Raw genomic sequence first — 55909 nt, 5'->3', positions numbered from 1 at the left:
CTGCGGGTGGCGCAAGGCGCCGAGCTGATCGGCTGGGACGTCACGGCGCTCGGACTGCCCAACGCCGGCAAGCCCTTCGAACGCGGCTCGCTGCAGCAGCACATCGAGGCGCCCGGGCGATGGCTGGAGCGCGGGCGCATCGACGCCGCCGACCAGCGGCTGCTGCAAAGCCCGCTCGGGCTGGCGGGCCAGCGCTGCCTGGCGTCGCTCTTCTTCGTTGCCGGCACGCCGCTGGCGCGCGCCCGGCGCGATGCGGCGCTCGACGCCGCCCGCGCGCTGATCGAGGCGCACGAGCTGAACGAGCGGGCCGGCGTCACCAGTCCGCATGGGGAGATCATCGTGCTGCGCGTCCTGGCGCCGGTGGTCGAGCCGGCGATGCAGCTGCTGCGCCAGGTCTGGAAGGCCTGGCGGGCCGAGCTCTGGCAGATGACCGGCGAGCCGCCGCGCATCTGGTCGATGTAGGGTTCCCGTCCGACGGGGGCCTGCGAAAGCCCTGCCTACACTGGCCGCGATGACCCGCACCGACATCCCGGCCCGCCTCGACCGCCTGCCCTGGTCGCGCTGGCACTGGCGCGTGGTGATCGCGCTGGGCGTGGCCTGGGTGCTCGACGGGCTCGAAGTCACGCTGGTCGGATCGATCGGCGGGGTGCTCGAGCGGCCCGACACGCTGGGCCTGAGCGCGGCCCAGATCGGCGGCTCGGGGTCGCTCTACATCGGCGGCGCCGTCATCGGCGCGCTGGTGTTCGGCCGCCTGGCCGACCGGCTGGGGCGCAAGAAGCTGTTCCTCATCACGCTGGCGGTGTATGCCGCGGCCACGCTGGCCACGGCCTTCTCGCCCAACTTCGCCTTCTTCGCGCTGTGCCGCTTCGCCACCGGCCTGGGCATCGGCGGCGAATATGCGGCGATCAACTCGGCCATCGACGAGCTGATCCCGGCACGGGTGCGCGGCCGCGTGAACCTGGCGATCAACGGCAGCTTCTGGGTCGGCGCCGCCCTCGGCGCCGGGCTGAGCCTGTGGCTGCTCGATCCGCAGGTGCTCGGCCCGGTGCGGGGCTGGCGCGTCGCCTTCGCGCTCGGCGCCTTGCTGGCGGTGGCGATCCTGCTGGTGCGGCGCGACGTGCCCGAGAGCCCGCGCTGGCTGATCGCGCACGGCCGCGCCGACGAGGCCGAACGCATCGTGCAGCGGATCGAAGCCGAGGCCCAGGCGCAGCACGGCCCCCTGCCCGCCGCCGTCGGCCATGCCAGCTTCGGCGGCCGCGCCATCCCGGGCTGGCGCGAAGTCGCCCAGGTGCTGCTGAAACGCTACCCGCGGCGCAGCGCGGTGGCGCTGGCATTGATGCTTTCGCAGGCCTTCTTCTACAACGCGATCTTCTTCACCTACGCCCTGGTCCTGACCCGCTTCCACGGCGTGCCCGCCGAGAGGGTCGCGCTCTACATCTTCCCGTTCGCGCTCGGCAACGTGCTCGGCCCGCTGCTGCTGGGCCCGCTGTTCGACCGCGTCGGCCGGCGCCGGATGATCGCGCTGACCTATGTGCTGTCGGGCGTCGGACTGGCGCTGACCGGCTGGGCCTTCATGCAGGGCTGGCTCGACGCCCGCAGCCAGGCGCTCTGCTGGTCGGCCGTGTTCTTCCTGGCCTCTGCGGCGGCCAGCTCGGCCTACCTCACGGTGAGCGAGGTGTTCCCCCTGGAGATCCGCGCGGTGGCGATCTCCATCTTCTATGCGGTGGGCACCGGCGCCGGCGGCTTCGTCGCGCCGCTGCTGTTCGGCGCCCTGATCGAGACCGGCAGCCGCGGCGCGGTGGCCGTCGGCTATGCGATCGGCGCCGTCCTGGTCATCGCCGCCGGACTGCTGGCCTTGCGCTGGGCCGTGGATGCCGAACGCAAGCCGCTCGAGGAAGTGGCGCCGCCGCTCGGCTCGGAGCTCACTCGATGATCGCGCGCTTGACGTCTTCCTGCAGGCTGCGCAGGTGTTCGCGCATGGCGGTGCGGGCACGCTCGGGGTCGCGCGCGCGCAGGGCCTCGATGATCTCGCCGTGCTCGTCGTGGTTCTCGCGCTGGCGGTGCAGCGGGCTGTGCAGGCGGAACAGGCGCGCGTTGACGCGCAGTTCTTCCACCAGGCGCGGAAACACCACGTTGCCGCTGGCCGTCGAGATCAGCTGGTGGAAGCGGTCGTCGAAGTGCCAGTGTTCGGTTTCGTCGTGGTCGCCGCTGTCGAGCGCCTTGAGGTCGGCTTCCAGCGCGTCGATCTCGGCATCGGTGATCTTGCCGACCGCCAGCACGATCGCCTCGCACTCGATCACCTCGCGCGCGCGCATGCAGTCGAAATACTCCTTGGTGCCCAGCGCCCGCACCGCATAGGAGCGGGCGTCGCGCCGCACCAGCAGGCCCTCGCCGGCCAGCCGCACCAGCGCCTCGCGCATCGGCGTGCGCGAGATGCGCAGGTCTTCCGCCAGGCGCCCCTCCTGCAGCGGACTGCCGGGCGAGATCTTGCGGTCGAGGATCAGCGTGCGCAGGCTGGCATAAGCCTGTTCGGCCAGGCTGGCGGAGCGCACCTCGAGCGGTGCGATGGTGATGGTGGCGGGTTGCGCGGGGCTGGGAAGGCTTGGCATGCGGGGATGGACGGTTTCCACGGAGGGACGGGGAAAAGCTTAGCAGGCCGATGCGGTGCGCCGCGAAAAGCTCACAGCCACTTGTCGAGCGGGTTGGTGGCGTTGGGCGCGCGCGGGCGCAGGCAGGGCTGGAACTGGCCCGAGCCGGCGGCCGCCGAGAACACGCCGTCCTGCCAGACCACCCGGCCGCGCGACACCGTGACGCCGGGCCAGGCCCGCAGCTTCATGCCCTCGTAGGGCGTGTAGTCGGCCGCATGGTGGAGCATGTCGTTGGCGATGACTTTCTCGTGCCCCTCGGCGAAGACGTCCCAGACCACGAAGTCGGCATCGCCGCCGACCGCGATCGTGCCCTTCTTCGGATACAGCCCGTAGAGCCGTGCCGGGTTGGTGGCCGTGAGCTCGACGAAACGGTGGATGTCGATGCGCCCGGCCATCACGCCTTCGCTCATCAGCAGCGGCAGCCGCGTCTCGACGCCGGGGATGCCGTTCGGGATGCGGTCGAACGAGGCGTCCTCGCCGGCCACCCGCTTGCCGTCGCTGCCCTGCATGTTGAACGGCGCGTGGTCGGACGAGAAGATCGTGAACAGCCCGCTCGACAGGCCGTTCCAGATGAACTGCTGGTTGCCCTTGTCGCGCGGCGGCGGGCTGCAGATGCAGCGTGCGCCGTGCATCGGATCGTCGGGGTCGATGCCCAGGTCTTCCGCGCTCAGGAACAGGTACTGCGGGCAGGTCTCGGCATGGATCGGCAGACCGCGCCCGCGCGCCCAGTGGATCTGCTCGACCGCCTCCCGGCCCGAGACGTGGACGATCAGGATCGGCGTGTCGATCAGCTCGGCCAGAGCGATCGCGCGGTGCGTGGCCTCGCGCTCGACCGCCATCGGCCGCGAGCTGGAGTGGTAGCGCGGCGCCGTCAGCCCGGCATCGAGCAGCTGCTCGGTCAGCCAGGCGATGCAGTCGCTGTTCTCGGCGTGGATCATGGTCATCGCGCCGTGCTTGCGCGCCACCGCCAGCACCTCGATGATCTGCCGGTCGGCCAGCTTCAGGTCGTCGTAGGTCATGTAGATCTTGAAGGAGGTGTAGCCCTTCTCGATCAGGGCCGGCAGCTCGCGCTGCGTCACGTCCTTGGTGGCGTCGGCGACGATCAGGTGGAAGGCGTAGTCGATCACCGCCTTGCCTTCGGCGCGGCGGTGGTAGTCGTCGACCGCCTCCTGGATGCTGTGGCCCTTCTGCTGGGCCGCGAAAGGCAGCACCGTGGTGGTGCCGCCGCAGGCCGCGGAGCGGGTGCCGGTGAAGAAATCGTCGGCGAAGCGCGAGCCGTCGCTGGTCGGCTGGTCGAAATGGCAATGGCCGTCGACGCCGCCGGGCGTCACCAGCCGGCCGGCGGCGTCGATCTCGCGTGCGGCACTGCCGTCGAGCTGCTGCGCGATGGCGCAGATGCGGCCATCGCGCACGCCGATGTCGGCGCGGTAGCGGTCGCCCACAGTGGCGATGTCGGCGTTGCGAAGGATCAGGTCGTAGCTGTTCATGGTGCCGTTCCGGCTAGCGTTGTTCGAGCACCGCGGCGTCGGGCACCACCGGCGCGCCGGTGCTGGCGTTGCCGTAGGCGCGTCCGTAGTGACGCTCGATGCGGCGCTGGATAAAATCCCACGCCGTGGTCATCAGCAGGTAGTAGATGGCGGCGACGACGAACAGCTCCAGCACCATGAACTTCTCCTGGATCAGCACCTGGGTGCGGCGCAGCAGTTCTTCCATCGAGATCACCGAGGTGATCGAGGTGGTCTTGAGCAGGCCGTTGATGCTGTTGCCCAAGGTCGGCACGATCAACCGCATCGCCTGCGGCATCACGATGTAGCGCATGGCCTGCGGGCCGCTGAAGCCGACCGCGCGTGCCGCGTTGGTCTGGCCCGCCGGCACCGACTGGATGCCGCCGCGCACCACTTCGGCGAGGTAGGCCGCCTCGTTGAGGATCAGGCCGAGCAGCGCCGATTCGACCACCGAGAGCTTGAGCCCGAGCTGGGGCAGGCCGGTGTAGATGATGATCAGCTGCACCAGCAGCGGCGTGCCGCGGAAGATCCAGATGTAGAAGTGCGCGGGCGCGGCCAGCCAGCGATGGCGCGACAGCCGGGCCAACGCCAGCGCGCACCCCACGACGAGGCCGCCTGCGATCGATGCCAGCGTCAGCCACAGCGTGGTGACGGCGCCCTGCAGGATGTACGGGTTGAACAGATAGTCGATGAACCCGGACCAGCTCCAGCCTTGTCCCATGTCGCTTCCTTCCTGATGTCGGTGGTGGCGCAGTGCCGGCTCAGCTCGCCGGGCCCTTGACGACCACGGCGCCGTCGATGGCCTTGACGCCGTACTGGTCGAACAGCTTCTGGAAGCTGCCGTCGGCCTTCATGTCGTTGAGGGCTTTGGCCATGGCGACCGACAGATCCTTGTTCTTCGCCGCCAGCGCCACCGGGGTCGGGAACAGGCCGTTGAGCACGCGGTCGAAATCGCCGCGCTTCTGATATTCGGCGCCGGTGGAATCGATCGACAGCGCGACCTCGACCTGCCCCGCACGCAGCGCCTGGAAGGCCATCGCGAAGTTCTCGAAGGTGCGGATGGTCATGCCCTTCATGCCCTTGTCGGTCAGCTGCTTGTCGAGTTCGCGCGCCTTGCGCTCCTCGAAGCCGCCGATCTCGACGCCGATGCTCTTGCCCGACAGGTCATCGGGCTTCGTGATCTTGAGCGGGTTGCCCTTGGCGGTGCTGATGCTGATCGCCTGGTCTTCGTAGGGCAGCATCTGCATCAGCTTGGCGCGCTCGTCGGTATAGAAGATGCCGGTGTTGATCACGTCCCAGCGGCCGGCCTGCAGGCCCGGGATCATGGCCGAGAACTCGATGCGCACGTATTCGGGCGTCAGGCACAGGCGCTTGGCGATCGCCTCGCCGAGTTCCACCCGCATGCCCTTGAGCGCACCGGTCTGGTCGACGAACTGCATCGGCGGCAGGGTCGGGTTGACCGACATGATCAGGGTGCCCTTCTTGACCAGCGCCGAATCGGGCACCGGCGACTTGCAGGCCTGGGCGTTCGCTAGCCCCGTGCCGAGGATGAAAAGAACCGTGGCCGATGTGAGAGCGGGAAGCAGTTTCATGGTGGTTTCCTGGTGGAGATGGAACGAAGCGGGAACTGGGGACTGGATCAGGCGGTGACTTACGCGGCGATGGACCCCAGCAGGCCCAGGCGGTCGAGTTCGCGCCGCAGGTCGAGGGCATCGGCCTCGGGCAGCGGCAGGCGCGGCGCCCGAGGCTTGCCGACCGGCAGGCCCATCATCGTGAGGCCGTCCTTCGACGCCGCCACGTAGCGGTGGCCGCCGACCCAGCGCACGATCGGCAGCATCTCCTTGTAGAGCGCGAGGGCCTCGGGCATGTTGCGCTCGTCGGCCACCAGTTCGAACAGGCGGGCCGACATCTTGGGGATCAGGTTCGAGCAGACCGCGACCCAGCCCTGGGCGCCGAGCCAGAACGACTCGTAGCCCAGGATGCCGGCGAACACCGTCATGCGGTCGCCGCAGAGCTCGATGATGTCGCGCACCCGGGTGACTTCGAGCGTCGACTCCTTGATGTACTGGCAGTTGTCGATGCGCGAGAGCCGCGCCACCAGTTCGGGCTTCAGGTCGACGTTGGCCGTGGCCGGATTGTTGTAGACCATGATCGGCACGCCGATCGATTCGCCCACCTTGCGGTAGTGCTCGAACAACTCGTCGTCGGTGGGCGTGCTGTAGAACGGCGGAATGATCATGACGCCGTCGGCGCCCATGGTCTCGGCCTCGCGGCTCAGCCGCACGCACTCGTCGGTCCACTCGGCGCCGGTGCCGATCAGCACGGGCACGCGTTTTGCAGCGGTCTGCACGCAGGTCTCGATCACCAGCTGCCGCTCGTCGGGCGTCAACGACAGGAATTCGCCGGTGCTGCCCAGGGGAATCAGCCCGTGGATGCCCTCTTCGATCTGCCAGTCGACCAGCTTCTTGAGGGCCGGCACGTCCACGTGCTTTCCGTCGGCGGTCATGGGGGTGATGAGCACCGTATAGGTGCCTCGGAACGCTGTCATTGCCAGTCCTCGGTGAAAAATTCGGGTGACGAAGTATTTGTATACGGTTAGTATACGTATACATTGAACCATGTCCAAGTGGTTTTTTGCTTCGCACCGGAATTCATGAGCGCCAGACTGACCCACCCCTCCATCGCCACCGGCGGACGCCCGATCCGCTTCTGGTACGACGGCCAGCCCGTCGACGGACTCGAAGGCGAGACCGTCGCCGCCGCGCTCGCGGCCAACGACATCCGGCCCATGCGCCACACCCGCGACGGCGGCCGCCGCGGCCTCTATTGCGGCATGGGCGCCTGCTTCGACTGCCTGGTGACGATCGACGGCCAGGCCAGTCAGCGCGCCTGCCTGACCAAGGCCGCGGAGGGGCAGCAGATCCGCTCGACGATGCCGGCCGGGACGCCCGAAGACCCGCTGATGCCGCTGGCACCCGATGCCGGGACCGAACCGGCGCAGCGCGAGGTCGACGTGCTGGTGGTCGGGGCCGGACCGGCCGGCCTCTCGGCGGCCCTCGCGGCCCGGCGCGCCGGTGCACGGGTGCTGGTGCTGGACGAACGGCTGCAATCGGGCGGCCAGTTCTACAAGCCGCTGGCCCCGTCGCACCAGGCGGCGACGCCCACCGACCGGCAGTTCGCCGACGGCCTTACGCTCGAACGCGAGGTGCTCGCCGCAGGCGTCACGGTCCAGCAGGGCGCTCAGGTCTGGGCCGCGTTTTCCCAGCGCGAGGTCAGTGCGCTGATCGACGGGCGCGCCGTGAACATCCGTTGCCGGCAACTGGTGATCGCGCCGGGGGCCTACGAGCGGCCGGTGCCGTTCCCGGGCTGGACCCTGCCGGGGGTGATGACCACCGGCGCCGCCCAGACGCTGGCACGGGCCTACCGCGTCGCACCCGGCCGCCGCGTGGTGATCGCCGGCAACGGGCCGCTGAACCTGCAGCTCGCGGCGGAACTGCTGGCCGGCGGCGCCGACGTCGTGGCCGTGCTCGAATCGGCCAGCCGCCCGAGCGCGCGCGACTGGCGCCAGCTGCTCACGGCCGCCCGCACCGCGCCCGACCTGCTGCGCCAGGGCTGGGGCTACATGCGCACGCTGCGCGCCCACAAAGTCCCGCTGCTGTGGGGCCATGCGGTGGTCGCCGCCGAAGGCGCGGGCGAACTGCAATTCGTGCAGGCCGCCAGGCTCGATCCGCAAGGCCATGCCTCACCCTCCCCCGCACTGCGCTTCGAGGCCGACACGCTGTGCCTGGGCTACGGCTTCATCCCTTCGACCGAACTGGCGCGCATGCTGGGCTGCGCGCACCGCGTGGCCGAGCGGCATCTCGGCCACCTCGCGACGGTCACCGGCCCCGACGGGGCGACCAGCCTGCCGGGTGTCTTCGTGGTCGGCGACGGTGCCGACATGGGCGGCTCGCGCGTGGCCCTGGCGCGCGGCACGCTGGCCGGCGTGGCGGCGGCCCGCAACCTCGGCCTGCTGGCCTCCGACCCGTTCAAGGCGCAGGGCCAGTTGCGCCAGGCCGAATGCTTCCAGCAGGCGCTGTGGTCGCTGTACCAGGCACCGCCCGTCGCGCTGGCTGCGGTCAGCGACGACACGCTGCTGTGCCGCTGCGAGGAGATCAGCTTCGGCTCGGTGCGCGAACAGATCCGCGCCGGCCGCGACACGCTGGCCGCGCTGAAGCGCAACACCCGGCTCGGCATGGGCCGCTGCCAGGGCCGCTATTGCGCGGTCACGGCGGCAAGGCTGGTCAGCGAGATGACCGGACGGCCGCCCGAGGTCGAACAGTACTTCGCACCCCGGCCGCCTGCGAAACCGGTGGCGGCCGGCGCGCTCGGCTTCGAGAAGCCCGAATGGGGCGGCCACAAGCCCGCGATCACGCCGAACCTCGCGCGCCCGGTGGAACATGCGCCTTTCGAGACGCTGCGCACCGACGTGCTGGTGATCGGCGCCGGCGTGCTCGGTTCCTGCCTCGGCCACTACCTGTCGAAGGCCGGCCAGGACGTCACGGTGGTCGACCGCGACGACGTCAACCTGCAGGCCTCGGGCGCCAACGCGGGCAGCCTGCACGTGCAGCTGCTGTCCTTCGACTTCGGTGCCAAGGCGCAGGAAGGCGGCGGGCCGGCCGCGGCCACGCTGCCGCTCGGGCCGATGTCGGTGCGGCTGTGGCAGGCGATCGAGGCCGACTGCGGCGAAGACCTCGAGATCAAGATCACCGGCGGCCTGATGGTGGCCGACAGCGAGGCCGGCATGCGCTTCATCGAGGCCAAGGCGGCGCTCGAACGCAGCCACGGGATCGACGCGCAGGTGATCGATGGCACCGAACTGCGCCGGCTTTCGCCCGCCCTGTCCGACAAGCTGCTGGGCGCCGAGCTGTGCCCCATGGAGGGCAAGATCAATCCGCTGCGCGCGACCTACGCGGTCGCGACGCGCGCCCAACAGCAAGGCGCGCGCTTCCTGCGCGGCTGCGACGTGCGCGAAATCGAACGCCTGCCCGGCGATGGCGCCGGCTTCGTGGTCCGCACCTCGCGCGGCACGATCCACGCGGGCCGCGTGGTCAACGCCAGCGGCGCCTGGTCGAGCACGGTCGGCGACATGCTCGGCGTCAAGATCCCGGTCAAGGGCGCGCCGCTGCAGATGATCGTGACCGAGCCGGCCCCGCCGCTGGTCAACCACCTGATCGCCCACGCCGACCGGCACCTGAGCCTCAAGCAGGCGGCCACCGGCGGCCTGATCATCGGCGGCGGCTGGACCGCCGCCTTCCACGAAGGCATGCGGCTGAACCGCGCCGAGCGCGCCAGCATCGAGGGCGGCCTGTGGGTGGCCCGGCAGGTGCTGCCGGCCGTCAGCGGCCTGCACATGGTGCGCTGCTGGGCCGGCATGAACGTCAACATCGACGGCGCGCCGATCATCGGCGACGTGCCCGGACTGCCCGGCTTCTACAACGCCGTGACATCGAACGGCTACACGCTGGCGCCGGTCACCGCCCGCCTGGTCGCCGACCTGATCGTGCACGGACGCACCGACATCGACATCACCCCTTTCCGCATCGACCGCTTCCTTAGATCCCCATGACCGACCGTTCATCCGCGCGCGACGGGCTGCGCCAATTCATCGACACCCATTTCGACCAGCAGGTCGAGACGCTGGCGCGGCTGGTGCAATGCCCCTCCGACAACCCGCCCGGCGACTGCGCGCCGCACGCCGAACTCACGGCGCGGCTGCTCGAGGCCATGGATTTGGAGGTCGAGCGCCACCCGGTGCCGGCCGGATTCGCGCAGCAGCACGGCATGCGCAGCGTGACCAACCTGATCGTGCGCCAGCGCTTCGGCGACGGACCGGTGGTGGCGCTCAACGCCCATGGCGACGTGGTGCCGCCCGGTGCGGGCTGGACCGGCTCGCCCTACGGCGGCGAGGTGCGCGACGGCTGGCTGTACGGCCGCGGCGCGGCGGTCTCGAAATCGGACTTCACGACCTACGCCTTTGCCCTGCGTGCGCTCAAGGCGCTGGGCGCATCGGGCACCGGGCTCGCCGGCACGGTCGAGCTGCACCTGACCTACGACGAGGAAACCGGCGGCATGACCGGCCCCGGATGGATCCTGTCGCAGGGCCTGAGCCGGCCCGACTACGTGATCTCGGCCGCCTTCTCCCACCACGTGGTGGTGGCCCACAACGGCTGCCTGCACCTGGAAGTCATCTTGCGCGGCAAGTCGGCGCACGCGGCAAGGCCCGACACCGGCGCTGACGCGATCGAGGCGGCGGCGACCCTGCTGCCCGCGCTGTACCGCCACCGCGACCGGCTGGCCGAGCGGCCCTCGCAGACCCCCGGCATCACGCATCCGACGCTGGTCGTCGGCCTGATCGAGGGCGGCATCAACACCAACGTCGTCGCCGACACGCTGACGCTGCGGATCGACCGCCGCATCGTGCCCGAGGAAGTGCCCGAGGCGGTCGAAGCCGAGCTGCGCCAGGTGATCGAGGACGCCTGCCGTGCGCTGCCGGGCATCGCGGTCGAGATCCGGCAGATCCTGCTCGCGCGTCCGTTCGCGCCCGCACCGGGGGCCCAGGCCTTCGCCGAGCTGATGTGCCGCGAGGCGAGCGCCGTGATGGGCAAGCCGGTGACGCCGATCGGCGTGCCGCTCTACACCGATGCCCGCCTCTACAGCGAAGCCGGCATCCCGACCGTCATGTACGGGGCCGGGCCCGAGTCGCTGCTCGAGGCCAACGGCCACCGCGCCGACGAACGCGTGCCGCTCGACGAACTGCGCCGCGCCACGGTCGTGGTCGCCCACACGCTCCTGCAACTCCTGACCCCTCCAGAGGAAACCCGATGATCGAAATCAACCAGGTGAGCAAGTGGTACGGCGCCTTCCAGGTGCTGACCGATTGCACGACGCGCATCCAGAAGGGCGAGGTGGTGGTGGTCTGCGGCCCCTCGGGCTCCGGCAAGTCGACACTGATCAAGTGCGTGAACGCGCTGGAGCCCTTCCAGCAGGGCACGATCACGGTCGACGGCGTGTCGGTCGGCGACCCCAAGATCAACCTCAACCGGCTGCGCTCGCGCGTCGGCATGGTGTTCCAGCACTTCGAGCTGTTCCCCCACCTGTCGATCGAGCAGAACCTGTCGATCGCGCAGGTCAAGGTGCTCAAGCGCTCGGCCAGTGAAGCCCGGACCCGCTCGATGGCGCTGCTCGAACGGGTCGGCATGAAGGCCCATTCGCACAAGTACCCGTCGCAGCTCTCCGGCGGGCAGCAGCAGCGGGTGGCGATCGCGCGCGCGCTGGCGATGGACCCGATCGCGATGCTGTTCGACGAGCCCACCTCGGCGCTCGACCCCGAGATGGTCAACGAAGTGCTCGACGTCATGGTGCAGCTCGCGCGCGAGGGCATGACCATGATGTGCGTCACGCACGAGATGGGCTTCGCGCGCAAGGTCGCCCACCGCGTGATCTTCATGGACCGCGGCAGCATCGTGGAAGACTGCGCCAAGGAAGAGTTCTTCGGCAACCCGGCCGCGCGCTCGGACCGCGCGCAGCAGTTCCTGTCGAAGATCCTTCAGCACTGAGCTATTGCACTGTCACCCGCGCCATCATGTACGGGTGGACCGAGCAGACGTAGTCGAACATGCCGGCCTGGCCGAAGACGCGGCTGAAGCTCTGGCCCGGCAGCAGTTCGGCCGACCCGGGCGCACCGTCGTTGAAGGCCAGCCCGTGCGGCGCGCCGTCGTCGTTGGTCCAGGTCACGCTGTCGCCGGCATGGATGGCGAGTTGCGCCGGCCCGAAGGCGAAGTTGTCGATCGAGACCTTGGCGCTGCCGCCCGCGGCGCGGTGCTGCACCGCCACCTTGCGCGGCGCGTTGCCCACCGGGATCGTCACCACCGGGCCGCCCGCGAGGTCGACCAGGCTGACGTCGTTCGATCCTTCGTTGGTGACCAGCATCTTCTGGCCGCCCGGCAGCATGTCGACCCAGTGCGGCTGCTTGCCGACCGCGATGCTGCCGGCCGGCGCCTGGGTCGCCGGGTCGAACAACATCAGCTCGCCCGGCCCCTGCACCACCACCACGCCGGCGCGCGCGCCGGCGAACAGGTGCGCCACGTGCGGCGAGACGCCGGTCGGGATCTGCGTCAGCGGCTTGTTCGTGGCGGTGTCGAACACCTGCACCGCACTCAGGCCGGCCATCGTCACGTAGAGCGTCTTGCCGTCGGGGTTGAGTTCGAGGTCGCGCGGCGTCTTCTCGAGCGGCACGCTCGCGGCGACCGTGCGTGCCGCCAGGTCGATCACCACCAGCGCGAAGCTGCCGGGCGCCTGCGAGGACACATAGGCCTTCCTGCCGTCCGGCGACACGGTGAGCGTGTGCGGCTTGGCGACCGGCACGGTCGCCGCGACCGCATGGGTGGCGGCGTCGACGAAGGCGACCCGGTCCTCGCCGTTGACAGCCACCAGCAGCCAGCGGCCGTCCGGTGTCAAGGCCAGGCCCTGCGGCCCCTTGCCCACTTCCACGGTGTCGACGATGCGGTCGCTGGCGGTGTCGATCACGCTGAGGCTGGAGGCGCTGGCGCCGCTCACGAACACCTGGCGGTCGTTGCGGCCGACCGCGATGCCGTCGGGCCCCGCGGCCACCGGCACGGTCGCGATCACGCGCTGCGCACCGGTGTCGATGACGCTGACCGTGTTGTCCTTGAAGTTGCCGACATAGGCCTTGGGACCGGCGGCGAAGGCGGGGTGGGCCAGCACCAGGGCGGCCAGCGCCGTGGCAAGAATCGGATGACGCTTCATGGGGGGCTCCTTGAAAACGGGGAAAGGTTCAGAATCGCAAGGGGCATGACGCGGCCGGCGTCCCGGCTATTCCCGGACTGCGCGGGAATAAGTCGCGGCCCCGGTCCGTCAGGCATGGGAAGGAACCCGTTGAACGACCGCACCCGTCGATTCGAAGCCGCGGCCCTGCCGCACCTGCCTGCCGCGTACAACCTCGCGCGCTGGCTGCTGCGCGACGACCGGCAGGCCGAGGATGCCGTGCAGGAGGCCTACCTGCGCGCCTTCCGCTTCTACGACGACCTGCGCGGCGATGCCGCCCGCCCCTGGCTGCTGGGCATCGTGCGCAACGCCTGCTACGACTGGATGCGCCAGCACCGCCACCTGGCCGACCAGGTCGAGTTCGACGAGCTGCGCGACAGCGGCGACGTCGCCACGGTGTTCGGCGACCCCGCGCTGGCCTGGGAACGGCAGGCCCGCGGCCAGCGCGTCGATGCCGCCATCGAGGCCCTGGCGCCGCCGTTTCGCGAGGTCATCGTGCTGCGCGAACTGGAGGAGCTGTCGTACGAGGACATCGCGCGCGTCGCCGGCATTCCGATCGGCACCGTGATGTCGCGGCTGTCGCGGGCCCGGGCCCTGCTGCGCACCGCGCTGCAGGCGGAAGTCCCGCACCCACCGAAGCAAGGAAGGCGTGATGCAAGCCGTTGACGACGACGAACTGGGCGCGCTGATCCGGCGCGAGGGCAGCCGCCACGCACCGTCCGCGGCGCTGGCCGATCGCATCCGGGCCGACCTGCGCGGCCAGGAGGCGCCCGCGCCGGTCGGCGCCCGGTCGTTCCCGGCCCGCTGGCTGCAGGCCCTGGCCCTGTTCGGCGCCGGCGCGGCCACGGCCTGGGGCCTGGCGCTGGCGCTGCTGGTGGCGCCGGGGGCGGACCCCACCGGCGACGCGCTCACCGACAGCCATGTGCGCTCGCTGATGGGCGCGCACCTGGCCGACGTGGCCTCCAGCGACCACCACACGGTCAAGCCCTGGTTCGCCGGCAAGCTGGACTTCTCGCCGCCGGTGGTCGACCTGGCGTCCGACGGCCTGCCGCTCACCGGCGGCCGGCTGGACTATGTCGACGGCCATCCGGTCGCCGCGCTGGTCTACCGCTCGGGTCCGCACGTGATCAACCTGTTCGTCTGGCCCGCGGCCGATGCCAGGGCCCGCCCGCCGCAGTCGCTGGTGAAGCGCGGCTACAACCTGGTGCACTGGACCGAGGCCGGGATGCAGGCCTGGGCGGTGTCGGACCTCAACGCGGCCGAGCTGCAGGCCTTCGCGGCGCTGGCCCGCGAGCGGATGGCGCAGGGGGCCGCGAGCGCGACGCGCTGACGATCAGATCGCCACCAGCTGGCGCACGCCCTGGGCTTCCATGTCCTTGCCGAGGCCGCGCGCGATCACCTCGCCGCGCTCCATCACGAGGTAGTCGTCCGCCAGCTCCTGCGCGAAGTCGTAGTACTGCTCGCACAGCACGATCGCCATGTCGCCGCGGTCGGCCAGCATGCGGATCACGCGGCCGATGTCCTTGATGATGCTCGGCTGGATGCCTTCGGTGGGCTCGTCGAGGATCAGCAGCTTCGGCTTGGGCGCCAGCGCGCGCGCGATCGCCAGCTGCTGCTGCTGCCCACCCGAGAGGTCGCCGCCGCGCCGGTTCAGCATCTGCTTGAGCACCGGGAACAGCTCGTAGAGCTCGGGCGGAATCGGCGTGCCGCCCGACTTGTAGGCCAGGCCCATGCGCAGGTTCTCCTCGACCGTCAGGCGGGCGAAGATCTCGCGGCCCTGCGGCACGAAGCCCATGCCGGCGCGGGCCCGCTCGTAGGGCGTCTTTTTCTGGATCGGCGAACCGTCGAATTCGATGCTGCCGCTCTTGATCGGCACCAGGCCCATCAGCGACTTGAGCAGCGTGGTCTTGCCGACGCCATTGCGGCCCAGCAGCACCGTGACCTTGCCGAGCCGGGCTTCGAAGCTGACGTCGCGCAGGATGTGCGAGCCGCCGTAGTACTGGTGGATGTTCTTGACGCTGAGCATGGTTGTCCTTCTTGCTGTTCAGCGGCCGAGGTAGACCTCGATCACTCGCTCGTCCGCCTGCACCTCGTCGAGCGTGCCCTGGGCCAGCACCGCGCCGTCGCACAGCACGGTGACGATCTCCGAGATGGTGCGGATGAAGCTCATGTCGTGCTCCACCACCATCAGCGAGTGCTTGCCCTTCAGGCTCAGGAACAGCTCGGCCGTGCGGGCCGTCTCCTCGTCGGTCATGCCCGCCACCGGCTCGTCGAGCAGCAGCAGCTTCGGGTCCTGCATCAGCAGCATGCCGATCTCCAGCCACTGCTTCTGGCCGTGGCTCAGGTTGCCGGCCAGCCGCAGCACGCTGTCCTCGAGATGGATGGTGTGCAGCACCTCGGCCAGCCGGTCGGCCTGCGCCGAATCGAGCTTGAACATCATCGAGGCCTTGACGCCCTTGTCGGTCTTGAGTGCCAGCTCGAGGTTCTCGAACACCGTCAGGTGCTCGAACACCGTCGGCTTCTGGAACTTGCGGCCGATGCCGAGCTGGGCGATCTCGGCCTCCTTGTGGCGCAGCAGGTCGATGGTGCTGCCGAAGAACACGGTGCCTTCGTCGGGCCGCGTCTTGCCGGTGATGATGTCCATCATTGTGGTCTTGCCGGCGCCGTTCGGGCCGATGATGCAGCGCAGCTCGCCCGGCGCGATGTCGAGCGACAGCTTGTTGATCGCCTTGAAGCCGTCGAAGCTCACGCTGACATCTTCCAGGTAGAGGATGCGGCCGTGCGTGACGTCGACCTCGCCGGTCGCATGCCGGCCGTAGCCCGCCGCGCGGCCGCCGGATTCGGTCTGCAGCGCCAGGTCGACGTGGGCATGTCGCGCCACGCGCTCGGCGCCGGCTTCCATCAGGTCGGGGGTCATGCGCGGGCTCCCTTCGGTTCGACGCCCAGCGGTTGCGGGGTCGGCGCCAGGGCCGCCGGCTCGACGCCCTGCTCCGCCGCCATCGATCGCCGGGCCTCGCGCCGGCCTTCGCTCGGCGCCTTGGCCCGGGCCATCCACTTCCTGACCAGGCCGACGATGCCGTCGGGCAGGAACAGGGTCACGGCGATGAACAGCGCACCGAGGAAATAGAGCCAGTATTCGGGATAGGCCACCGTGAGCCAGCTTTTCGCGCCGTTGACGATGAAGGCGCCGATGATCGGCCCGATCAGGGTCGCCCGGCCGCCGACCGCAGCCCAGATCGCGATCTCGATCGAGTTGGCCGCGCTCATCTCGCCCGGGTTGATGATGCCGACCTGCGGCACGTACAAGGCACCGGCCACGCCGCACATGATGGCCGAGATGACCCAGATCGTGAGCTTGTAGCCGAGCGGGTTGTAGCCCGAGAACATGACCCGCGTCTCGGCGTCGCGGATGGCCTGCAGCACGCGGCCGAACTTGCTGCCGATCAGCCACTTGGAGAACAGGAAGAAGCCCAGCAGGGTCAGCCCCGTGAGCGCGAACAGCGTCATGCGCATCTCCTGGGTCTGGATCGGGATGCCCAGGATGCGCTTGAAGTCGGTGAAGCCGTTGTTGCCGCCGAAGCCGGTCTCGTTGCGGAAGAACAGCAGCATCGCCGCGAAAGTCATGGCCTGCGTGATGATCGAGAAGTACACGCCCTTGATGCGCGAGCGGAAGGCGAAGAAGCCGAACACGAAGGCGATCAGGCCCGGCACCGCGACGATCAGCACCAGGGTGGCGATGAAGCTGTCGCTGAAGGTCCAGTGCCAGGGCAGGGTCTTCCAGTCGAGGAAGACCATGAAGTCCGGCAGGTCGCTCTTGTAGTTGCCGTCGCGGCCGATCTGGCGCATCAGGTACATGCCCATCATGTAGCCGCCGAGCGCGAAGAACATGCCGTGGCCGAGCGACAGGATGCCGGTGTAGCCCCAGATCAGGTCCATCGCCAGCGCGCAGATGGCGTAGCACATGATCTTGCCGACCAGCGCCACCGCGTAGTCGCTCATGTGCAGCGCGCTGCCCGTCGGCACCATGATGTTGAGCACCGGCGCCACGGCGCAGACCACGATCAACGCGACGAAGAAGACGGTCCAGCCCTTGCCGCTCAACAGCGGCCCCTTCGAAGGTAGTACTGCTGCTTTGCTCATGCCTCTGCGCTCCGGCCTTTCATTGCGAAGATGCCCTGCGGACGCTTCTGGATGAAGATGATGATGAAGACCAGCACCGCGATCTTCGCGAGCACCGCGCCGGCCCAGCCTTCGATGAACTTGTTCAGGATGCCCAGGCCCATCGCCGCGTAGACCGTGCCCGCGAGCTGGCCGACGCCGCCCATCACGACCACCATGAAGGAGTCGACGATGTAGCTCTGGCCGAGGTCGGGCCCGACATTGCCGATCTGCGACAGCGCGCAGCCCGCCAGCCCGGCGATGCCCGAGCCGAGCGCGAAGGCGTAGGTGTCGATGCGCGCCGTGTTGACGCCCATGCAGGAGGCGATCGGGCGGTTCTGCGTGACGCCGCGCACGAACAGGCCGAGCCGCGTGCGGCCGATCAGCCAGCCCATCGCCAGCAGCACCAGGCCCGCGAAGATGATGATGCAGATGCGGTTCCAGGGCAGCACGACGTTGCTCAGCATGGTGAGGCCGCCGCTCATCCAGGACGGGTTCTCGACGCCGACGTTCTGGGCGCCGAAGAGCGAGCGCACCAGCTGCTGCAGCATCAGGGAGATGCCCCAGGTGGCCAGCAGCGTTTCCAGCGGGCGGCCATACAGGAAGCGGATCACGCCGCGCTCGAGCACCGCGCCGACCAGCGCCGAGGCCAGGAAGGCCACCGGGATCGCCGCCACCAGGTACCAGCCGAAGGCCGATTCGGGAAAGTAGCGCTGGAAGATGCCCTGCATCACGTAGGTGGCGTAGGCGCCGATCATCATCAGCTCGCCGTGCGCCATGTTGATCACGCCCATCAGGCCGTAGGTGATCGCCAGGCCGAGCGCGGCCAGCAGCAGCACCGAGCCGAGGCTGATGCCGCTGAAGATCGCGTTGATGCGGTCGCCCCACACCAGCGAGCCGTCGATGCTGCGGATCGAGGCCACGATGGCGGCCTTGACGTCGGCCTCGGTCTCGTCGGCCAGACGCTGGTTCAGCAGCAGCTTGGTCTCGGGGCTGCGGCTGGCGCCGAGGTCGCTGGCGGCGGCCAGGCGCTTGTCCTTGTCGGTGCTGCTCAGCATGCTGGCGGCGCGCACCAGCTCGAGCTGGGCCTTGATCTTCGGGTTGGCCTCGGCGGCCAGCGCCTTCTCGACCAGCGGCAGGCGCGATTCGTCGGGCTCCTTGAAGAGCGCCTGGGCGGCCTCGGCGCGCACCGCGTCGTCCTTGCTCGTGAGCTTGAGGGCGGCCTGCGCGGCATCGAGTGCGCCGCGCATCATGTTGTTGTTGACCACGTCCTCGGCGTCGTCGGGCAGTTTCTGCTCGGCGCCGGTGACCGGGTCGAAGGCCTTGTCGTCCTTGATGACGAACACCTTGTCGGCCGTGAACTTGACCGCATCGTCCGACATCGACTGGATGAAGGCCGCGGTCTTGTCGTCGGCGGTGGCGACCGCCTTGTTGAGCGCCGCGATGCGGGCTTCGGATTCGCCCGAGGCGATGGCCTTGGCCTCGTCGGCGGTCAGCGCGTGGGCCGGCAGAGCAAGGAGCAGCGCGAACGCCGCCGCACATGAATTGATAAAGCGCATAGGAGTGGGGGGCGGCGTTCTCTTCTCTGTTCCAGGAACACCGCGGAACCGGCTTTGCCGGGCCGCTGGTGTTGCCCCCGGTAGGGGGTGGGCGCCCGGACACGAAGTGCCGGGCAACCTGGGGGCGAGCCCAATTACATCGACTTGCCGGACGGGTAGTCGGGCTTCTTGTCGTTGCCTTCGATGAACGGGCTCCACGGCTTGGCGCGCACCGGGCCCGGCGTCTTCCACACCACGTTGAACTGGCCGTCGGCCTTGATCTCGCCGATGAACACGCTCTTGTGCAGGTGGTGGTTCTTCTCGTCCATCTTCGAGACGATGCCCGAAGGTGCGTTGAAGGTCTGGCCGGCCATCGCCGCGATCACCTTGTCGGTGTCGGTGCTCTTGGCCTTCTCGACCGCCTGCTTCCACATGTGGATGCCGATCCAGGTGGCTTCCATCGGGTCGTTGGTCAGCGGCTTGTCCTTGTGGCCCGGGATGTTCTTGGCCTTGGCGTAGTCGCTCCACTGCTTGATGAAGGCCGTGTTGGTCGGGTTCTTCAGGCTCATGAAGTAGTTCCAGGCCGCCAGGTGGCCGACCAGCGGCTTGGTGTCGACGCCGCGCAGCTCTTCCTCACCCACCGAGAAGGCCACCACCGGCACGTCCTTGGCCTTCAGGCCGGCGTTGCCGAGTTCCTTGTAGAAGGGCACATTGGAGTCGCCGTTGATGGTCGACACCACCGCGGTCTTGCCGCCGGCCGAGAACTTCTTGATGTCGGCGACGATGGTCTGGTAGTCGCTGTGGCCGAAGGGCGTGTACTTCTCGTCGATGTCGCTTTCCTTCACGCCCTTGCTCTTCAGGTAGGCGCGCAGGATCTTGTTGGTGGTGCGCGGATAGACGTAGTCGGTGCCCAGCAGCACCCAGCGCTTGGCGCCGCCGCCTTCCTTGCTCATCAGGTAGTCGACCGCGGGGATGGCCTGCTGGTTGGGCGCGGCACCGGTGTAGAACACGTTCTTGCTGAGCTCTTCGCCCTCGTACTGCACGGGGTAGAACAGCAGGCCGTTCATTTCTTCCAGCACCGGCAGCACCGACTTGCGCGACACCGAGGTCCAGCAGCCGAAGATCACCGACACCTTGTCCTGGCCCAGCAGCTGCTTGGTCTTCTCGGCGAACAGCGGCCAGTTGGAGGCCGGGTCGACCACCACGGGCTCGAGCTTCTTGCCCAGCACGCCGCCCTTGGCGTTGATGTCGTCGATGGCCATCAGCACCGTGTCCTTCAGCACGGTCTCGGAGATCGCCATCGTGCCCGACAGCGAATGCAGGATGCCGACCTTGATGGTGTCCTGTGCGAAGGCAGGCACGGCGGACAGGCTCGCGAGAGCGACAGCGGCGGTCATCGCCTTGAGTGTGAATCGACGTTGCATGGTGAGACCTTCTCCTGGTTGGTTTGAACGATGGAGAGAGTCTGCGCACCGGTGGCCGGGGCGGAAATACGCCGGGTGGCGTACAGGGCGGGGACAACCCCAGACGGTTCCCACGCCAGTTTCCGAACCGTCAGGGGTCGCTCAAGCGCCGTACCGCGGTGAAATGGCCGGTTGCTTCGTGTGCCGATCGCTTCCTTATTCGGCTCCGAGCAAAAAGGCGAGCCCCGAAGGTGCGTCAACACCAACGAGGCTCTAACCACAACGTGCCCCCAGAAAGCTAAGCACATCATGGCTACCTCAAATCATAGACAACCCTCCAGCATCGCCATCAACGTCCACGGCGGATCGGTGCAGGTCCTCGTGAACATCGGCGATGCGCACGCCGCCGTGCTCGATCGCAACTTGCCACCGGCGGCAGAAGCACCACATGGCGCATTCATCGCCGCGCGCTCGCCCTTCGACGTGTTCGCCGAACTGGCGAAGGTCGTGCGTGCGGCCCGGTGCGAGGTCCTGATCGTCGATCCCTACGTGAACGCCACCGCGCTGACGGACGTCGCCATCGCCGCGCAGGAAGGCGTGCACATCCACATCCTGGGCGATCGCGCCGGGACCAAGACCAGCCTCGCGCCGGCGGCCAGCCGCTGGCAGGCGCAGTACAAAGCCGAGCGTCCGCTGGAAGTCCGCCTCGCACGCGACAGATCGCTGCACGACCGGCTGCTGTTGATCGACCGCACACAGGTCTGGAACCTGTCTCAATCGATTGCGGACTTTGCGAAGAAGTCGCCGGCGGCTATCGAACGAAGCGGCGCGGGGATCGAGAAGCAAAAGGCTGTGGCGTACCTGGGCCTGTGGACGGACGCTGCGCCGCTTGCCTGAGGGGCCGGTCTGGGCAGGGCTGGCAGTCGGGCGTGAGGTTCAGCCAGCCGGTGTTCGCTCTTCATGCACACCTCGGCGTCGACCGTGCGCAAGTGGGAGCGAGGCGACACCCAGCCCACAGGGCCGGCCCTCAAGCTGCTACATCATTGCCGACAAGGGCCTGCGCGCCATCAGCTGAAATCAAGACGCCCGGCTGCGCCAATTGATTGGAAGCGATCGAAACCCAAGCGCCCCATAAAGCCCGCGCGCGTAGTTGATCGGCGCGTGGTCCGCCAGCTCGCGCAGCCGGACCGATCCCTCGCCAAGGCGACGCTCCCAACCATCGACAGAAGTCAGCCGCACTATCGGTGGCGCTCGTCGGGGGATGAACTTCGCAGAGTCGACTATGTAGCCATGCGGCTACAATTGACCGATGTTCACGGTCATCGAGACTGAAGGTTTCGCCGAGTGGCTTGAGGCCCTGAAGGATCGCTCGACGCGGATTCGATTGGCGCGTCGGCTGAGCAAGGTACGCGCTGGAAACCTCGGGGACGTGAAACCGGTAGGCGAAGGCGTCTATGAGATGCGCGAGTTCTTCGGCCCGGGCTGGCGGATGTACTACGTGGAGCGCTCGGGCGCGATCATCGTCATGCTCGGTGGCGGTGATAAATCCAACCAAGCCGCCGACATCAGAAAGGCCATCAAGTTGGCGAAGGAATTGTGATGAGCAAGATCAAGACGAGGCCATTCGACATGGCGAACTACCTCACGACGGACGAAGACGTGAAGGAGTACCTGAGCCAGGTGCTGGAGGACGGCGATCCGGCCGAGTTGGCTGGCGCTCTGGGGCACATCGCGCGCGCACGCGGCATGGCCAAACTGGCCGCCGACACCGGCCTTTCCCGAGAAAGTCTCTACAAGAGCTTGTCCGGGGAGCGGGCGCCCAACTCGGACACCCTGTTCAAGGTCATGCGGGCGCTCGGGTTCACTTTGACGCTGGGTCAGCGGCGGTGATTTGCCTCCACGAGTTTGCGGCTGGGGAAATCCGCCACATGTGGCTCGGCACACTTCGGCGCGCAAACCACGATAGCGGAGACGAGCCTGCTTTCGCCTGTGGAGCGACCACCATGTCTAGAAAAACCCGCGCGCGTAGTTGATCGGCGCGTGGTCCGCCAGCTCGCGCAGCAGCACCGCCCCCGGCCGCCAGGCGTGTTCGGCCGCATAGCGGGCGCGGCCCTGGAGGCGGTCGGCCTCGATCTCGGACGGGCTCGGATCGTCGACGCAGATGCCGTCGAGGCAGCGGATGTAGCGCACGGCCCCGGCATGGGCATAGAAGGACAGCGCCGGCGGCAGCTGCGTGACCACGTCGCAGCCGTCGACGATGCGCATCAGGTGCAGCTCGGCCAGCGCCGAGACGAAGTCCGCATCGCCGACCCGGGGCGAGCCGAGCGTCACGGTCAGGGCCGGCTGCAGCACGGTGGCGGCCAGGGTGGCGAGCGCGGCGCCCAGGCTGTGGCCAGCCAGGATCAGCCGGCTGTGCTGCCGCACTTCCCCGCCCAGCCAGTCGCGCACCTGCGGCAGCACCGACCGCGCGGCCTTGGCGAATCCGGCATGCACGCGGCCACCGCTTTCGCTCCAGTCGGTCTGCTGGGCCTGCAGGTTGGTCGCCAGGTGACGGATTTCGTCGGGCTGCGTGCCGCGGAACGCGATCAGCGCGGTGCCGTCGCCTGCATTCGAGGTGCCGAAAGCGAAGGTGGCGTGGTCCCTGAAGAAGGTCGGCGCAGCGAAGCCGGCTCGGCCTAGCGCCTCGGCCAGACGCAGCCGCTCGGCCTCCGACTCCTCGGCGCGGTAATAGGCCAGCCGCGCCGCCTCGACCGCCCATTGGACCGGCGTGTGGGCGCGTCCGGCCTCGAACAGCGTCGGCTGCCGCTCGGGCGTATAGAGCGCGCTCCGGCTGGCGTCGTAGGCAATGGTGGGCATCGGCAGTTCCGGGCAGGTCGACGCTAGGGGGTCGCCATGGTGCGCCGGAACTGGCGCGCCGCAAAGGCCCACACCAGCTTGGAAGCATCCGGCCCGGCCGCGTCGGTGAAACGCATGCTGGTGGCGCCGCCGCTCCAGGCATGGCCCAGCCCGGCGATCTCGCACAGCGTCACCACGGTCTGGCCGGCGCGGACGTAGTCGGTGACGCGCATCGGGTGCCGCTTGCCCCGCTGCAGCGCCCGCACGGCGCCGGGGCGGGCGCCGGTGGCCACGGCCCAGACTTCGGCGCCGCTGCCGGCGTTGCTCGGCGCCACCACGCTGTCGGCGTCGCCATGCAGGATCAACAGCGGCGGCAGCGTGCCGAAGACCGCCGCGGCGCCCATCGCCTTGCCGACCGCGGTGGCCGGCATCGGCGGCACGTGGCGCCCGCGCATGGCGCCCAGCGCCGTGGCCGGCGACCTGGCGGCACCGGGCGCCACGCCCGAGTGCATGGCCACCGCCCGGAATCGCAGCGGATAGCGGGTGGCCAGCAGGGCCGCCATGCTGGCGCCGGCGGACAGGCCGGCGACCGCCACCCGGTCGCGATCGGCCGGGTAGAGCAGCAGCACCTGGTCGATCGCGGCCATCAGGGTGGCGGCCTCGGCATCGGCCTTGCCGGAGCGGCGGTCGTACCAGTTCCAGCATCCCTGCGCGTTGGCCAGGCGGTCCTGTTCCGGGTAGAGGACCAGGAAGCGCTCGCGGTCCGCCACCCGGTTCATGCGGGTGGCGATCGCGAATTCGCGTCCGGTCTGGGCGCAGCCGTGCAGCATCACCATCAACGGCAGCTTCTCGCCCGGTTGCAGCTGGAGGGCGGGCGGCCGATAGAGGTGGAAGGCCCGCGCGCCGGCCGGCCCCAGCGCGGCGCCCGCGATCCAGTCGCCAGGCCCCGGCGGCGGCTTCAGCTGCTGCGCCGCAGCATCGCTCACCCGCCGGGCGATGCGCTTGCCGCTGCCCAGCGCGGCCTGGGTCAATGCCTTCAGGTTGCGCTGGTAGGCGCGCGTCAGGGGGGAAAGGGAGCGGCGGGCCATCGTTGCGGACACGGTAGCAGCTTCGCCCCCGCCCAGCTACCCGCGACGGAAGGAAGGGGTCAGTACCTTTCCGGCACGTACATGCTGGCAGGCACCGGATGGCGCAGGTAGTCGTCATTGCGCACTCGCGCCGGCAGCTCGACCGGCGGATGCGGCACATCGTGGTAGGGCATCTGGCCCAGCAGGTGGCTGATGCAGTTCAGGCGCGCCTTCTTCTTGTCGACCGCCTGCACCACCCACCACGGCGCCTCGGGGATGTGGGTGCGGTCCAGCATCGTTTCCTTGGCCTTGGTGTACTCCTCCCAGCGGCGGCGCGACTCCAGGTCCATCGGGCTCAGCTTCCACTGCTTCAGCGGGTCATGGATGCGGCCGAGAAAGCGCATGTGCTGCTCTTCGTCGGTGATCGAGAACCAGTACTTGATCAGCTTGATGCCCGAGCGCACCAGCATCCGCTCGAAGTCGGGCACGGTGCGGAAGAACTCCTCGTACTCCTCGTCGGAGCAGAAGCCCATCACCCGCTCGACGCCGGCGCGGTTGTACCAGCTGCGGTCGAACAGCACCATCTCGCCGGCCGCCGGGAGGTGCGCCACGTAGCGCTGGAAGTACCACTGGGTGCGCTCGCGGTCGTTCGGCGCCGGCAGCGCCGCCACCCGGACCACGCGCGGGTTGAGCCGCTGCGTGATGCGCTTGATGACGCCGCCCTTGCCGGCCGCGTCGCGCCCCTCGAACAGGATCACGACCTTCTGCTTGCTGTGCTGCACCCAGTCCTGCAGCTTGACCAGTTCGCCCTGGAGCCGGAACAGCTCCTTGAAGTAGGCCTGCCGGCCCGCCTTGTCCGTGACGGTGCCTGATTCCAGCTCGTCGAGGTTGCGGTCCTCGAGCTCGAGCTCGATTTCCTCGTCGTAGCTGTCCACCAGGTCGCGCGCGATGCGTGCCATCAGTTCGTCATGGTCGCCGAGGGTGCTGGGAAGGGTCATGGTCTTCTCTGTAGGAGGCAGGGCAATACGCCATGCTGCAGCCGCCGGATGACGATTGCGTGACAGAAAGTACGCCAATCCGGCGCCGTCACATGGCTGACACACGCCGCCCGCACCATCGGCACGACGCCCACCATGCCCCTCGCTCCATGAATTCGATCGCTGGCGCCTACGGCAGCGACGAAGCCGGCCTGATCTGCGGCTACCTGTTCGATGCCGCCGCCCCCGCCCCGGTCCGCGCGGTCGATTCCGCGCAGGCCGCCGACTGGCTGGCCGCGGGCACGCCGCCCGGGGCCTACATGTGGCTGCACTTCAACCTGAGCCATGCCCAGGCCGAGCGCTGGCTGCAGCGCCACGCCGGCCTGTCCGACATCTTCTTCGAGACCCTGAAGGAAGGGCTGCACTCGACCCGCATCGAGCGCGCAGACGACTCGCTGATCGCGGTCATCAACGACGTCCACTTCGAGTTCAGCTTCGAACCCTCGGACATCTCGACCCTCTGGATCAGCGTCGGCCCGCGGCTGGTCGTGACCGCCCGCACCCAGCCGCTGCGCTCGGTCGACGCGCTGCGCACCGCGGTCAAGGCGGGCGACGCGCCGCGCTCCAGCACGGAGCTGCTCGAACACCTGCTGCGGGTGCAGGCCGACGTGCTGGTGCGCATCGTGCGCGGCGTGACCGCGCGCATCGACGACATCGAGGACGCGCTGCTGGCCGGCCGGCTCGACCACAAGCGGGCCCGGCTGGGGATGCTGCGGCGGGTGCTGGTGCGCCTGCAGCGCCTGCTGGCGCCCGAACCGGCGGCGCTGTTCCGGCTGCTGCAGAGCCCGCCGGCCTGGATGAGCGAGCCCGACGCCCAGGAGTTGCGCGGCTCGACCGAGGAGTTCTCGGTGGTCCTGCGCGACATGGGCGCGCTGCAGGAACGCATCAAGCTGCTGCAGGAGGAGATCGCCGACAACGTCAACGAGGACAACAACCGCAGCCTGTTCGTGCTGACCGTGGTGACCGTGCTGGCCCTGCCGATCAACATCCTGGCCGGCCTGTTCGGCATGAACGTGGGCGGCATCCCGCTGGCGGAGCACAAGCACGGCTTCTGGATCGTGGTCGCCATCGTGATGAGCTTCACCGCCATCGCCGCCTGGGTCGCGTTCCGGAAAAAGCGCTGAAGGGCAAGCCATTCCGAGAAAGAATAAACTCGCTCGGTGACCTCCCTCCTCAACGCCGACCTGCACTGCCACTCCGTGGTGTCGGACGGCACCCTGACGCCGGAGGCGCTGGCCGAGCGCGCCGCCGCCAACGGGGTCGAGCTCTGGTCGCTGACCGACCACGACGAGATCGGCGGCCAGCACCGGGCCGCCGCCGCCGCCCGCGCGCAGGGCATGAAGTACCTCACGGGCACCGAGATCTCGGTCACCTTCGCCGGCGAGACCGTCCACATCGTCGGGCTGGGCTTCGACCCCGACGACGCCGCGATCAGCCGGGGCCTCTACGACACCCGGGGCGGGCGCGGCAAGCGCGCGCAGGAGATGTCCGAAGGCCTGGCCAAGGCCGGCATCCTGGGCGCCTACGAGGGCGCGCTGCGCTTCGTCGGCAACCCCGAACTGATCTCGCGCACCCATTTCGCCCGTTTCCTGGTCGAGGCCGGCCATTGCCGCGACACCGCCGAGGTGTTCCGCAAGTTCCTGACCGAAGGCAAGCCGGGCTACGTGCCGCACCGCTGGGCCACGCTCAAGGATGCGGTGCAGTGGATCACCGAGGCCAAGGGCATGGCCGTGATCGCCCATCCCGGCCGCTACAAGTTCACGGCCAACGAGGAATACGCCCTGTTCGTCGAGTTCAAGGCCCATGGCGGCCAGGCGATCGAGGTCGTCACCGGCAGCCACACGCCGGCCGAGTACGTCGAGTACGCCGACAAGGCGCTCGAGTTCGACTTCGCCGCCTCGCGCGGCAGCGATTTCCACAGCCCCGACGAGAGCCATTGCGACCTCGGCAAGCTGCCGCCCCTGCCGGGCAAGCTGACGCCGGTCTGGGACCTGCTGGCGCACCGCATCCAGTGATGGCGGCGGCGAGCGAGGCCACCGCCGGCAGGAGCACGCGCGACCTGGAGTCCGAGCGGATCCTGGCCGGCATCGGGCTGGTGCTGCTGGCGGTCGCCTGTTTCGCCACCCTGGACACCGCCACCAAGCTGTCGACCGCGGCGGTGCCGATCCTGATGGGCGTCTGGGTGCGCTACATCTTCCAGGCGGTGGCGACCACGCTGGTGCTGCTGCCGCGCCACGGCACGGCGCTGCTTCGTACCGGCCACCCGCGCTACCAACTGCTGCGCGGCGCCCTGCTGCTGGCCTCCAGCACGCTGGCCTTCTTCAGCCTGCGCTACATGCCGCTGGCCGAATTCACCTCGATCGTGCTGATCGCGCCGCTGGTCATCACGCTGCTGGCGGCCACCACGCTCAAGGAGCACGTGTCGCCGCTGCGCTGGGCGTTGGTGGCGGGCGGCTTCGCCGGCACCCTGGTCATCCTGCGGCCGGGCGGCGACGCCTTCAGCTGGGCCATGTTCCTGCCGATCGGGCTGGTGCTGACCAACGCCTGGTTCCAGGTGCTGACCAGCAAGCTGGCGCAGACCGAGAACCCGCTCACGATGCACTTCTACACCGGCTGGGTCGGCGCCCTGCTGGCGTCGTTCGCGCTGCCCTTCGTTTGGACCGCCCTGCCCTCCTGGCACTGGTGGGCCCTGCTGTGCCTGATGGGCTTCATGGGCACGGTCGGCCATTTCATCCTGATCCTGGCCTACCAGCGCGCCCCGGCCTCCACCCTCACGCCCTACCTCTATGCCCAGATCGCCTTCGCGATGCTGGGCGGCTGGGTCATGTTTTCCTATGTGCCGGACCGCATTTCGCTGATCGGCATGGGGATGATCGCGGTCTGCGGGGCGGCCGGCGCCTGGCTCACCGTCCGGGAACGCCGGGTGCCCATCGAGCCCGCCGAATCATGATCCGCCGCCAGGCGGCAGAATCGACCCCATGGCCCAGTTTTTCGAAGTCCACCCCGACAACCCCCAGCAGCGGCTGCTGAAGCAGGCCGCCGCCCTGCTGGCGCGCGGCGAGATCGTCGCCGTTCCCACCGACTCCAGCTACGCGCTGGCCTGCCACCTGGACGACAAGGACGCGGTCGACCAGCTGCGCCGGATCCGGCAGGTCGACGACAAGCACCACCTGACCCTGATCTGCCGCGACCTGAGCGAGCTGTCGAACTACGCCCGGGTCGACAACAAGCAGTACCGGCTGCTGAAGGCGGCCACGCCCGGCCCCTACACCTTCCTGCTCGAGGCGACCAAGGAAGTGCCGCGCCGGGTCAGCCATCCGCAGCGCAAGACCATCGGCCTGCGGGTGCCCGACCACCGGGTGCTGCTCGAACTGCTGACCTTGCATGGCGAGCCGCTGCTCGCCACCACCCTGATCCCGCCCGGCGAGACCGAGGCCATGAACGACCCGACCCAGATCCGCGAGCGCTTCGAGAAACAGATCGGCGGGGTGATCGATGCCGGTGCCTGCCCGTCCGAGCCGACCACCGTGGTCGACCTCACGCCCATGGGCGCGGGCGGCGATCCGCTGCTGGTGCGGCAGGGCCGCGGCCCGCTGGCCACCATCGGCCTGTGAGTCCCGCAAGGGACATCCGGACCGTCTGAGACAATCCGGCGGTGGATATTTCAAATCTCATCCAAACCGTCCTGATCTACGCCTTGCCGGTGGTCTTCGCGATCACCATCCACGAGGCCGCCCATGGCTATGTGGCGCGGTATTTCGGCGACAACACGGCCTACGTGATGGGCCGGGTCACGCTCAACCCGATCAAGCACATCGACCCGATCGGCACCATCCTGATGCCGCTGCTGCTGTATTTCGCCACCTCGGGCGCCTTCCTGTTCGGCTACGCCAAGCCGGTCCCGGTCAACTTCAACCGCCTGCGCCATCCCAAGCGCGACATGGTCTGGGTCGCGCTGGCCGGGCCGGCCTCCAACTTCTTCCAGGCCATTCTCTGGGCGCTGTTCCTGGTCGGCCTGGTCGGCGCCGGCATCGACGAGACCTTTTTCATCAAGATGGCCCAGGGCGGCGTGCTGGTCAACCTCGTCATGTGGGCCTTCAACCTGTTCCCGCTGCCCCCGCTGGACGGCGGCCGGGTGCTGGCCGGCCTGCTGCCGCGCGGCGGCCCCCAGGAGTTCCTGGCCCGCATCGAGCCCTACGGCTTCTTCATCGTGATGGGCCTGGTCATCGCCGGCATCGTCAGCACCTGGTGGCTGAGTCCGCTGATGGCCTTCGGCTACCAGGCCATCACGCTGCTCCTGAGCCCGCTCACCGCCCTCATTCGCTGAACTTCCCATGGCCCTGCTTCCCGACACGCCCATCCGCTACCTGACCGGCATCACTCCCAGCGGCACGCCGCACCTGGGCAACTACGTCGGCTCGATCCGCCATTCGGTGCGCTTCAGCCGGCGCGACGACGTCCAGAGCTTCTATTTCCTGGCCGACTACCACGCGCTGATCAAGACCGACGAGCCGGCCCGCATCCAGCGCTCGACGCTCGAGATCGCCGCCAGCTGGCTGGCCTGCGGCCTCGACCCCGAGCGGGTCACCTTCTATCGCCAGTCCGACATCCCCGAGATCCCCGAGCTGACCTGGTTCCTGACCTGCGTCACCGGCAAGGGCCTGCTCAACCGCGCCCATGCCTACAAGGCGCAGGTCGACAAGAACGCCGCCCGCGGCGAAGACCCGGACGCCGACGTCAGCGCGGGCCTGTTCATGTACCCGGTGCTGATGGGCGCCGACATCCTGATGTTCAACGCCCACAAGGTGCCGGTGGGGCGCGACCAGGTGCAGCACATCGAGATGGCGCGCGACATGGCGCAGCACTTCAACCATCTCTACGGCGAGCACTTCACGCTGCCCGAGGCCGAGATCGACGACTCGGTGGCGACCCTGCCCGGCCTCGACGGCCGCAAGATGAGCAAGAGCTACGACAACACGATCCCGCTCTTCACGCCGCGCGCCCAGCTGCAGAAGCTGATCAACGGCATCGTGACCGATTCGCGCGCGCCGGGCGAGCCCAAGGAAACCGAGGGCTCGGCGCTGTTCCAGATCTACCAGGCCTTCGCCGACGACGAAGAGACCGAAAGCCTGCGCCAGGCCTTCGCCGGCGGCATCGCCTGGGGCGACGCCAAGCAGTTGTTGTTCGAGCGCATCGACCGCGAGGTGGCGCCGATGCGGGCCCACTACGACGCCCTGCTCAACGACCCGGCCCAGATCGAGCGGGTCCTGCGCGCCGGCGCCGAGAAGGCGCGCGCCCTGTCGCGCCCCTTCATGGAGGGTGTGCGGCAGGCGGTCGGCCTGCGCAACCTGGCCAGCCGCGACCCGGGGGTGTCCCGCAAGGCGGCCAAGGTGGCGCGGCCGAGCTTCAAGCAATACCGCGACAGCGACGGGCTGTTCTATTTCAAGTTGCTCGACGCCAGTGGGGTCCAACTGGTACAAAGCCGAGGGTTCGCGTCGCCGCAGGAGGCGGGTCGGGCCATCGGCACCTTGCGCCAGCAGCGCGCGGACGCCCTGGCGCAGTTCGCCGCGCAGCTAGAGCCACTGGACAACGAGGGTATGCGTGCGGCTTCGGCCGCACTGGAGGCGCTTGCTGCAGCCGATGCGGCGAGCGAGGGTTGAAGTGAGTCAATTACCCGCGGCGATGGGCAGCGCCCGACCCGCGGACACTGCGAGTAAATCATGAGTATCTATGTCATTGACGACCACCCCCTGATGCGCGACGCGATCGTGATGGTGCTTCGGCGCCTGCGGCCGGCCGAGAACATCGTCGAACTCGAGCGCCTCGACAAGCTGGCAGCGGCCGTCAAGCAGCACGGGGCGCCCGGCCTCTTCTGCCTCGACCTGAAGCTCCCCGACACCACCGGCGTCTCGGGCGTCATGGCGGTCAAGCAGGCCTACCCGGACGTGCCGATCGCGGTCTATTCCGCCTCGCCGTCGGCCGACATGGAAGAGGCCTGCATCGAGGCCGGCGCCGACACCTACATCGAGAAATCGGCCAGTTCGGCCGAGCTCACCGCCGCCCTGCGCGGCCTGCTGATGGCCGACACCGACGCCGAGGAGCCGGTGGCCGCCGCCAACAGCAAGCTGTCGAAGCGCCAGACCCAGCTGATCGCCATGCTCGACCAGGGCATGAGCAACCGCGACATCGCCACCGAGTTGGACATCAGCGAGCATACGGTCAAGGTCCACCTGTGGCGGCTGTTCCGTCGCCTGGGCGTGAAGAGCCGGACGCAGGCGCTGCACCACGCCCGCACGAACGGGCTTCTCTCGGGCTGACCAGCCCCCACGCTCCTCACTGCGTGTGTCGCTGCCCCCGAGGGGGCGCAGGCCGCCTTGGGGCGGCCCGGCGTCGGCCTAACCGACAGCGCCCGAGATCCGGGTCTGGGCCTGGGTCTCGTCGGCGTCGTGCAGGGCGACGCGGAACACGCTGCCCCGGCCCAGCCGCGAGCGCACGCTGACCGGATGGCCGAGCGCGTGCGACAGCCGCGCCACGATCGCCAGGCCCAGGCCGAAGCCGTCCGAGGTGCCGGCATGGTCGGCCACCTTGTAGAACTCCAGGAAGACATCGCGCAGGTGCTCGCGTGCGATGCCGATGCCGGTGTCCCACACTTCCACCCGCAGGCCGTCGCGGGTCTGCCGCGATGCCAGCAGGATTCCGCCCTCGGCGGTGTACTTGGTGGCGTTGGCCAGCAGGTTGCCGATCATCCGGCGGACCCGGATCGGGTCGGTCAGCACGGTGCCGGGCGTCACGTGCATGCGGAAGGTCAGGCCCTTGGCCTCGGCCACCGGCCGGTACTGCAGTTCCAGGTCGTGCAGCAGCTGGGCCACGTCGACCCGCTCGATGTGCAGCCGCACCTGGCCCGAATCGATGCGCGCCAGGTCGAACAACGAATCGAACAGCGCATTCACGGCGTGCGTGGCACGGACGATCTTGGGCGCGATGTCGGCCACCAGCTCGGGCTCGTTGCGCAGCCAGTCGGCATACAGCGACAGCGCCAGCACGGGCTGCCGCATGTCGTGCGCGGCGCTCGCAAGGAAGCGGTTCTTCATGGCCACCGCCGAGACCGCCGCCTGCCGCTGCTGGGTCAGCGAATTGATCAGGATGTGGTTGTGGAAGAGCAGCTCGAAGCTGTTGCGCGCGGTCTCGTGAATGCGCCGGCCGGCCCGCAGCAGCAGCCACCAGTGCAGCACCGGCAGCATCAGGAAGCCGTAGTGGAAATGGGGCCGCTCGAACTTGAGCTCGATCATGCGCAGGATGATCGCCGCCAGCATCGTGAAGAACAGGGTGTTGACGTAGCGCCGCAGCAGCGGCGGGTGCAGCGCCAGCCCGTTGAGCGGAAAGGTCGCGACGCCGGCGACGATCAGCCAGCTCATGAACTGGTTCACCAGCGGCGTGCGCTCGAAGAAGATCAGGATCGACAGGCCCCAGGCGAAGCCGCTGGCGCTCCAGAGATAGCGGTAGCGCTCGACAAAGTACTGCTGCGCCGCCGAATCGCGGTCGGCGTAGTGGCGCGCATAGAGCTGCTCGCCCCAGATCCGGCAGCCGGTGGCGACGATGCCGATGACCAGCCAGACGATCAGCTGCCAGGCCGGCACATGGCCCCAGCTCAGGCCCACCATCGCCGGCATCAGCGCCGCCGCCAGCAGGTAGGAGCCGCGCGAGGCCCGCATCAGGCTGCGGATCAGTTCGCCGCGCACCCACGGTTCCGCCTCGTCGGCAGAAGCCGGTGCCGGTGTGAGGCTGGCGAAGGACGAATTGCCCAGCCCCGCGAACGACGAATTACCCATCATGGCTATCACGCCCTTGTCATCCAGGCCAAAAAAAAAGGCCCCTCGCGAGGGGGCCCTGCATGCGGCACATGGGAGCGTGCCGCCTCGTGCCACACACCCCGGGGTGCGCGAGGCGCTAGCGCCTGATCTTAAATGGCCGGCAGCAGGTCACCGGCCAAATCATGGCCTTGTTCGTCGCGTTCGCACAACGCCCCCGCCATGAATCTGCTCACTGCGCCACCACCGCAATCCCCCGGATCTGCCCCGCCTTCGCCTCCACCACCGGCCGCGGATAGCGCTCGGGCGCGAAGCGGTGCAGCAGTTCGGCCTCGCGGCCGCGCGCCAGCGCCAGGTTGGCCAGCTTCACGTGGCCGTAGCCGCGGATCGCCAGCGGCACGGCGGCGATCTGAGCCGCCAGCCGCTGGTTGGCGGCCGACAGCCCGGCCGCCAGCTCGTCGAGCCGGGCCTCGAGGCGCGCGATCAGCTCGCGCTCCAGGCGGCGTTCCTCGGTGTGGCCGAACAGGTCGAAGGCGGTGCCGCGCAGGGCCTTGCCGCGCGCCAGCCACTTCATCGCCGGCAGCATCCAGCCGCCGAGCCGGATCTTGACCGGTGGCTGGCCGTTGCGGGGCTTGGCGAGGAAGGGCGGCGCCATGTGGAATTCGAGCTTCAGCTCGCCCTCGAACTGCTCGGCCAGCTTCTCGCGGAAGTTGCCGTCGCTGTACAGGCGGGCCACTTCGTACTCGTCCTTGTAGCTCATCAGCTTGAGCAGGCTCTGCGCCGCGTTGCGCGTGACGGGCAGCGAGGCATCGCCGCCGGCCAGGGCGGCTTCGCGCTCGCGCAGCGCCAGCACCCGGGCCTCGAAGCGCTTCGCCCAGGCCGCGTTCTGGTAGCCGGCGAGATGGCGCATGCCGCGCGCCACCAACGCGTCCAGCGATTCGTTCTCGGCCACCGCCGCCGGCGCGCCGCGCAGCGCCTCGATCGCCCGCGGATCGCCGGCCGCCAGCCGGCCGAGCGAGAAGGCCATCAGGTTCGAAGCCACGGCGACGCCGTTGAGCTCGATCGCGCGCGTCAGCGCCTCCAGGCTCAGCGGGATCAGGCCGCATTGCCAGGCGTAGCCGGCGGCCAGGATGTTCGATGCCAGCGTGTCGCCGAGGAACTCTTCGGCCAGGGTCTGGGCGTCGAAGGTCTGGACCTGGTCGCGCCCGGCGACGAAGCGCATCTTCTCGAGCAGCAGCGCGGTCTTGAGGTCGGCGTCGGGGTTGCGCAGCGACTCGGCCACCGGGATCTCGTGCATGTTCGCGAGGATGCGGGTGCGGCCGTGGCGCACGGTCTGCAGCGCATCGGCCGAGGCGCCCACCACCACGTCGCAGGCCAGGATCGCATCGGCCTGCTGGGTGTCGATGCGCACCTGGTTCAGCCGCTCGGGCGTGTCGGCCAGCCGCACGAAGCTCAACACCGCGCCACCCTTCTGCGCGAAGCCCATGAAGTCGAGCACGCTGGCTGACTTGCCCTCGAGGTGCGCGGCCATCGCGATGACTGCGCCCACGGTGACGACGCCGGTGCCGCCGACACCGGTCACCAGCAGGTCGTAGGGCGCGGTCCAGCCGTGGGCCGCCGGCCGCGGCAGCGCCGCCACGTGCTGCAGGAAGGCGTCCTTGCCGGCCGCCAGCGCGCCGCTCTTCTTGCGCAGCCTGCCGCCGCTGACACCGACGAAGCTCGGGCAAAAGCCCTTGGCGCAGGAATAGTCCTTGTTGCAGCTGGTCTGGTCGATCTTGCGCTTGCGGCCGAGGTCGGTCTCGTGCGGCAGCACCGCCACGCAGTTGCTCTGCACGGTGCAGTCGCCACAACCTTCGCACACCGCCTCGTTGATGAACAGGCGCTTGTCCGGGTCGGCCAGCTCGCCCTTCTTGCGGCGGCGGCGCTTTTCCGCGGCGCAGGTCTGCTCGTAGATCAGCACCGTGACACCAGGCACTTCGCGCAGGCGGCGCTGCACCGCGTCGAGCTCGGCGCGGTCGTGGAACTCGGTGCCGGCCGGGAACTTGCCCTTGATGGCGTCGTACTTCTCGATCGCATCGCTGACCACCACCACCTGCTTCACGCCTTCGGATTCGACCTGGCGCGCGATCGCGTCGACGCTGATGATGCCGTCGACCGGCTGGCCGCCGGTCATCGCCACCGCGTCGTTGAAGAGGATCTTGTAGGTCAGCGTGGCCTTGGCCGCCACCGCCTGGCGGATCGCCAGGTAGCCCGAGTGGTAGTAGGTGCCGTCGCCGAGGTTCTGGAACACGTGCGGCGTGCGCGTGAACATCGAATGCGAGACCCAGTCGACGCCCTCGCCGCCCATCTGGATCAGGCCGGCCGTGCTGCGGTCCATCCAGTTGGCCATGAAGTGGCAGCCGATGCCGGCGCGCGCGGTCGAACCCTCGGGCACCTTGGTGCTGGTGTTGTGCGGGCAGCCGGCGCAGAAGTACGGCACCCGCTTGACCGAGTCGCCGTCGTTGCTGAGCAGTTCGGGCGGCGTGAAGTCACGCACGTGCTGCAGGTGGTCGCCGAATTCGGCGTGGCCGGGGAAATGGGCCGCCAGCCAGTGGGCCACCAGCTCGATCAGCCGCGAAGGCCGCAACTCGCCGAGCGCCGACACCAGCGGCCGGCCGTCGCGGTCCTGCTTGCCGATCAGCGCCGGGCGGGCCTCGGGCGGCGCGTTGTAGAACAGGTCGCGCAGCTGGGTCTCGACGATCGCGCCCTTCTCCTCGACGATCAGGATCTCGTCCAGGCCCTGCGCGAAAGCCTGGATGCGGCCCTGCTCGATCGGGAAGCTCAGCCCCACCTTGTAGAGCCGCACGCCGGCGCGCGCCAGGGCGTCCGGCGTGATCTCCAGGCGGCGCAGCACCTCCATCAGGTCGTAGTGCGCCTTGCCGCAGGTCACGATGCCGACCTTGGCCTGCGGGCTCTCGATCACGTGGCGGTCGATGCTGTTGACGCGCGCGAAGGCCGCCACTGCCTCGAGCTTGTCGGCCAGGCGCGATTCGATGCGCAGCGACGGCAGGTCGGGCCAGCGGTAGTGCAGGCCGTCGACCGGTTCCCGGTGGCCGGTGGCGGCATGCACCGTGTCAGCATCGGCCCAGGCGGCGGCGCGGGCGTTGACGAGGTCGAGGTCGACCGTGCTGCCGCTTTCGACCACTTCCGACAGCGCCGCCATTCCGACCCAGGCGCCCGAGTAGCGCGACAGTTCGTAGCCGTAGAGGCCGAACTCGAGGTACTCGGCCACCGAGGCCGGCTGCAGCACCGGCATGCTCCAGGCCACGAAGGCGTGGTCGCTCTGGTGCGGCATCGACGACGAGACGCAGCCATGGTCGTCGCCCGCCACCACCAGCACGCCGCCGTGCGGCGACGAGCCGTAGGCGTTGCCATGCTTGAGCGCATCGCCGGCGCGGTCGACGCCCGGGCCCTTGCCGTACCACATGGCGAACACGCCCTCGACCGTGCGCTCGGGGTCGGACTCGACCCGCTGGGTGCCGAGCACCTGGGTGGCCGCCAGTTCCTCGTTGATCGCCGGCACGAAGCGGATGCCGGCTTCCTCGAAGCCCTTGCCGGCCTTCCAGATCGCCTGGTCGACCATGCCCAGCGGCGAGCCGCGGTAGCCGCTGATGAAGCCCTGGGTGCCGAGGCCGCGGGCCGCGTCGCGCTGGCGCTGCATCAGCAGGATGCGGATCAGCGCCTGGGTGCCGGTCAGGAAGACGGCGCCCGAGGTCGCCCACAGGCTGTCGCTCAGCTTGTAGTCGGTGCGCAGGACGTTCGGATCGTGGGGGAGGCTTGTCATATGGCCGAAATTGTTCCATCGCGCAGCGAGTAAGTGCTTCTTCAATACACTATGGAATCCCCCTGAATGGAGGATGAAATTCTCCAAATACGCCATGAACGTCGATTCCATTCTTCTTGACGCCCACAGCCTGAAGATCCTTTTCGAGCTGCAGCGCGATGCGCGGCAGACGGTGCAGCAGATCTCGGAGGCGGTGGGGCTCTCGCCGACCCCCTGCTGGAAGCGCATCAAGGACATGGAGGCGGCCGGCGTGATCCGCGGCTACACCGCGCTGATCGACCGCGAGAAGGTCGGCCTGCATGTCGCCGCGGTGGCCGAGGTCAACCTCGACCGCCACAGCGAATCGCAGGTGCAGCGCTTCGAGGACGCGGTCGCCGCCAGCCCGCAGATCACCAGCTGCGTGTCGGCCACCGGTCCGGCGGACTACATCCTGACGGTGCTGGTGCAGGACATGAAGCACTACGAGCGCTTCCTGCACGAGACCCTGTTCAGCCTCCCGGGCGTGACGCACGTGCGCTCGAGCATCGTGCTGCGGCAGGTGAAGTCGGAGATGGCGCTGCCGATCGAGCAGGTGGTGCAGCCGGCCGCACCGGCGCGCGGGCGGCGGCGCTGAGGGCGGCCGACGCGTTGTGCCGGCCCGGAACAAGTGATACGGTCCGATTCCCGTCTGCGCCCGGACAAAGGAGTTCCCGTGGACCAGAAACATCCCCTGCAACCGGGAGAAGCGGCGCCCGCGTTCTCGCTGCCTGCCGCCAATCACGAAGGCCGGGTGTCGCTCGCCGACCTGCGGGGCCGGCCGTTCCTGATCGGCTTCTTTCGCGGACTGCATTGCCCGTTCTGCCGGCGGCAGGTGCTGCGGCTCGGCGAGGTCCAGCCGTCGCTGCACGCAGCCGGCATCGACACCGTGGCCGTGATCAACACGCCGGTCGAGCGCGCCAGCCTCTACTTCCGCTATCGGCCGACGCCGGTCATGCTGCTCAGCGACCCGGACTGCCTCACCCACCAGGCCTTCGGCGTGCCGCGGGCCGAGTTCCTGCCGGAGGGCAGCACCGACAGCCCCCGTTGGCCCTATCTCGCGAGCATGGCGGAGTTCGAGGCGGCGCGCATCAATCCGACCGGCGAGTTGCCGGAACCGATGAACCCGATGGGGGCCAACCCGGCACTCAATGCCAAGGACGGCTTCTCCATGACCGAAGCCGACGAGGCGATGCTGGCCAGCCACCCCACCCAGCTTGCCGGCCACTTCCTCATCGATGCCCAGGGCATCGTCAGCTGGGTGCAGATCGAGGCCATGGACGGGCCGAACAGCATCTCCCTGTTCCCGACCGCGGCGGATATCATCGCCGCCACCGGCGGCCTCCGACATTGAGTGGCGCGGTGTTCCTGGAAGCCCGATCTTGTACAGCTGCAGCTCACTGACCGAAGACACCGAGGTTCGACGCGCCGTCTGCCTCTGCCACCGCCCGGAACTCCAGGCCCTGACCCGGCGCATCGACGCCGATCTGTCGCGCCGCGGCTTCGTCGCCGGCATGGCGGCTTCCGTGGCCGCGCTGGGCCTGCCGTTCCGCGTCCAGGCACAGACACCGGCGCCATCGAAGATCCTCTTCACCAACGTGCGCCTGTTCGACGGCAGGTCGACCACGCTGCGCGACGGCCTGCACCTGCTGGTCGAAGGCAACCGGATCCAGTCGATCGGCACCGGCACGCCGGCCACGCCCGACGGTGCGCAGACCGTCGATGCCCGCGGCCGCGTCATGATGCCCGGGCTGATCGATGCCCACTGGCATTCCCTCTTCGCGGCCCTGCCGCTGCCCGTGCTGCTGCAGGGCAACATCGGCTACATCCACATGGCCGCCGCCGCGGAAGCCCAGCGCACGCTGATGCGGGGCTTCACGACCGTGCGGGATCTCGGCGGCCCGGCGTTCGCCTTCAAGCAGGCGATCGACGAAGGGCTCACGCCCGGGCCGCGCATCTATCCCTGCGGCGCCATGATCACCGGCAGCGGCGGCCACGGCGACCTGCGCGGTTTGTCCGACCTCCCGCGCTCGCCGGGCGTGCCGAGCGCCGTCGAGCGCACGGGTGCGGCGGCCATCGTCGACAGCCCCGACGAGATCCGCCTGCGGGTGCGCGAGCAGCTGACCCAGGGCGCTTCGCAGATCAAGCTGGTGGGCGGCGGCGGCGTCTCGTCGCCGCGCAGCCCGCTCGACCTCACGACCCTCTCCGAGGCCGAATTGCGCGCCGCCGTCGACGTCGCGAAAGACTGGAACACCTACGTCACGGTGCACGCCTATGCGGCCACCACCGTGCAGCGGGCGGTCGCGGCCGGCGCGCAGTGCATCGAGCACGCCCACCTGATGGACGACACCACGGCCCGGATGATGGCCGACAAGGGGGTCTGGCTGAGCACCCAGCCCTTTCTCTCCGAGGAAGACACGGGGGCGCTCACGGGCCCCAACCGGGTCGCGGCGCTGCAGGTGTTCGCCGGCACCGACAACCTCTACAAGCTGGCGAAAAAGCACAAGCTCAAGACCGCCTTCGGCTCCGACATGCTGTTCGCGCCGGCGCTGGCGCAGCGCCAGGGAACGATGCTCACGCACCTGACGCGCTGGTATTCGAACCGCGAAATCCTCTCCATGGCGACGGCCGACAACGCGCAGCTGCTCGCGCTGTCGGGCCCGCGCAACCCCTATCCGGCCAAGCTGGGCGTGCTCGAGCCAGGCGCCTACGCCGACCTGCTGCTGGTCGACGGCAATCCGCTGGACGATGTGTCGCTGCTCGCCAATCCCGAGGCCAGCCTGGTGGTCATCATGAAGGACGGAAAGATCCACAAGAACCTGATCAAGGGCTGACGATGCCGCCCATCGTCATGGCGCTGATCCCGACGGTACTGCTGCTGGTCTGGATGGGTTTTTTCATGATGGGCTCGCTGCCGCTGCTGGTGCTCAAGCACGACACCCCGCTGGACTCGCGCTTCATCCGCGGCCTGTTCAACGTCTACTACCTGGCCGTCATGCTGACGGCGAGCGCGGCCGCCCTCGGCTTCGCCTGGACCGCCAAGCCCGCTTTCGCCCTGGGCATGGCCTGCATCGCCACCCTGGCCTTCGCGCTGCGCCGCTGGCTCGTGATTCCGCGCATGGACGTCCTGCGCGACATGATCCCGGCCTCGAACAGCGCGATCTTCCGGTTTCGCCGGCTTCACATCGCCGGGATGATGCTCAACGTGGCGGAACTGGCCACCGTGGCCTGGGCCCTGACACGGCTGGGGCTGTGAGCCGGGACCTGTCCACCGCCCCCGTGGACAGCCCTGTGGACAACGACCGTAGCAACTCCGGGAAAGGGCTCCAGCCTTGGCTCGCAACGCGGTGCCTCAAAAAAAGGCACCCGCCCCTTGACCCCACTGAACCATGACCGACCTGCTTTCACTCTATCCGCCGATCGAGCCCTACGAGCGCGGCCTGCTCGATGTCGGCGATGGCCACCGCATCTACTACGAACGGGTCGGCACGCCGGGCGGCAAGCCGGCCGTCTTCCTGCACGGCGGCCCCGGCGGCGGGATCTCGGCCGACCATCGCCGGCTGTTCGATCCATCGCGCTACGACCTGCTGCTGTTCGACCAGCGCGGCTGCGGCCGCTCGACGCCCCATGCCGGGCTCGAGGCCAACACCACCTGGCACCTGGTCGCCGACATCGAGCGCCTGCGCGAACGCATGGGCGTGCCGCAGTGGCTGGTGTTCGGCGGCTCGTGGGGGTCGACCCTGGCCCTGGCCTATGCGCAGAAGCACCCCGGGCGCGTCAGCGCGCTGGTGCTGCGCGGCATCTACACCGTGACGCGGGCGGAACTCGCCTGGTACTACCAGTTCGGCGTGTCGGAGATGTTCCCGGCACAGTGGGAATGCTTCCAGGCCCCGGTGGCCGAGGCCGAGCGCGGCGACATGATCGGCGCCTACCGCCGGCTCCTCACTGGCGACGACCCGGCGCGCCAGCTCGAGGCGGCCCGGGCCTGGAGCCTGTGGGAGGGCCAGACCATCACCCTGCTGCCCGACCCGTCGATCGCGGCGGCCCATGACGACGGCCATTTCGCATTGGCCTTCGCCCGCATCGAGAACCACTACTTCTCGCACGGCGCCTGGCTCGACGAGGGCCAGCTGCTGCGCGAGGCCCATCGGCTGCACGGCATCCCCGGCGTGATCGTCCACGGGCGCTACGACATGCCCTGCCCGGCCCGCTACGCCCATGCGCTGCACAAGGCCTGGCCGGAAGCCGAGTTCCACCTGATCGAAGGCGCCGGCCATGCCTGGTCGGAGCCGGGCATCCTCGACCAGTTGATACGGGCAACCGATCGCTTCGTGAAGGGCTGAGCCGAAACGGGTCGGCCCGCGCTGCCTGTTTTGGAGGCATCGTGTCGGAAGCCAAGCCTGGAGCCCTTCCCCGGAGTTACCCCTGACGTTGTCCACAAGGCTGTCCACGGGGGCGGTGGAGAACAGGCACTGCCGAGGCCGCCGTGCAGACGCAAAAAAGCCCCGGCTGGCGGGGCTTTCAAGGGCTTTTTCGATGCGCCGCGAGGCGCGTCAGGAAGCCAGTCCTGGAGGAGAGGGAGGGATTCGAACCCTCGGTACTATCGCTAGTACGCCTGATTTCGAGTCAGGTACATTCGACCACTCTGCCACCTCTCCGGTGTCTGTCGAGCCGACGATTATAGCAGCACTTTCTGGCTGATTTTTCAGCCTCGCAGCACTTCGAGACCGCCGAGGTAGGGACGCAGCGCCGCCGGCACCCGGATCGAGCCATCCTCGCTCTGGTGGTTCTCGAGCACCGCCACCAGCGCCCGACCCACCGCCAGGCCCGAGCCGTTGAGCGTGTGCACCAGCTCGTTCTTGCCCTGCGCATTCTTGAAGCGGGCCTGCAGCCGGCGCGCCTGGAAGGCTTCGCAGTTCGACACCGAGCTGATCTCGCGGTAGGTGTCCTGCGCCGGCAGCCAGACTTCGAGGTCGTAGGTCTTGCTGGACCCGAACCCCATGTCGCCGCTGCACAGCAGCACCACCCGGTACGGCAGTTCGAGCGCCTTCAGCACTGCCTCGGCGTGGCCGGTCATGGCCTCGAGCGCCTCGTAGCTCTTCTCGGGGTGCGTGACCTGCACCATCTCGACCTTGTCGAACTGGTGCTGGCGGATCATGCCGCGCGTGTCGCGCCCGGCGCTGCCCGCTTCCGAGCGGAAACAGGGCGTGTGGGCCGTGAGCCGGATCGGCAGCTGCGCCTCGGCCACGACCTCGTCGCGCACGAAGTTGGTGAGCGGCACCTCGCTGGTCGGGATCAGATAGAGCGCCGAATGGTCGGGCGCCGGCTCGCCGTCCTGGCCGCCCTTCTTGGCGGCGAACAGGTCGCCTTCGAACTTGGGCAGCTGGCCGGTGCCGCGCATCGAATCGGCATTGACGACGTAGGGCACGTAGCACTCGGTGTAGCCGTGCTGCTCGGTCTGCAGGTCGATCATGAACTGCGCGAGGGCGCGGTGCAGCCGCGCGATCGGCCCCTTCATGACCGTGAAGCGCGAGCCCGACAGCTTGGCGCCCATCTCGAAGTCGAGGCCCAGCGGGGCGCCGAGGTCGACGTGGTCCCTGGGCGCGAAGCCAAGCGGCGTCGCCGCGCCGCCCTCGCCGCCCTGCGGGCTCCAGCGCCGCACCTCGACGTTGGCATGCTCGTCCTCGCCGACCGGCACGCTGCCATGCGGCAGGTTCGGCACCGCCAGCAGCAGGGCCTGCAACTCGGGTTGGATCGCGTCGAGGCGCACCAGCGAAGATTCCTGCTCGGCCTTCAGTGCGTTGACCTCGGCCATCAGCGCGTCGACCGACTCGCCCTTGGCCTTCAGCGGGCCGATCTGCTTGTTGAGGCTGTTGCGGCGCGCCTGCAACTCCTCGGTGCGGGTCTGCAGCGTCTTGCGCTCGGCCTCGAGCGCGCTGAACTTCGCGACGTCGAGGAAGGTCTGGTTCTTCTTGCGGGTTTCGAGGCGGGCAACGACCGAAGGCAGGTCCTTGCGTAACAGTGTGATATCGAGCATGGACGTGATTTTAGGTGCGCGTAGCATCGCATCCGCTGCCCACCCATTCCCCCAAGGAGTTGCGATGCAAGCCTACCTGACCTTCAACGGCAACGCGGCCGAGGCGCTCGCGTTCTACGCCCAGGCGCTGGGCGGCAAGATCCTCTTCAGCATGACCTTCGGCGAAAGCCCGATGGGGGCCGAGACGCCGGCCGAGCACAAGGACAAGATCATGCACGCCACGCTGGAGGCGCGCGGCCACCAGCTGATGGCGTCCGACGCCCCGCCGGGCTATCCGTTCAAGGGCTACCACGGCTTCTCGCTGTCGGTGCAGGCCAAGGACGTAAAGGAAGGCGAAAAGCTCTTCAACGCCCTCGGCGCCGGCGGCAAGGTCACGATGCCCTACGCGCCCACCTTCTGGTCGACCGGCTTCGGCATGCTGGAGGACAAGTTCGGCGTGCCCTGGATGGTCAACTGCGAACAAGAACCGCCCAAGGCCTGATCGATCAGCCCAGCATGGCCGGATCGACGTTGGCGCCGCAGACGATCAGGCAGACCTTCTCGCCCTCGCGCGGCGCGTAGGCGCCGGTCTGCAGCGCCGCCAGCGGCAGCGCCGCCGCGGGCTCGACCGCCAGCTTCAGCTCTTTCCACAGCCACGACTGGGCGGCGCGGATGGCCTCGTCGGGCAGCAGCAGCGCATCGCCGACATGGCGCTGCGTGAGCGCCCAGGCGATGCCGCCGATGCGCTTCGCGCCCAGCGAGTCGGCCGCGATGCCGCCGACCTCGACATCGACCGGCTCGCCGGCCTCGCGCGCGCGCCACAGCGTCGGCGCGCGCTCGGGTTCGAGCGCCACCACGCGGCTGCGTTGCTCGAACCACGCCGCCAGGCCGCCGATCAGGCCGCCGCCGCCGACGCTCACCAGCACCGCGTCGGGCAGGCCGCCCTGCTGCTCGATCTCGCGGCCGAGCGTGCCCGCGCCGGCCACCACCTCGGGCTGGTCGTAGGCGTGCGTGAGCAGGGCGCCGGTCTCGCGCTGCCGCTCGAGGCAGGCAGCGAGCGCATCGGAATAGGCGGCGCCGCCGACCACCACCTTGGCGCCGAGCGACCGCAGCCGGGCCCGCTTGGCCTCGGGCGACACCTCGGGCAGGAACACCTCGCAGGGCACGCCCAGCGCCTGGGCCGCCGCGGCCGTCGCGATGCCGGCGTTGCCGCCGGAGGCCACGATCGCGCCACTGGCCGGGATCTCGTTGGCCAGCAGCCGGTTCATCATGCCGCGCGCCTTGAAGCTGCCGCTGGCCTGCAGGTGCTCCAGCTTGAGCCAGACCTCGACGCCCGGCGTGGCCAGGCCCAGGGCCTGGCCGGGGAGCTTCCACAGGGGTGTCTCGCGCAGGAAGTGCGGCGCGCGCTCGCCGATCCGGCGCGCGGCGGCCTCGACGTCGCCGCGCCAGTCGTGCTGCAGGTCGCCGCTCACGAGATGTGCCCCGGCGGCGGGATGTCGTCGAGCTTGAGCCCCTTGGGCAGCGGGAACTTGAGGGTCTCCTGGATGCCGTCCATCTTGCGCACCGACACCGCGCCCAGGGCCTTGATGCGGTCGATCACCTCGCGCACCAGGATCTCGGGGGCCGAGGCACCCGCCGTGAGGCCGATGCGGCTCTTGCCCTCGAACCACTCGGGCCGCAGCTCGGCCGCCGAATCGACCATGTAGCTCTCGGTGCCGAGACGCTGCGAGAGTTCGCGCAGCCGGTTGCTGTTGGAACTGGTCGGGCTGCCGACCACGATCACCAGGTCGACCTGCGGGCTCAGCATCTTCACGGCGTCCTGCCGGTTCTGCGTGGCATAGCAGATGTCCTGCTGCTTGGGCTCTCGCACGCTCGGAAAGCGCGCCCGCACGGCCGCCGAGATCTCGGCCGCGTCGTCGACCGACAGCGTGGTCTGCGTCACGACCGCGAGCTTCGCGGTCTGTGCCGGCGCCACCCGCGCCACGTCCGCCACGTCCTCGACCAGGTGGATGCCGCTCGACAGCTGCCCCATCGTGCCCTCGACCTCGGGGTGGCCCTTGTGGCCGATCATGATGAACTCGTAGCCTTCCTTGGCCAGCTTGGCCACTTCGACGTGGACCTTGGTCACCAGCGGACAGGTGGCGTCGAAGATCTCGAAGCCGCGCGCGCGCGCCTCGGCCTGCACCGCCTTGCTGACGCCGTGGGCGCTGAACACCAGCGTGGCGCCGGGCGGCACGTCGGCCAGGTCCTCGATGAAGACCGCGCCCTTGGCCTTGAGCTCGTTGACCACGTAGGTGTTGTGCACGATCTCGTGGCGCACGTAGATCGGGGCGCCGAACTTGGCGATGGCGCGCTCGACGATCTCGATCGCGCGGTCGACGCCGGCGCAGAAACCGCGCGGCTCGGCCAGGATGACTTCTTCGATGCCGCTCACAGCACGCCGATCAGCTTCACCTCGAAGGTCACGGGCTGCCCTGCGAGTGGATGGTTGAAATCGAAGCGCACCGCGGTCGCGTTCGACTCGATCACCGCGCCCGCATAGCTGCCGGTGCCGTCGGGCGTCGGGAACTGGATCACGTCGCCGATGGCGTAGGGCTCGTCGGGGTCGCCGATGCGGGTCAGCAGGGTGCGCGCGACCCACTGCTGCATGTCGGCGTTGCGCTCGCCGAAGGCCTCGCCCGCCGGCAGCTCGAAGGTGGCGTGCGCCCCTTCCGCCAGGCCGATCAGGCGCTGCTCGACCGCCGGCGACAGCTCGCCGGTGCCGAGCGACAGCGTGGCCGGCTTGTCGTCGAAGGTGTTGATGATGTCGCCCGCAGGACCGGACAGCCGGTAGTGCAGCGTGAGGAAGGAACCGGGCGTGACGACGGCGGCGGTGGAAATCGAAGACAAGGTGAGGGGTCCCTATAGACTGGGCCCCTATTTTAGGGAGTGGGGTCGGAACCCCGTAGGCACCATGTCTTTCAAGGACCTGCCGGATGGCGCGCGGCCGCGCGAGCGACTGATCGCGCTCGGTGCCGGCGCGCTGGCCGATGCCGAACTGCTGGCGCTGCTGCTGCGCACCGGCCTGCGCGGAAAAAACGTGCTGCAGCTGTCGCAGGAGCTGCTCGATCGCTTCGGCGGCCTGGCCGGCCTGCTCCATGCCGGGCTCGACGACCTGAAGCAGGTCAAGGGCCTGGGCGGCACCGCCAAGCGGGCCGAACTGGCGGCCGTGCTCGAACTCGCGCGCCGCGCGATGGCCGAGCGGCTGAAGGAGCGCGCCGTCTTCGATTCGCCCGGGGCCGTCAAGCAGTACCTGCAGCTGCACCTGGCCGCCCGGCCGCATGAAGTGTTCGCCGCCCTGTTCCTCGATGCCCAACACCGCCTGATCGCCATGGAAGAACTGTTTCGCGGCACCCTGACCCAGACCAGCGTCTATCCGCGGGAGGTGGTCACGCGCGCCCTGCACCACCACGCCGCCGCCGTGGTGCTGGCCCACAACCACCCGAGCGGCTCGGTGGAGGCTTCGCGCGCCGACCAGTCGCTCACCCAGACCTTGAAGGCCGCACTGGCGCTGGTCGACGTGCGCGTGCTCGACCACGTGATCGTGGCCCGCGGCAGCACCTTGTCCATGGCCGAGAGCGGCCTGCTCTGAAAAATTCGTTCCTTATAGTTATAGATCAGAATAGAAACCATACGTAACCGAATCGGGTGCGGCCGACAATGCCGCCCCCTTGGATGCAAAGGTGGCCGTGGAAGACATATTGATCGTCGATGACGACCCGTCGGTGCGCGAGCGCCTCGAACGGGTGACCGCGCAAGCCGCGCCGCAGGCCCGCTGCGCGATGGCCGGTTCGCTGGCCGAGGCGCGCGAGCAGCTGGCAGCCGGCCGCTTCGACCTGGCGCTGCTCGACGTCGGCCTGCCCGACGGCAACGGCCTCGAGCTGCTGCCCTGGATGCAGGCCCATGCGCCCACGGTCGACGCGGTGGTGGTCTCGAGCCTGGGCGACGACGCGACGGTGCTGCAGGCGATCCGCGGCGGCGCCGTCGGCTACCTGCTGAAGAACGGCAGCGACGTCGAGCTCGAGCTGTCGCTGGGCAGCATGCAGCGCGGCGGCGCGCCGATCGATCCGGTGATCGCGCGCCGCATCCTGCAGCTGATGGCGGCGCCGCAGCCCGCTCCGGGCGCCCTTGCTAACATCGGCGCGGCCCCGGCGACCCCGGCGCCCGCCGCGCTGAGCGCCCGGGAGACGCAGGTGCTGCAACTGGTGGCGCAAGGCCACAGCAACCGCGAGATCGCCCAGAGCCTCTCACTGTCCATCAACACCGTCGAATGCCACGCCAAGAACATCTACCGCAAGCTCGCGGTGCACTCGCGCGCCGGCGCGGTGTACAGCGCGCGGGCGAAGGGCTGGCTGCCCTGATCCGGGCGGCGGGATGGATGTTCGGCTGGCTGCTCGCCGGCCTGCTGTTCGCCAGCGCCGCCCAGGGCGCGGCGCCCCCGAAGGCCGGCCCCGGCTTCGACAGCATCGAGGCCGCCCGGTCCGACGGGCAGGCCGCCACGCCGCCTGTCGATGGCTGGACGCCGGTCAGCCTGCCGGACGCCTGGGCGACGCGCTGGCCCGGCTACGACGGCGTGGTCTGGTACCGGCTGCGCTGGTCCGGCGCTGCCGCGTCGCCGCCGCTGGGCCTGCTGGTCGAGTACGCCAACATGGCGGCGACCTTCTCCCTCAACGGCAGCCTGATCGGCGGCGATGCCAGCCTGGTCGAGCCGCTCTCGCGCAGCTGGAACCTGCCGCGTTACTGGGTGCTCGACGCACCGCTGCTGCGTCCGGGCGCCAACGAGCTGCTGATCCGCGTCTCGGGCATCGCGATCTTCCAAGCCGGCGTGGGGCCGGTGAGCCTCGGCGCGCCCGAGTTGTTGCGGCCGGCCTACCGCGAATCGCTGCTGATGCGCCGCACCCTGCCGCTGCTGGGCATCGGGCTGACCCTGGTCATGGGCGTGCTGTACGGCATGCTGTGGCTGCTGCGCGGCAGCGAGCGCTCCTACGGCTGGTTCAGCCTGTTCTCGCTGCTGTGGGTGCTCTACTCGCTGAACTACGTCGCGCTCGGGCCCTGGCCCTTCGCGAGCACCGAGGCCTTCCAGCGCGCCAACCACCTGGCGCTGGTCGCCAGCATCGTCTGCTTCTTCATGTTCGCGCTGCACTTCTGCGACCTGGCGCGGCCCCGGCTGCGGCGGGCGACGCTGCTGGTCGGTGCCGCCGCGCTGGCGGCATTGATCGCCGTGCCCTCGCGCCTGCTCGAGCCGGCCCGCGACATCACGGTGCTGGCCGTCCTGCTCTGCTACTTCGCGAGCTGCGCGATCATCGTCAGGCATGCCTGGGTCGCCCGCCGGCTCGAGGTCGCGGTGCTGGCGGCCTGCCTGATGCTGCCGGTGGCGGCCGGCGCCCACGACACGCTGATCTTTCTCGAATGGCTGCCCGGCACGCGCTACTACGTCACCCTGTCTTCGAGCGCGACGCTGCTCGGCATCTCGTTCGCGCTGACCTGGCGGATGGTCAAGGGCATGCGGCTGGTGGAGCATTTCAACGCCGAGCTGCAGCAGCGGGTCGACGCGGCCACCCAGCGGCTGGCGGAGGGCCTGGGCCGGCAGCACGAGGCCGAGCTGGTGCAGACCCGGCTGACCGAGCGGCTGAGCCTGGTGCGCGACCTGCACGACGGCCTCGGCATGACACTGAGCAGCCACATCCACACGCTGGGCAACCGGGGCGCCGGCGACCACGGCGCCGCGCTGTGGGCGCTCAAGGAAGTCAACGACGACCTGCGCCTGATCATCGAAAGCTCGGCCTTCGACGACACCGACGAACTGGCCGACCGGCTGGTGCCGCTGCGCCACCGCTGCACCCGCCTGCTGGAGGCCGCCGGCATCGCGTGCCGCTGGCAACTGCTGCGCCTGCAGGGCTGCCGGCTCGGCGGCAAGCGCGACCTGGATTTCCTGCGCGTGCTGCAGGAGGCGCTGGCCAACGTGCTCAAGCACAGCGGCGCCACGCAGGTGGACGTGACCATCGAGGCCGTGGGGTCGCAGCTGCGGCTGTCGATCCACGACAATGGCAACGGCTTTGCCGGCGACGCCGGGTCGCAGCCGTCGGGCGGCATGGGTTTGCAGAACATGCGGCTGCGCGCGGCGCGGCTTGGCGGCACACTCGACATCTGTTCGGGCACCTCGGGCACCCTGCTCGCGCTGCATTGCCCGATCGAGGCGAGCGTCCCGGCCGCCTGAACCCCTTTCGCCATGCCCGCCAAATCCAACCACATCAAGAGCCTGGCCGACCTCAAGCAGGTGCAGCGCTCCCTCGCCGAGCGGCGCGCGCAAGAGGCCGCCGAGGCGGCCGCGCAGGCCGCGGCGAAGCAGAAGCGCCTGGCCGACCAGGACCTGTTCGCGCGCGCGATCGGCGCCACCCAGCCGCTGCGCAGCAAGGCCTCGGTGCCCCTCGCCCCCGAACCGCCGGCGCCGATCCCGGTGCAGCAGCAGCTCGACGACCAGCGCGTGCTGCGCGAATCGCTGTCCGACGAATTCGACGTCAGCACCCTGCTCGACGCCGACGACGCCATGAGCTTCCGCCGGCCCGGCATCCCTACCGAAGTCACGCGCAAGCTGCGGGCCGGCGAATGGTCGATCCAGCGCCAGCTCGACCTCCACGGCATGCGCAGCGACGAGGCCCGCGAAGCGCTCGGCGCCTTCATCCGCGAAGCCTGGAAACAGGGGGTGCGCTGCGTGCGCGTGGTGCACGGCAAGGGCCATGGCTCGCCGGGCAAGCAGCCGGTGCTGAAGGCCAAGGTCCAGCGCTGGCTGATCCAGAAGAACGAGACCCTGGCCTTCGTGCAGGCCAAGCCGGCCGAGGGCGGCGGCGGGGCGCTGGTGGTGCTGCTGGCGCCGTCGCGGCGCTGAGGGCGTGGCGGCTCAGCCGCCCTTGTTCCGCATCCAGTCCGCGGTCTGGAAGAACGACCCGCGCAGCCGCTCGCGCAAATCCTCCGGCACCCCGGTCTCGCCCATCGCCTGGTCCATGCAGGCCAGCCACTCGTCGCGCTCGCGGATCCCGATGCTGTGGCCGCCGATGCTCTGCGGCAGGTGGCGCGCGCGCAGCATCGGATGGCCGAAGCGGTCGGTGTAGTGCTGCGGCCCGCCGAGCCAGCCGCAGAGGAACCAGAACAGGCGCTGGCGCGCATTGTCGAGCGAGGGACCATGCACCGCGCGCAGCTGCGCGTAGGCCGGCTCGAGGTCCATCAAATCGTAGAAGCGCTCGACCAGCGCGTGGACCGCGGCTTCGCCGCCGATCCATTCGTAAGGGGTGTCGAAAGGCGGTTTGTCCTGAATCTGCATGGGCGCCATTGTCCCAAGACTTGAGGCACCATCGCAGCCATGGCCGATTCATCCCCCTCCTCCCCCGGCGAAAGCTTGCCCGTGATCAACGTCTCGGCCCTGGTCGCCGGCGCTGCCGGGCGCGAAGCGGTGGCGGCGCAGATCGGCGCCGCCTGCCGGGCCCACGGCTTCTTCTACGTCACCGGCCACGGCGTCGACCCGGCGCTGGTGCAGCGCCTCGAAGACCTGAGCCGCCGTTTCTTCGCACTGGACGAGCCGACCAAGATGCGCTGGCGCATGGCCCTCGGCGGCCGGGCCTGGCGCGGCTACTTTCCGCTCGGCGGCGAACTCACGTCCGGCCGGCCCGACTGGAAGGAAGGCCTCTATCTCGGCACCGAGCTGTCCGCGGACCATCCGCTGGTGCGCGCCGGCACGCCGGTGCACGGACCCAACCTGTTCCCCGACCTCGACGGCTTCCGCTCCACCGTGCTGGCCTACATCGAGGCCGTCACGCGGCTCGGCCACCGCCTGATGGAAGGCATCGCGCTGAGCCTGGGCCTGCCGGCCGCCTATTTCGCCGAGCGCTACACCGCCGATCCCCTGATCCTGTTCCGGATCTTCAACTACCCGACGCAGCCGGTGCCCGAGGGCATGGACGTGCACTGGGGCGTGGGCGAACACACGGACTACGGCCTGCTCACGGTGCTGCGCCAGGACGACGTGGGCGGACTGCAGGTGCGCACGCCCGGCGGCTGGATCGAGGCGCCCCCGGTCGCGCAGTCCTTCGTCTGCAACATCGGCGACATGCTCGACCGCATGACCGGCGGGCGCTACAAGTCGACCCCGCACCGCGTCACGCGCAACACCTCGGGCCGCGACCGGCTGTCCTTCCCGCTGTTCTTCGATCCGAATTTCGAGGCCCGGGTGCGGCGCATCGAAGGACTGGACAGCGCCGCAGCAGACGACAGCGCCGAGCGCTGGGACCGCGCCAACGTCCACGCCTTTAGCGGGCGCTACGGCGACTACCTGTTGGCGAAGGTGTCGAAGGTGTTCCCGCAGTTGCGCGACGAGGTGCTGTGAGGGGTCAGAACGAGCTCCCGATCTGGAACTGGATGCGCTGCAGGCGGTCGGCCGCGATGCCGTTGGCTTCGTCCAGTTGCTGGTACCTGAGCGGCAGCGCATAGGCCAGCCGCAGCGGACCCAGCGGCGAGATCCAGCTGATGCCCAGGCCGGCCGAGGCGCGGATGCCGTTCTGCGCCTTCCACTGGGCATCGGTCAGGGCGGCGCTGCGGTCGGCGAAGACGTTGCCGGCGTCGACGAAGCCGTAGAGCCGCAGGGTGCGGTCGTTGCCCGCCCCCGGGAACGGCGTGCTGAATTCGGCGTTGACCACGGCCTTGCGGGTACCGCCCAGCGCCCCTTCCGTGACGGCGTCGCGCGGGCCCAGCGAGTTGGTCTCGAAGCCGCGGATCGAGCCGAGGCCACCGGCATAGAAGTTCTTGAAGATCGGGAAGCTGCTGCCGTCGAGCGCCCGCGCATAGCCGAGCTCGGCGTTCAAGGCCAGCGTGTACTGCTTGCTCAGCGGGACGTACTGCTGGAACTGGTACTGGCTCCGCAGGTAGCGCAGATCGGAGCTAGTGCCCAGCTCCAGGCTGGCGGTCTGGAAGCGCCCGCGGCTGGGCACCAGGGTGCTGTCGCGGTCGTCGCGCGACCAGCCGACCGTCAAGGGCACGCCCAGCAGGCTGCTCTGCGCGCAGACCACGCTCGGCACCGTGCCCGTGCACTGGAAGTAGTCGAGGTAGGCCTGGGGGGTCGCGGTGTACACGTACGAGCCGTCGACCAGGGTGTAGGTGCCGTTGGCGCCCGGCGTGAACTGGTAGCCCTCCAGCCCGAGGCCGAAGTAGACCGTGTCCAGCTCGCTGAAGGGCACGCCGAACTTGAGCGAGGCGCCGGTGCTGGCCAGCTTGTAGTTGCCGTCGGCCTCGTAGTACGGGCGGGTCACCGTATGGAACAGGCTCACGGTGCGCGAGATGCCGCCCGTCGTGAAGTACGGATCGGTCGCCGCCAGCGAGATCGACTGGTTGTAGGCGCCCCCGCTCACCTGCAGTCCGAGGTAGTTGCCGGAGCCGAACACGTTCTCCTGCGTGATGCCGAAGTTCACCGACAGCCCGGTGGTCGAATAGCCCGCGCCCAGTTGCAGGCTGCCGGTCGGCTTCTCCTTGACCTCGACGGTGAGGTCGACCTGGTCGGTGGTGCCGGGCACCTCCTGGGTGTCGACGCTGACGTCGGTGAAGTAGCCGAGCCGGTCGACCCGGTCGCGCGACAGCTTGATCTTGTCGCCGTCGTACCAGGAGGCCTCGTACTGGCGGAATTCGCGCCGGATCACTTCATCGCGGGTGCGGTTGTTGCCGCCGATGCTGACCCGCCGCACGTAGACCCGGCGCCCCGGCTCCGCCTGCAGGACCATCGTGACGCGGTTGTGGGCGCGGTCGATCTCGGGGCGCGCGTTGACCCGCGCGAAGGCGTAGCCGAAGGTGCTGAAGTAGTCGGTGAAGGCCTTGGTGGTCTGGCTCACCATCTCGCCGTTGTAGGGCACGCCGGGCCGCACGGTCACCAGCGACTTGAACTCCTCCTCGCGCCCGAGGTAGTCGCCCTCGAGCTTGACCGCGGCCACCGCGAATTTCTCGCCTTCGCTGATGTGGATCGAGATCGAGAGGTCCTGGCGGTCGGGCGAGATGGCGACCTGGGTCGAGTCGATCCGGAACTCCAGGTAGCCGCGCGTGAGATAGAAGGAGCGCAGCGACTCGATGTCGGCATTGAGCTTGGCGCGCGCGTACTGGTTGGACTTGGTGTACCAGGCGAGCCAGCCGCCGTCGTCCTGGTTGAACAGGCTCAGCAGGGTCGACTCGTCGAAGGCCTCGTGCCCGATCACGTGCAGTTCCCGGATCCGGGCCGGCTCCCCCTCGGTCACCGTGAAGCTCAGGTTGGCGCGGTTGCGCTCGGTCGGCGTGACCGTGGTGACGATCTGCGCGTTGTAGAGGTTGCGCGTGATGTACTGGCGCTTCAGCTCCTGCTCGGCGCGGTCGGCCAGCGCCTTGTCGTAGGCCCGCCCCTCGGCCACCCCGATCTCGCGCAGGGCCTTCAGGAGCACGTCCTTGTCGAACTCCTTGACGCCGCTGAATTCGACCTCGGCGATGGTCGGCCGCTCCTCGACGATGACCACCAGCACGTTGCCGTTGACGTCGATGCGGACGTCCTTGAACAGGCCGAGGTCGAACAGCGCCCGGATCGACGCCGCGCCGCGCTCGTCGTCGTAGGTCTCGCCGACGCGCACCGGCAGCGACGCGAAGATCGTGCCGGGCTCGACGCGCTGCAAGCCTTCGACACGGATGTCGCGCACCGTGAAGGCATCGACGGCCCAGGCGGTCGTGAACGACGACGCCGCGGCCGCAAGGACGATCAGGCCGCGCACGCGCGAGCCCACGAAGGGAACAGTCATGGAGGGGGCACCCGCGGCGCGAAGGCCGGGGCGGATCGGCAGTGAAGGGAGAGGACCGACTACGGCGAGTCGGGGAGCGGTGGTGCCTGGACCCCGCGCGCGGCGGGGCGTCGGCGCGCCGTCAGCGCGCCGAAGCGACGAGGGCCCGGTCGGGCCTTGCCCATGCGATGGCGGTGCGCGCGACGGGCGCTTCGGAGGCCAGGCCTGCGGGCGCGGCGGCGCAGGGCACGCCGACCGGGCCGCCCATGATCGGTGCCAGCGTGGAAGCGCTGCGCAAGCACTCCGCCGCCAGCGCGCGGGCGTCGTCGCGCGGCCCGCACGCGCTCAGCACGAAGCCGAGCAGCACCGTGAGCATGCCGGCGAAGAAGCGACGGGTTGGCAGAGAGAAGTTGTGTATCGGCAACAAATTGAGCATCAATCGTCCAAACAATGAGATCGAGTGGTGAATGTGCTCGGTAAATTCGGAGAAAGCTGGTAGCGATCGGCATGCCGATCGTCCGCCAGCACGCTCACCGCCCGCGAGGCGACCTCCCCGGTCAGCGCCGCGCCCATGGCGCAGCGCCGCAGCGCGCGCTCGCGGTGCTCGGCGTCGAGGTCGGCGGGATCGTTCATGAGGGCGGCGGCGACCTCCAGCGCCGCGGCCGCCGCCGCGAGACTGAGGTGCAGGCCGGCCTGGCTGCGCTGGTCGAGGTCGAACTCGCGCAGGCGCTGCGCGGCGGCGGCCGGCGAATCGGACGCGAAGCCGATCGGCCGCGAATGGCCTTCGTCCAGCGGCCGGGTGGCCGTCAGCTCGCCGATGACGCCGATGACGGCCTGCTTGAGGTTTTCGATCCTGACGCCATGTGCGTTCGCCATGTTTTCACTCCTTGCTTGATGGCCCGAATCTACGAGCCAATCAAGGAGGAAAACGGTCGGGCCAGGCCCTCGGCGCGGTGCGCCCGGCGCTACTCCGCGGCCTGCCGCAGCGTCGCCACCACCGGCCGCCGCAGCACCTCGCGCAGTCCCCACCAGCCGGCCGCGAGGGCCAGCGCCGCGCCTGCCAGGGCGCCGGCGATCGGCACCAGCGGTGACGCGGTCCAGGTGAAGTCGAACACGAAGCGCGCCAGCGCCCAGCCGATCGCCGAGGCCACGATGCTGGCCAGGAAGCCGGCCAGCAGCCCGACCCCCGCCAGCTCCGCGCGCTGCACCTGGCGCAGCAGGCTGGCCCGCGCGCCCACCGCCCGCATCACCGCGAACTCGCGCGCGCGTTCCTCGCGGGTCGCGGTGACGGCCGCGAACAGCACCACCAGCCCGGCCGCGAGCGTGAAGCCGAACAGGAACTCGACCGCCCGGATCACCTGGTCCAGCACCCGCTGGACCTGGCCGATGGTGGCGCTCATGTCGACGTTGGTGACGTTCGGGTAGCTGCGCACCAGCGCGTTGTCGAAGCCCTTGACCTCCGGCGCGCGGAAGGCGCCCATGTAGGTCACGGGGACGTCGGCCAGCGCCGCGACCGTGTACATGACGAAGAAATTGGCATGCATCGAGCCCCAGTCGACCTTGCGCAGCGAGGTGATCCGGGCCTCGTTCTGCTGGCCGCCGATGTCGAAGCGCAGGGTGTCGCCGAGCTTCAGGCCCAGCGTCTGGGCCAGCCCTTCCTCGACGCTCAGTTCGCCCGCGGCATCGGGCCTCCAGGCCCCGGCGACGATCTGGTTGTGCGGCGGCGCCTCGGCGCTGTTGCTGAGATTGAACTCGCGGTCGACCAGCCGCTTGGCGCGGTCCTCGGCGTAGTCGTCCGGCGAGACCGGCCGGTCGTTGATCGCCACCAGGCGGCCGCGGATCATCGGGTACCAGTCGAACTTGCGCACGCCGCCGTCACGCAGGCTCTGCTGGAAGGCGTCGCTCTGGTCGGGCATGACGTTGATCACGAAGCGGTTCGGCGCATCGGGCGGCGTGGCCTTGCGCCAGCTCGACACCAGGTCGGTGCGCAGCAGCACGAGCAGGATCAGCGCCAGCAGGCCGACCGCCAGCGCGCTCACCTGCACCACCGCGTAGGCCGGCCGGGCCGAGATCTGGCGCGTCGCCAGCACCAGCCAGCGCGGCGCCGTGGTCTCGTTGACGCTGCGCCGCAGCACCCGGACGGCGAGCCAGCTCAGGAGCGCGAACACCGCCACCGCCACCGCAAAGCCGCCGACCGCGATCAGGCCCAGCTTGAGATCGCTGCTGGCCGCGACCAGCAGCGCCGCGAAGCCGGCCACGCCGATGGTCAGCACGCCGATCGAGGCCGGCTTCAGGCCGCCGACATCGCGCCGGATCACGCGCAGCGGCGGGACCCGGGAGAGTTGCAGCACCGGCGGCAGGCCGAAGGCGAACAGCAGCGTGAGTCCGACGCCGAGACCGAAGGCGACCGGCCACAACG

The 55909-nt window shown here is 69.3% G+C and carries 53 protein-coding genes, 1 tRNA gene and 1 pseudogene (2 of these 55 cut by a window edge); 29 read left to right on the top strand and 26 right to left on the bottom strand.

What is annotated here, in order from left to right; translation table 11 throughout:
- A protein-coding gene (locus tag QTI33_RS06695; protein ID WP_286504998.1) for an urease accessory protein UreD crosses the window boundary here: on the top strand, nt 1-462 show its 3' portion. It extends 369 nt beyond the left edge of the window; only the last 462 of its 831 coding nucleotides appear in the window; the start codon falls outside the window, past its left edge; it ends in the stop codon at nt 460-462.
- A gap of 49 nt (nt 463-511) precedes the next feature.
- Nucleotides 512-1933, top strand: a complete 1422-nt coding sequence (locus QTI33_RS06690; RefSeq protein ID WP_286504997.1) for an MFS transporter — start codon at nt 512-514, stop codon at nt 1931-1933.
- Here QTI33_RS06690 and QTI33_RS06685 read toward each other — a convergent pair.
- The 5 genes from QTI33_RS06685 to QTI33_RS06665 all read right to left on the bottom strand — a co-directional run bounded on the left by QTI33_RS06685 (nt 1923) and on the right by QTI33_RS06665 (nt 6701).
- Nucleotides 1923-2609 (bottom strand): GntR family transcriptional regulator, encoded by a 687-nt coding sequence (locus QTI33_RS06685; protein ID WP_286504996.1) that lies wholly within the window; start codon nt 2607-2609, stop codon nt 1923-1925. The genes QTI33_RS06690 and QTI33_RS06685 overlap by 11 nt on opposite strands.
- Nucleotides 2610-2680: 71 nt before the next feature.
- Nucleotides 2681-4135: a dihydropyrimidinase gene (gene hydA / locus QTI33_RS06680; RefSeq protein WP_286504995.1), complete on the bottom strand. Its 1455-nt coding sequence runs from the start codon at nt 4133-4135 to the stop codon at nt 2681-2683.
- 13 nt (nt 4136-4148) lie between these two features.
- Entirely contained in the window at nt 4149-4874 is a 726-nt protein-coding gene (locus tag QTI33_RS06675; protein ID WP_286504994.1) for an amino acid ABC transporter permease, read from the bottom strand.
- A gap of 40 nt (nt 4875-4914) precedes the next feature.
- Nucleotides 4915-5745, bottom strand: a complete 831-nt coding sequence (locus tag QTI33_RS06670) for an ABC transporter substrate-binding protein (protein ID WP_286504993.1) — start codon at nt 5743-5745, stop codon at nt 4915-4917.
- A gap of 59 nt (nt 5746-5804) precedes the next feature.
- Nucleotides 5805-6701 (bottom strand): dihydrodipicolinate synthase family protein, encoded by an 897-nt coding sequence (locus QTI33_RS06665; protein ID WP_286504992.1) that lies wholly within the window; start codon nt 6699-6701, stop codon nt 5805-5807.
- A 105-nt stretch (nt 6702-6806) separates the two neighbouring features.
- On the opposite strand from QTI33_RS06665, the gene QTI33_RS06660 reads away from it, so the two are divergent.
- The 3 genes from QTI33_RS06660 to QTI33_RS06650 are packed head-to-tail and all read left to right on the top strand — an operon-like array spanning nt 6807 to nt 11751.
- The gene (locus QTI33_RS06660) at nt 6807-9761 is read left to right on the top strand and encodes an FAD-dependent oxidoreductase (RefSeq protein ID WP_286504991.1); all 2955 of its coding nucleotides are present in this window, start codon (nt 6807-6809) and stop codon (nt 9759-9761) included.
- Nucleotides 9758-11020 (top strand): M20/M25/M40 family metallo-hydrolase, encoded by a 1263-nt coding sequence (locus tag QTI33_RS06655; RefSeq protein ID WP_286504990.1) that lies wholly within the window; start codon nt 9758-9760, stop codon nt 11018-11020. The genes QTI33_RS06660 and QTI33_RS06655 overlap by 4 nt, the downstream gene beginning before the upstream one ends.
- Nucleotides 11017-11751: an amino acid ABC transporter ATP-binding protein gene (locus QTI33_RS06650; protein WP_286504989.1), complete on the top strand. Its 735-nt coding sequence runs from the start codon at nt 11017-11019 to the stop codon at nt 11749-11751. The genes QTI33_RS06655 and QTI33_RS06650 overlap by 4 nt, the downstream gene beginning before the upstream one ends.
- Before the next feature lies 1 nt (nt 11752).
- Here QTI33_RS06650 and QTI33_RS06645 read toward each other — a convergent pair whose 3' ends face one another.
- The gene (locus QTI33_RS06645) at nt 11753-12961 is read right to left on the bottom strand and encodes a YVTN family beta-propeller repeat protein (protein WP_286504988.1); all 1209 of its coding nucleotides are present in this window, start codon (nt 12959-12961) and stop codon (nt 11753-11755) included.
- Nucleotides 12962-13090: 129 nt separating this feature from the next.
- On the opposite strand from QTI33_RS06645, the gene QTI33_RS06640 reads away from it, so the two are divergent.
- Nucleotides 13091-13645 carry a sigma-70 family RNA polymerase sigma factor gene (locus QTI33_RS06640; RefSeq protein WP_286504987.1) on the top strand — a complete coding sequence of 185 codons (555 nt, stop codon included), beginning with the start codon at nt 13091-13093 and terminating at the stop codon, nt 13643-13645.
- The gene (locus QTI33_RS06635) at nt 13632-14309 is read left to right on the top strand and encodes an anti-sigma factor family protein (RefSeq protein ID WP_286504986.1); all 678 of its coding nucleotides are present in this window, start codon (nt 13632-13634) and stop codon (nt 14307-14309) included. The genes QTI33_RS06640 and QTI33_RS06635 overlap by 14 nt, the downstream gene beginning before the upstream one ends.
- A 3-nt stretch (nt 14310-14312) precedes the next feature.
- Here QTI33_RS06635 and urtE read toward each other — a convergent pair whose 3' ends face one another.
- The 5 genes from urtE to urtA form a co-directional block, all read right to left on the bottom strand.
- Nucleotides 14313-15005: an urea ABC transporter ATP-binding subunit UrtE gene (gene urtE / locus QTI33_RS06630; RefSeq protein ID WP_286504985.1), complete on the bottom strand. Its 693-nt coding sequence runs from the start codon at nt 15003-15005 to the stop codon at nt 14313-14315.
- Nucleotides 15006-15023: 18 nt separating this feature from the next.
- Complete coding sequence (gene urtD / locus QTI33_RS06625) at nt 15024-15896, bottom strand: urea ABC transporter ATP-binding protein UrtD (RefSeq protein WP_286504984.1); 873 nt, start codon at nt 15894-15896, stop codon at nt 15024-15026.
- Nucleotides 15893-17119 (bottom strand): urea ABC transporter permease subunit UrtC, encoded by a 1227-nt coding sequence (gene urtC, locus QTI33_RS06620; RefSeq protein ID WP_286504983.1) that lies wholly within the window; start codon nt 17117-17119, stop codon nt 15893-15895. Before urtC ends, urtD begins: the two co-directional genes overlap by 4 nt.
- Complete coding sequence (gene urtB / locus QTI33_RS06615; RefSeq protein ID WP_286504982.1) at nt 17116-18696, bottom strand: urea ABC transporter permease subunit UrtB; 1581 nt, start codon at nt 18694-18696, stop codon at nt 17116-17118. The genes urtC and urtB overlap by 4 nt, the downstream gene beginning before the upstream one ends.
- Before the next feature lie 134 nt (nt 18697-18830).
- On the bottom strand, nt 18831-20099 hold the full coding sequence (urtA, locus tag QTI33_RS06610) for an urea ABC transporter substrate-binding protein (protein WP_286504981.1): 1269 nt from the start codon (nt 20097-20099) through the stop codon (nt 18831-18833).
- Nucleotides 20100-20387: 288 nt separating this feature from the next.
- Between urtA and QTI33_RS06605 the strand changes: the two genes are divergently transcribed.
- The 4 genes and pseudogenes from QTI33_RS06605 (at nt 20388) to QTI33_RS06590 (ending at nt 21968) form a co-directional block, all read left to right on the top strand.
- Nucleotides 20388-20975, top strand: coding sequence for a hypothetical protein (locus QTI33_RS06605; RefSeq protein ID WP_286504980.1), 588 nt, complete (start codon nt 20388-20390; stop codon nt 20973-20975).
- Nucleotides 20976-21010: 35 nt separating this feature from the next.
- Nucleotides 21011-21153 (top strand): annotated as a pseudogene (locus QTI33_RS06600) (helix-turn-helix domain-containing protein); the annotation flags it as partial.
- A gap of 234 nt (nt 21154-21387) precedes the next feature.
- Nucleotides 21388-21678 carry a type II toxin-antitoxin system RelE/ParE family toxin gene (locus QTI33_RS06595; protein WP_286504979.1) on the top strand — a complete coding sequence of 97 codons (291 nt, stop codon included), beginning with the start codon at nt 21388-21390 and terminating at the stop codon, nt 21676-21678.
- On the top strand, nt 21678-21968 hold the full coding sequence (locus QTI33_RS06590; protein ID WP_286504978.1) for an addiction module antidote protein: 291 nt from the start codon (nt 21678-21680) through the stop codon (nt 21966-21968). Before QTI33_RS06595 ends, QTI33_RS06590 begins: the two co-directional genes overlap by 1 nt.
- A gap of 117 nt (nt 21969-22085) precedes the next feature.
- Here QTI33_RS06590 and QTI33_RS06585 read toward each other — a convergent pair whose 3' ends face one another.
- The 3 genes from QTI33_RS06585 to ppk2 are packed head-to-tail and all read right to left on the bottom strand — an operon-like array spanning nt 22086 to nt 24978.
- Nucleotides 22086-22934, bottom strand: coding sequence for a lipase family protein (locus tag QTI33_RS06585; protein WP_286504977.1), 849 nt, complete (start codon nt 22932-22934; stop codon nt 22086-22088).
- Between the two features lie 23 nt (nt 22935-22957).
- On the bottom strand, nt 22958-24001 hold the full coding sequence (locus QTI33_RS06580; protein WP_286504976.1) for an extracellular catalytic domain type 1 short-chain-length polyhydroxyalkanoate depolymerase: 1044 nt from the start codon (nt 23999-24001) through the stop codon (nt 22958-22960).
- A gap of 59 nt (nt 24002-24060) precedes the next feature.
- Nucleotides 24061-24978, bottom strand: a complete 918-nt coding sequence (gene ppk2 / locus QTI33_RS06575) for a polyphosphate kinase 2 (protein WP_286504975.1) — start codon at nt 24976-24978, stop codon at nt 24061-24063.
- Between the two features lie 149 nt (nt 24979-25127).
- Between ppk2 and QTI33_RS06570 the strand changes: the two genes are divergently transcribed.
- From QTI33_RS06570 to QTI33_RS06540, 7 genes are read left to right on the top strand one after another with little or no spacing between them, the layout of a single operon-like run.
- Nucleotides 25128-26141, top strand: a complete 1014-nt coding sequence (locus tag QTI33_RS06570) for a transporter (RefSeq protein ID WP_286504974.1) — start codon at nt 25128-25130, stop codon at nt 26139-26141.
- A gap of 36 nt (nt 26142-26177) precedes the next feature.
- Nucleotides 26178-27032 (top strand): 3',5'-nucleoside bisphosphate phosphatase, encoded by an 855-nt coding sequence (locus QTI33_RS06565; protein WP_286504973.1) that lies wholly within the window; start codon nt 26178-26180, stop codon nt 27030-27032.
- Nucleotides 27032-27967 (top strand): DMT family transporter, encoded by a 936-nt coding sequence (locus tag QTI33_RS06560; RefSeq protein WP_286504972.1) that lies wholly within the window; start codon nt 27032-27034, stop codon nt 27965-27967. Before QTI33_RS06565 ends, QTI33_RS06560 begins: the two co-directional genes overlap by 1 nt.
- Before the next feature lie 28 nt (nt 27968-27995).
- A complete protein-coding gene (locus QTI33_RS06555; protein WP_286504971.1) occupies nt 27996-28631 on the top strand; it encodes an L-threonylcarbamoyladenylate synthase in 636 nt (211 codons plus the stop codon).
- Nucleotides 28632-28672: 41 nt separating this feature from the next.
- The gene (locus QTI33_RS06550; protein ID WP_286504970.1) at nt 28673-29344 is read left to right on the top strand and encodes a site-2 protease family protein; all 672 of its coding nucleotides are present in this window, start codon (nt 28673-28675) and stop codon (nt 29342-29344) included.
- Between the two features lie 7 nt (nt 29345-29351).
- Nucleotides 29352-30677 carry a tryptophan--tRNA ligase gene (locus QTI33_RS06545; protein WP_286504969.1) on the top strand — a complete coding sequence of 442 codons (1326 nt, stop codon included), beginning with the start codon at nt 29352-29354 and terminating at the stop codon, nt 30675-30677.
- A gap of 60 nt (nt 30678-30737) precedes the next feature.
- Nucleotides 30738-31334 (top strand): response regulator transcription factor, encoded by a 597-nt coding sequence (locus tag QTI33_RS06540; RefSeq protein ID WP_286504968.1) that lies wholly within the window; start codon nt 30738-30740, stop codon nt 31332-31334.
- 78 nt (nt 31335-31412) lie between these two features.
- Here the strand turns inward: QTI33_RS06540 and shkS are convergent, their stop codons facing one another.
- Together shkS and QTI33_RS06530 are read right to left on the bottom strand one after the other, a co-directional pair.
- On the bottom strand, nt 31413-32849 hold the full coding sequence (gene shkS / locus QTI33_RS06535; RefSeq protein WP_286504967.1) for a surface-behavior sensor histidine kinase ShkS: 1437 nt from the start codon (nt 32847-32849) through the stop codon (nt 31413-31415).
- A gap of 208 nt (nt 32850-33057) precedes the next feature.
- Complete coding sequence (locus QTI33_RS06530; protein WP_286504966.1) at nt 33058-36648, bottom strand: indolepyruvate ferredoxin oxidoreductase family protein; 3591 nt, start codon at nt 36646-36648, stop codon at nt 33058-33060.
- Nucleotides 36649-36742: 94 nt separating this feature from the next.
- Between QTI33_RS06530 and QTI33_RS06525 the strand changes: the two genes are divergently transcribed.
- The 5 genes from QTI33_RS06525 (at nt 36743) to pip (ending at nt 41006) form a co-directional block, all read left to right on the top strand.
- Nucleotides 36743-37261, top strand: coding sequence for an Lrp/AsnC family transcriptional regulator (locus QTI33_RS06525; RefSeq protein WP_286505143.1), 519 nt, complete (start codon nt 36743-36745; stop codon nt 37259-37261).
- A gap of 78 nt (nt 37262-37339) precedes the next feature.
- Nucleotides 37340-38017 carry a redoxin domain-containing protein gene (locus tag QTI33_RS06520; protein ID WP_286504965.1) on the top strand — a complete coding sequence of 226 codons (678 nt, stop codon included), beginning with the start codon at nt 37340-37342 and terminating at the stop codon, nt 38015-38017.
- Between the two features lie 28 nt (nt 38018-38045).
- Nucleotides 38046-39497, top strand: a complete 1452-nt coding sequence (locus tag QTI33_RS06515) for a metal-dependent hydrolase family protein (RefSeq protein WP_286504964.1) — start codon at nt 38046-38048, stop codon at nt 39495-39497.
- A 2-nt stretch (nt 39498-39499) separates the two neighbouring features.
- On the top strand, nt 39500-39919 hold the full coding sequence (locus tag QTI33_RS06510; protein WP_286504963.1) for a hypothetical protein: 420 nt from the start codon (nt 39500-39502) through the stop codon (nt 39917-39919).
- A 133-nt stretch (nt 39920-40052) separates the two neighbouring features.
- Nucleotides 40053-41006: a prolyl aminopeptidase gene (gene pip / locus QTI33_RS06505; RefSeq protein WP_286504962.1), complete on the top strand. Its 954-nt coding sequence runs from the start codon at nt 40053-40055 to the stop codon at nt 41004-41006.
- 225 nt (nt 41007-41231) lie between these two features.
- Here the strand turns inward: pip and QTI33_RS06500 are convergent.
- A tRNA-Ser gene (locus tag QTI33_RS06500) sits at nt 41232-41321 on the bottom strand.
- A 47-nt stretch (nt 41322-41368) separates the two neighbouring features.
- Nucleotides 41369-42700 carry a serine--tRNA ligase gene (gene serS / locus QTI33_RS06495; RefSeq protein WP_286504961.1) on the bottom strand — a complete coding sequence of 444 codons (1332 nt, stop codon included), beginning with the start codon at nt 42698-42700 and terminating at the stop codon, nt 41369-41371.
- Between the two features lie 64 nt (nt 42701-42764).
- On the opposite strand from serS, the gene QTI33_RS06490 reads away from it, so the two are divergent.
- Nucleotides 42765-43181 (top strand): VOC family protein, encoded by a 417-nt coding sequence (locus QTI33_RS06490; protein WP_286504960.1) that lies wholly within the window; start codon nt 42765-42767, stop codon nt 43179-43181.
- 4 nt (nt 43182-43185) lie between these two features.
- Here QTI33_RS06490 and QTI33_RS06485 read toward each other — a convergent pair whose 3' ends face one another.
- Genes QTI33_RS06485 through QTI33_RS06475 form a run of 3 tightly spaced genes read right to left on the bottom strand, consistent with a single transcriptional unit; the run spans nt 43186 to nt 45568 of the window.
- Nucleotides 43186-44151, bottom strand: coding sequence for a threonine/serine dehydratase (locus QTI33_RS06485; protein WP_286504959.1), 966 nt, complete (start codon nt 44149-44151; stop codon nt 43186-43188).
- Nucleotides 44148-45113 (bottom strand): 4-hydroxy-3-methylbut-2-enyl diphosphate reductase, encoded by a 966-nt coding sequence (gene ispH / locus QTI33_RS06480; protein ID WP_286504958.1) that lies wholly within the window; start codon nt 45111-45113, stop codon nt 44148-44150. The genes QTI33_RS06485 and ispH overlap by 4 nt, the downstream gene beginning before the upstream one ends.
- Entirely contained in the window at nt 45110-45568 is a 459-nt protein-coding gene (locus QTI33_RS06475; protein ID WP_286504957.1) for an FKBP-type peptidyl-prolyl cis-trans isomerase, read from the bottom strand. Before QTI33_RS06475 ends, ispH begins: the two co-directional genes overlap by 4 nt.
- Before the next feature lie 64 nt (nt 45569-45632).
- Between QTI33_RS06475 and radC the strand changes: the two genes are divergently transcribed.
- From radC to QTI33_RS06455, 4 genes are all read left to right on the top strand, one after another.
- A complete protein-coding gene (gene radC, locus QTI33_RS06470) occupies nt 45633-46310 on the top strand; it encodes a RadC family protein (protein ID WP_286504956.1) in 678 nt (225 codons plus the stop codon).
- A gap of 91 nt (nt 46311-46401) precedes the next feature.
- Nucleotides 46402-47079 (top strand): response regulator transcription factor, encoded by a 678-nt coding sequence (locus QTI33_RS06465; RefSeq protein WP_286504955.1) that lies wholly within the window; start codon nt 46402-46404, stop codon nt 47077-47079.
- Between the two features lie 17 nt (nt 47080-47096).
- Nucleotides 47097-48935: a sensor histidine kinase gene (locus QTI33_RS06460; protein ID WP_286504954.1), complete on the top strand. Its 1839-nt coding sequence runs from the start codon at nt 47097-47099 to the stop codon at nt 48933-48935.
- A gap of 12 nt (nt 48936-48947) precedes the next feature.
- Nucleotides 48948-49604 carry a Smr/MutS family protein gene (locus QTI33_RS06455; protein WP_286504953.1) on the top strand — a complete coding sequence of 219 codons (657 nt, stop codon included), beginning with the start codon at nt 48948-48950 and terminating at the stop codon, nt 49602-49604.
- 12 nt (nt 49605-49616) lie between these two features.
- On the opposite strand, the gene QTI33_RS06450 is transcribed toward QTI33_RS06455, so the two are convergent.
- Entirely contained in the window at nt 49617-50036 is a 420-nt protein-coding gene (locus QTI33_RS06450) for a group II truncated hemoglobin (protein WP_286504952.1), read from the bottom strand.
- A gap of 39 nt (nt 50037-50075) precedes the next feature.
- Here QTI33_RS06450 and QTI33_RS06445 point away from each other — a divergent pair, with 39 nt between their 5' ends.
- Nucleotides 50076-51095, top strand: coding sequence for an isopenicillin N synthase family dioxygenase (locus QTI33_RS06445; RefSeq protein WP_286504951.1), 1020 nt, complete (start codon nt 50076-50078; stop codon nt 51093-51095).
- Nucleotides 51096-51099: 4 nt separating this feature from the next.
- On the opposite strand, the gene bamA is transcribed toward QTI33_RS06445, so the two are convergent.
- From bamA to QTI33_RS06425, 4 genes are all read right to left on the bottom strand, one after another.
- On the bottom strand, nt 51100-53511 hold the full coding sequence (gene bamA / locus QTI33_RS06440; RefSeq protein WP_286504950.1) for an outer membrane protein assembly factor BamA: 2412 nt from the start codon (nt 53509-53511) through the stop codon (nt 51100-51102).
- 121 nt (nt 53512-53632) lie between these two features.
- Nucleotides 53633-53926, bottom strand: coding sequence for a hypothetical protein (locus tag QTI33_RS06435; protein ID WP_286504949.1), 294 nt, complete (start codon nt 53924-53926; stop codon nt 53633-53635).
- Entirely contained in the window at nt 53926-54366 is a 441-nt protein-coding gene (locus QTI33_RS06430) for a hypothetical protein (RefSeq protein ID WP_286504948.1), read from the bottom strand. The genes QTI33_RS06435 and QTI33_RS06430 overlap by 1 nt, the downstream gene beginning before the upstream one ends.
- Before the next feature lie 89 nt (nt 54367-54455).
- Nucleotides 54456-55909 carry the 3' portion of an ABC transporter permease gene (locus QTI33_RS06425; protein ID WP_286504947.1) on the bottom strand. The gene runs 1063 nt beyond the window's last position, so only the last 1454 of its 2517 coding nucleotides appear in the window; its start codon lies off the right edge, out of view; its stop codon occupies nt 54456-54458.

Source organism: Variovorax davisae (assembly GCF_030316845.1).
Lineage (GTDB): Bacteria > Pseudomonadota > Gammaproteobacteria > Burkholderiales > Burkholderiaceae_C > Variovorax > Variovorax davisae.
The sequence above is the reverse complement of the archived record's forward strand: the minus strand, read 5'-3'. Positions and strand labels throughout refer to the sequence as shown.

Excerpts from the sequence above, each read along its gene's own strand:
- QTI33_RS06670 (WP_286504993.1), bottom strand. The coding sequence starts at position 5,745 with ATGAAACTGCTTCCCGCTCTCACATCGGCCACGGTTCTTTTCATCCTC.
- serS (WP_286504961.1), bottom strand. The coding sequence starts at position 42,700 with ATGCTCGATATCACACTGTTACGCAAGGACCTGCCTTCGGTCGTTGCC.
- hydA (WP_286504995.1), bottom strand. The coding sequence starts at position 4,135 with ATGAACAGCTACGACCTGATCCTTCGCAACGCCGACATCGCCACTGTG.
- QTI33_RS06450 (WP_286504952.1), bottom strand. The coding sequence starts at position 50,036 with ATGCAGATTCAGGACAAACCGCCTTTCGACACCCCTTACGAATGGATC.
- QTI33_RS06455 (WP_286504953.1), top strand. The coding sequence starts at position 48,948 with ATGCCCGCCAAATCCAACCACATCAAGAGCCTGGCCGACCTCAAGCAG.
- QTI33_RS06540 (WP_286504968.1), top strand. The coding sequence starts at position 30,738 with ATGAGTATCTATGTCATTGACGACCACCCCCTGATGCGCGACGCGATC.
- QTI33_RS06655 (WP_286504990.1), top strand. The coding sequence starts at position 9,758 with ATGACCGACCGTTCATCCGCGCGCGACGGGCTGCGCCAATTCATCGAC.
- QTI33_RS06570 (WP_286504974.1), top strand. The coding sequence starts at position 25,128 with ATGAATTCGATCGCTGGCGCCTACGGCAGCGACGAAGCCGGCCTGATC.
- QTI33_RS06460 (WP_286504954.1), top strand. The coding sequence starts at position 47,097 with ATGTTCGGCTGGCTGCTCGCCGGCCTGCTGTTCGCCAGCGCCGCCCAG.
- urtC (WP_286504983.1), bottom strand. The coding sequence starts at position 17,119 with ATGAGCAAAGCAGCAGTACTACCTTCGAAGGGGCCGCTGTTGAGCGGC.
- QTI33_RS06645 (WP_286504988.1), bottom strand. The coding sequence starts at position 12,961 with ATGAAGCGTCATCCGATTCTTGCCACGGCGCTGGCCGCCCTGGTGCTG.
- urtA (WP_286504981.1), bottom strand. The coding sequence starts at position 20,099 with ATGCAACGTCGATTCACACTCAAGGCGATGACCGCCGCTGTCGCTCTC.
- QTI33_RS06430 (WP_286504948.1), bottom strand. The coding sequence starts at position 54,366 with ATGGCGAACGCACATGGCGTCAGGATCGAAAACCTCAAGCAGGCCGTC.
- QTI33_RS06555 (WP_286504971.1), top strand. The coding sequence starts at position 27,996 with ATGGCCCAGTTTTTCGAAGTCCACCCCGACAACCCCCAGCAGCGGCTG.
- QTI33_RS06530 (WP_286504966.1), bottom strand. The coding sequence starts at position 36,648 with ATGACAAGCCTCCCCCACGATCCGAACGTCCTGCGCACCGACTACAAG.
- bamA (WP_286504950.1), bottom strand. The coding sequence starts at position 53,511 with ATGACTGTTCCCTTCGTGGGCTCGCGCGTGCGCGGCCTGATCGTCCTT.
- radC (WP_286504956.1), top strand. The coding sequence starts at position 45,633 with ATGTCTTTCAAGGACCTGCCGGATGGCGCGCGGCCGCGCGAGCGACTG.
- QTI33_RS06665 (WP_286504992.1), bottom strand. The coding sequence starts at position 6,701 with ATGACAGCGTTCCGAGGCACCTATACGGTGCTCATCACCCCCATGACC.
- QTI33_RS06435 (WP_286504949.1), bottom strand. The coding sequence starts at position 53,926 with ATGCTCAATTTGTTGCCGATACACAACTTCTCTCTGCCAACCCGTCGC.
- QTI33_RS06445 (WP_286504951.1), top strand. The coding sequence starts at position 50,076 with ATGGCCGATTCATCCCCCTCCTCCCCCGGCGAAAGCTTGCCCGTGATC.
- QTI33_RS06490 (WP_286504960.1), top strand. The coding sequence starts at position 42,765 with ATGCAAGCCTACCTGACCTTCAACGGCAACGCGGCCGAGGCGCTCGCG.
- pip (WP_286504962.1), top strand. The coding sequence starts at position 40,053 with ATGACCGACCTGCTTTCACTCTATCCGCCGATCGAGCCCTACGAGCGC.
- QTI33_RS06605 (WP_286504980.1), top strand. The coding sequence starts at position 20,388 with ATGGCTACCTCAAATCATAGACAACCCTCCAGCATCGCCATCAACGTC.
- QTI33_RS06590 (WP_286504978.1), top strand. The coding sequence starts at position 21,678 with ATGAGCAAGATCAAGACGAGGCCATTCGACATGGCGAACTACCTCACG.
- QTI33_RS06685 (WP_286504996.1), bottom strand. The coding sequence starts at position 2,609 with ATGCCAAGCCTTCCCAGCCCCGCGCAACCCGCCACCATCACCATCGCA.
- QTI33_RS06560 (WP_286504972.1), top strand. The coding sequence starts at position 27,032 with ATGGCGGCGGCGAGCGAGGCCACCGCCGGCAGGAGCACGCGCGACCTG.
- urtB (WP_286504982.1), bottom strand. The coding sequence starts at position 18,696 with ATGCGCTTTATCAATTCATGTGCGGCGGCGTTCGCGCTGCTCCTTGCT.
- QTI33_RS06525 (WP_286505143.1), top strand. The coding sequence starts at position 36,743 with ATGAACGTCGATTCCATTCTTCTTGACGCCCACAGCCTGAAGATCCTT.
- urtD (WP_286504984.1), bottom strand. The coding sequence starts at position 15,896 with ATGACCCCCGACCTGATGGAAGCCGGCGCCGAGCGCGTGGCGCGACAT.
- shkS (WP_286504967.1), bottom strand. The coding sequence starts at position 32,849 with ATGATGGGTAATTCGTCGTTCGCGGGGCTGGGCAATTCGTCCTTCGCC.
- QTI33_RS06675 (WP_286504994.1), bottom strand. The coding sequence starts at position 4,874 with ATGGGACAAGGCTGGAGCTGGTCCGGGTTCATCGACTATCTGTTCAAC.
- QTI33_RS06650 (WP_286504989.1), top strand. The coding sequence starts at position 11,017 with ATGATCGAAATCAACCAGGTGAGCAAGTGGTACGGCGCCTTCCAGGTG.
- ppk2 (WP_286504975.1), bottom strand. The coding sequence starts at position 24,978 with ATGACCCTTCCCAGCACCCTCGGCGACCATGACGAACTGATGGCACGC.
- QTI33_RS06660 (WP_286504991.1), top strand. The coding sequence starts at position 6,807 with ATGAGCGCCAGACTGACCCACCCCTCCATCGCCACCGGCGGACGCCCG.
- urtE (WP_286504985.1), bottom strand. The coding sequence starts at position 15,005 with ATGCTCAGCGTCAAGAACATCCACCAGTACTACGGCGGCTCGCACATC.
- QTI33_RS06545 (WP_286504969.1), top strand. The coding sequence starts at position 29,352 with ATGGCCCTGCTTCCCGACACGCCCATCCGCTACCTGACCGGCATCACT.
- QTI33_RS06635 (WP_286504986.1), top strand. The coding sequence starts at position 13,632 with ATGCAAGCCGTTGACGACGACGAACTGGGCGCGCTGATCCGGCGCGAG.
- QTI33_RS06585 (WP_286504977.1), bottom strand. The coding sequence starts at position 22,934 with ATGCCCACCATTGCCTACGACGCCAGCCGGAGCGCGCTCTATACGCCC.
- QTI33_RS06510 (WP_286504963.1), top strand. The coding sequence starts at position 39,500 with ATGCCGCCCATCGTCATGGCGCTGATCCCGACGGTACTGCTGCTGGTC.
- QTI33_RS06595 (WP_286504979.1), top strand. The coding sequence starts at position 21,388 with ATGTTCACGGTCATCGAGACTGAAGGTTTCGCCGAGTGGCTTGAGGCC.
- QTI33_RS06580 (WP_286504976.1), bottom strand. The coding sequence starts at position 24,001 with ATGGCCCGCCGCTCCCTTTCCCCCCTGACGCGCGCCTACCAGCGCAAC.
- QTI33_RS06690 (WP_286504997.1), top strand. The coding sequence starts at position 512 with ATGACCCGCACCGACATCCCGGCCCGCCTCGACCGCCTGCCCTGGTCG.